Origin of the sequence: Caballeronia choica (assembly GCF_001544535.1) — a bacterium.
GTDB lineage: Bacteria > Pseudomonadota > Gammaproteobacteria > Burkholderiales > Burkholderiaceae > Caballeronia > Caballeronia choica.
The window spans coordinates 1-55970 of record NZ_FCON02000023.1 but is presented as its reverse complement, the minus strand read 5'-3'; the positions used below and the strand labels follow the sequence as shown (position 1 = coordinate 55970).

The 55970-nt window shown below is 64.3% G+C and carries 54 protein-coding genes and 1 riboswitch (1 of these 55 running past the window's edge); of the genes, 21 read left to right on the top strand and 33 right to left on the bottom strand.

Annotated features, from left to right (window positions below; all coding sequences use genetic code 11):
* The 4 genes in view from glnQ to AWB68_RS13185 are tightly spaced (at most 11 nt apart) and all read left to right on the top strand, a layout consistent with a single transcriptional unit that may run on beyond the window.
* Positions 1 to 544 carry the 3' portion of a glutamine ABC transporter ATP-binding protein GlnQ gene (gene glnQ / locus AWB68_RS13200; RefSeq protein ID WP_200828686.1) on the top strand. The gene continues 185 nt to the left of window position 1, outside the view, so only the last 544 of its 729 coding nucleotides appear in the window; its start codon lies off the left edge, out of view; it ends in the stop codon at positions 542 to 544.
* An 11-nt stretch (positions 545 to 555) separates the two neighbouring features.
* On the top strand, positions 556 to 1599 hold the full coding sequence (locus AWB68_RS13195; RefSeq protein ID WP_087644797.1) for a C45 family autoproteolytic acyltransferase/hydrolase: 1044 nt from the start codon (positions 556 to 558) through the stop codon (positions 1597 to 1599).
* A complete protein-coding gene (locus AWB68_RS13190; RefSeq protein WP_087644796.1) occupies positions 1596 to 2933 on the top strand; it encodes an aspartate aminotransferase family protein in 1338 nt (445 codons plus the stop codon). Before AWB68_RS13195 ends, AWB68_RS13190 begins: the two co-directional genes overlap by 4 nt.
* 2 nt (positions 2934 to 2935) lie before the next feature.
* Entirely contained in the window at positions 2936 to 3490 is a 555-nt protein-coding gene (locus AWB68_RS13185; protein ID WP_087644795.1) for a carboxymuconolactone decarboxylase family protein, read from the top strand.
* A gap of 24 nt (positions 3491 to 3514) precedes the next feature.
* Here AWB68_RS13185 and AWB68_RS13180 read toward each other — a convergent pair whose 3' ends face one another.
* Together AWB68_RS13180 and AWB68_RS13175 are read right to left on the bottom strand one after the other, a co-directional pair.
* Positions 3515 to 4474 carry a quinone oxidoreductase family protein gene (locus AWB68_RS13180; RefSeq protein ID WP_087644794.1) on the bottom strand — a complete coding sequence of 320 codons (960 nt, stop codon included), beginning with the start codon at positions 4472 to 4474 and terminating at the stop codon, positions 3515 to 3517.
* Between the two features lie 42 nt (positions 4475 to 4516).
* The gene (locus tag AWB68_RS13175) at positions 4517 to 4963 is read right to left on the bottom strand and encodes a DUF2501 domain-containing protein (RefSeq protein ID WP_087644793.1); all 447 of its coding nucleotides are present in this window, start codon (positions 4961 to 4963) and stop codon (positions 4517 to 4519) included.
* Between the two features lie 274 nt (positions 4964 to 5237).
* On the opposite strand from AWB68_RS13175, the gene zwf reads away from it, so the two are divergent.
* Entirely contained in the window at positions 5238 to 6701 is a 1464-nt protein-coding gene (gene zwf, locus AWB68_RS13170) for a glucose-6-phosphate dehydrogenase (protein ID WP_087644792.1), read from the top strand.
* A gap of 93 nt (positions 6702 to 6794) precedes the next feature.
* Here the strand turns inward: zwf and glmS are convergent, their stop codons facing one another.
* The 5 genes from glmS to AWB68_RS13145 all read right to left on the bottom strand — a co-directional run bounded on the left by glmS (position 6795) and on the right by AWB68_RS13145 (position 12337).
* Positions 6795 to 8612, bottom strand: coding sequence for a glutamine--fructose-6-phosphate transaminase (isomerizing) (gene glmS, locus AWB68_RS13165; RefSeq protein WP_087644791.1), 1818 nt, complete (start codon positions 8610 to 8612; stop codon positions 6795 to 6797).
* Positions 8613 to 8659: 47 nt separating this feature from the next.
* Positions 8660 to 10021 carry a bifunctional UDP-N-acetylglucosamine diphosphorylase/glucosamine-1-phosphate N-acetyltransferase GlmU gene (gene glmU / locus AWB68_RS13160; RefSeq protein WP_087644790.1) on the bottom strand — a complete coding sequence of 454 codons (1362 nt, stop codon included), beginning with the start codon at positions 10019 to 10021 and terminating at the stop codon, positions 8660 to 8662.
* A 72-nt stretch (positions 10022 to 10093) separates the two neighbouring features.
* Positions 10094 to 11062, bottom strand: a complete 969-nt coding sequence (ttcA, locus tag AWB68_RS13155) for a tRNA 2-thiocytidine(32) synthetase TtcA (protein WP_087644789.1) — start codon at positions 11060 to 11062, stop codon at positions 10094 to 10096.
* Entirely contained in the window at positions 11059 to 11460 is a 402-nt protein-coding gene (locus tag AWB68_RS13150; RefSeq protein ID WP_087644788.1) for a dihydroneopterin aldolase, read from the bottom strand. The genes ttcA and AWB68_RS13150 overlap by 4 nt, the downstream gene beginning before the upstream one ends.
* A 61-nt stretch (positions 11461 to 11521) precedes the next feature.
* Complete coding sequence (locus AWB68_RS13145) at positions 11522 to 12337, bottom strand: SDR family oxidoreductase (protein ID WP_087644787.1); 816 nt, start codon at positions 12335 to 12337, stop codon at positions 11522 to 11524.
* 13 nt (positions 12338 to 12350) lie between these two features.
* Between AWB68_RS13145 and AWB68_RS13140 the strand changes: the two genes are divergently transcribed.
* Positions 12351 to 13556 carry a class I SAM-dependent methyltransferase gene (locus AWB68_RS13140; RefSeq protein ID WP_087644786.1) on the top strand — a complete coding sequence of 402 codons (1206 nt, stop codon included), beginning with the start codon at positions 12351 to 12353 and terminating at the stop codon, positions 13554 to 13556.
* Positions 13557 to 13566: 10 nt separating this feature from the next.
* Positions 13567 to 13761 (top strand): DUF2905 domain-containing protein, encoded by a 195-nt coding sequence (locus tag AWB68_RS13135; protein WP_087644785.1) that lies wholly within the window; start codon positions 13567 to 13569, stop codon positions 13759 to 13761.
* Between the two features lie 25 nt (positions 13762 to 13786).
* On the opposite strand, the gene AWB68_RS13130 is transcribed toward AWB68_RS13135, so the two are convergent.
* The 4 genes from AWB68_RS13130 to AWB68_RS13115 all read right to left on the bottom strand — a co-directional run bounded on the left by AWB68_RS13130 (position 13787) and on the right by AWB68_RS13115 (position 18793).
* Positions 13787 to 15031, bottom strand: coding sequence for a multifunctional CCA addition/repair protein (locus AWB68_RS13130; protein WP_087644784.1), 1245 nt, complete (start codon positions 15029 to 15031; stop codon positions 13787 to 13789).
* A complete protein-coding gene (locus AWB68_RS13125; protein ID WP_087644783.1) occupies positions 15028 to 15645 on the bottom strand; it encodes a glutathione S-transferase family protein in 618 nt (205 codons plus the stop codon). The genes AWB68_RS13130 and AWB68_RS13125 overlap by 4 nt, the downstream gene beginning before the upstream one ends.
* Before the next feature lie 21 nt (positions 15646 to 15666).
* Positions 15667 to 16623: a complex I NDUFA9 subunit family protein gene (locus AWB68_RS13120; protein ID WP_087644782.1), complete on the bottom strand. Its 957-nt coding sequence runs from the start codon at positions 16621 to 16623 to the stop codon at positions 15667 to 15669.
* Positions 16624 to 16825: 202 nt separating this feature from the next.
* The gene (locus AWB68_RS13115; protein ID WP_087644781.1) at positions 16826 to 18793 is read right to left on the bottom strand and encodes a lytic transglycosylase domain-containing protein; all 1968 of its coding nucleotides are present in this window, start codon (positions 18791 to 18793) and stop codon (positions 16826 to 16828) included.
* A gap of 20 nt (positions 18794 to 18813) precedes the next feature.
* Between AWB68_RS13115 and AWB68_RS13110 the strand changes: the two genes are divergently transcribed.
* Positions 18814 to 19407 (top strand): 5-formyltetrahydrofolate cyclo-ligase, encoded by a 594-nt coding sequence (locus tag AWB68_RS13110; protein WP_087644780.1) that lies wholly within the window; start codon positions 18814 to 18816, stop codon positions 19405 to 19407.
* Between the two features lie 16 nt (positions 19408 to 19423).
* Here AWB68_RS13110 and AWB68_RS13105 read toward each other — a convergent pair whose 3' ends face one another.
* Positions 19424 to 19936: a winged helix DNA-binding protein gene (locus tag AWB68_RS13105; protein ID WP_087644779.1), complete on the bottom strand. Its 513-nt coding sequence runs from the start codon at positions 19934 to 19936 to the stop codon at positions 19424 to 19426.
* A 175-nt stretch (positions 19937 to 20111) separates the two neighbouring features.
* On the opposite strand from AWB68_RS13105, the gene pxpB reads away from it, so the two are divergent.
* From pxpB to AWB68_RS13080, 5 genes are all read left to right on the top strand, one after another.
* A complete protein-coding gene (gene pxpB, locus AWB68_RS13100) occupies positions 20112 to 20765 on the top strand; it encodes a 5-oxoprolinase subunit PxpB (protein ID WP_087644778.1) in 654 nt (217 codons plus the stop codon).
* Positions 20762 to 21793 (top strand): 5-oxoprolinase subunit C family protein, encoded by a 1032-nt coding sequence (locus tag AWB68_RS13095; protein ID WP_087644777.1) that lies wholly within the window; start codon positions 20762 to 20764, stop codon positions 21791 to 21793. The genes pxpB and AWB68_RS13095 overlap by 4 nt, the downstream gene beginning before the upstream one ends.
* Before the next feature lie 23 nt (positions 21794 to 21816).
* Positions 21817 to 22563: a 5-oxoprolinase subunit PxpA gene (gene pxpA / locus AWB68_RS13090; RefSeq protein ID WP_087644834.1), complete on the top strand. Its 747-nt coding sequence runs from the start codon at positions 21817 to 21819 to the stop codon at positions 22561 to 22563.
* A 169-nt stretch (positions 22564 to 22732) separates the two neighbouring features.
* The gene (locus AWB68_RS13085; protein WP_087644776.1) at positions 22733 to 23452 is read left to right on the top strand and encodes a DUF969 domain-containing protein; all 720 of its coding nucleotides are present in this window, start codon (positions 22733 to 22735) and stop codon (positions 23450 to 23452) included.
* On the top strand, positions 23449 to 24405 hold the full coding sequence (locus AWB68_RS13080; protein WP_087644775.1) for a DUF979 domain-containing protein: 957 nt from the start codon (positions 23449 to 23451) through the stop codon (positions 24403 to 24405). Before AWB68_RS13085 ends, AWB68_RS13080 begins: the two co-directional genes overlap by 4 nt.
* Positions 24406 to 24514: 109 nt before the next feature.
* On the opposite strand, the gene AWB68_RS13075 is transcribed toward AWB68_RS13080, so the two are convergent.
* The 15 genes from AWB68_RS13075 to AWB68_RS12995 all read right to left on the bottom strand — a co-directional run bounded on the left by AWB68_RS13075 (position 24515) and on the right by AWB68_RS12995 (position 39841).
* Positions 24515 to 25084 (bottom strand): hypothetical protein, encoded by a 570-nt coding sequence (locus AWB68_RS13075; RefSeq protein WP_125482928.1) that lies wholly within the window; start codon positions 25082 to 25084, stop codon positions 24515 to 24517.
* A gap of 1 nt (position 25085) precedes the next feature.
* On the bottom strand, positions 25086 to 26228 hold the full coding sequence (locus AWB68_RS13070; RefSeq protein WP_087644773.1) for a PAAR domain-containing protein: 1143 nt from the start codon (positions 26226 to 26228) through the stop codon (positions 25086 to 25088).
* Between the two features lie 101 nt (positions 26229 to 26329).
* Positions 26330 to 27394, bottom strand: a complete 1065-nt coding sequence (locus AWB68_RS13065; protein WP_087644772.1) for a TraB/GumN family protein — start codon at positions 27392 to 27394, stop codon at positions 26330 to 26332.
* On the bottom strand, positions 27387 to 28391 hold the full coding sequence (locus AWB68_RS13060; protein WP_087644771.1) for a peptide ABC transporter ATP-binding protein: 1005 nt from the start codon (positions 28389 to 28391) through the stop codon (positions 27387 to 27389). Before AWB68_RS13060 ends, AWB68_RS13065 begins: the two co-directional genes overlap by 8 nt.
* Positions 28388 to 29383 (bottom strand): ABC transporter ATP-binding protein, encoded by a 996-nt coding sequence (locus tag AWB68_RS13055; protein WP_087644770.1) that lies wholly within the window; start codon positions 29381 to 29383, stop codon positions 28388 to 28390. Before AWB68_RS13055 ends, AWB68_RS13060 begins: the two co-directional genes overlap by 4 nt.
* Before the next feature lies 1 nt (position 29384).
* Positions 29385 to 30305: an ABC transporter permease subunit gene (locus AWB68_RS13050; RefSeq protein WP_087644769.1), complete on the bottom strand. Its 921-nt coding sequence runs from the start codon at positions 30303 to 30305 to the stop codon at positions 29385 to 29387.
* A 4-nt stretch (positions 30306 to 30309) separates the two neighbouring features.
* Positions 30310 to 31320 (bottom strand): ABC transporter permease subunit, encoded by a 1011-nt coding sequence (locus tag AWB68_RS13045; protein ID WP_087644768.1) that lies wholly within the window; start codon positions 31318 to 31320, stop codon positions 30310 to 30312.
* A gap of 112 nt (positions 31321 to 31432) precedes the next feature.
* Positions 31433 to 33070: an ABC transporter substrate-binding protein gene (locus tag AWB68_RS13040; protein WP_087644767.1), complete on the bottom strand. Its 1638-nt coding sequence runs from the start codon at positions 33068 to 33070 to the stop codon at positions 31433 to 31435.
* 1032 nt (positions 33071 to 34102) lie between these two features.
* Complete coding sequence (locus AWB68_RS13025) at positions 34103 to 34882, bottom strand: hypothetical protein (RefSeq protein ID WP_200828687.1); 780 nt, start codon at positions 34880 to 34882, stop codon at positions 34103 to 34105.
* On the bottom strand, positions 34882 to 35412 hold the full coding sequence (locus tag AWB68_RS13020; RefSeq protein ID WP_087644832.1) for a PAAR domain-containing protein: 531 nt from the start codon (positions 35410 to 35412) through the stop codon (positions 34882 to 34884). The genes AWB68_RS13025 and AWB68_RS13020 overlap by 1 nt, the downstream gene beginning before the upstream one ends.
* Before the next feature lie 228 nt (positions 35413 to 35640).
* The gene (gene metF, locus AWB68_RS13015) at positions 35641 to 36480 is read right to left on the bottom strand and encodes a methylenetetrahydrofolate reductase [NAD(P)H] (RefSeq protein WP_087644764.1); all 840 of its coding nucleotides are present in this window, start codon (positions 36478 to 36480) and stop codon (positions 35641 to 35643) included.
* A gap of 31 nt (positions 36481 to 36511) precedes the next feature.
* Positions 36512 to 36865 (bottom strand): phage holin family protein, encoded by a 354-nt coding sequence (locus AWB68_RS13010; protein ID WP_087644763.1) that lies wholly within the window; start codon positions 36863 to 36865, stop codon positions 36512 to 36514.
* Positions 36866 to 36982: 117 nt separating this feature from the next.
* A complete protein-coding gene (gene ahcY, locus AWB68_RS13005; RefSeq protein ID WP_087644762.1) occupies positions 36983 to 38404 on the bottom strand; it encodes an adenosylhomocysteinase in 1422 nt (473 codons plus the stop codon).
* Positions 38405 to 38435: 31 nt separating this feature from the next.
* Positions 38436 to 38560: riboswitch (S-adenosyl-L-homocysteine riboswitch) on the bottom strand.
* Between the two features lie 76 nt (positions 38561 to 38636).
* Positions 38637 to 39359 carry an LrgB family protein gene (locus AWB68_RS13000; RefSeq protein ID WP_087644761.1) on the bottom strand — a complete coding sequence of 241 codons (723 nt, stop codon included), beginning with the start codon at positions 39357 to 39359 and terminating at the stop codon, positions 38637 to 38639.
* A gap of 23 nt (positions 39360 to 39382) precedes the next feature.
* On the bottom strand, positions 39383 to 39841 hold the full coding sequence (locus tag AWB68_RS12995) for a CidA/LrgA family protein (RefSeq protein WP_125482927.1): 459 nt from the start codon (positions 39839 to 39841) through the stop codon (positions 39383 to 39385).
* A gap of 117 nt (positions 39842 to 39958) precedes the next feature.
* On the opposite strand from AWB68_RS12995, the gene AWB68_RS12990 reads away from it, so the two are divergent.
* Positions 39959 to 40906: a LysR family transcriptional regulator gene (locus tag AWB68_RS12990; protein WP_087644760.1), complete on the top strand. Its 948-nt coding sequence runs from the start codon at positions 39959 to 39961 to the stop codon at positions 40904 to 40906.
* A gap of 91 nt (positions 40907 to 40997) precedes the next feature.
* Here AWB68_RS12990 and AWB68_RS12985 read toward each other — a convergent pair whose 3' ends face one another.
* Entirely contained in the window at positions 40998 to 42647 is a 1650-nt protein-coding gene (locus tag AWB68_RS12985) for an OmpA family protein (RefSeq protein ID WP_087644830.1), read from the bottom strand.
* A gap of 347 nt (positions 42648 to 42994) precedes the next feature.
* On the opposite strand from AWB68_RS12985, the gene AWB68_RS12980 reads away from it, so the two are divergent.
* On the top strand, positions 42995 to 44692 hold the full coding sequence (locus AWB68_RS12980) for an isovaleryl-CoA dehydrogenase (RefSeq protein ID WP_087644759.1): 1698 nt from the start codon (positions 42995 to 42997) through the stop codon (positions 44690 to 44692).
* Positions 44693 to 44735: 43 nt separating this feature from the next.
* Here AWB68_RS12980 and AWB68_RS12975 read toward each other — a convergent pair whose 3' ends face one another.
* From AWB68_RS12975 to fliE, 5 genes are all read right to left on the bottom strand, one after another.
* Positions 44736 to 45065 carry an EscU/YscU/HrcU family type III secretion system export apparatus switch protein gene (locus AWB68_RS12975; protein WP_125482926.1) on the bottom strand — a complete coding sequence of 110 codons (330 nt, stop codon included), beginning with the start codon at positions 45063 to 45065 and terminating at the stop codon, positions 44736 to 44738.
* Positions 45062 to 46423, bottom strand: a complete 1362-nt coding sequence (fliK, locus tag AWB68_RS12970) for a flagellar hook-length control protein FliK (protein WP_087644757.1) — start codon at positions 46421 to 46423, stop codon at positions 45062 to 45064. The genes AWB68_RS12975 and fliK overlap by 4 nt, the downstream gene beginning before the upstream one ends.
* Positions 46424 to 46790: 367 nt before the next feature.
* Positions 46791 to 47120, bottom strand: a complete 330-nt coding sequence (locus AWB68_RS12965; RefSeq protein WP_087644756.1) for a flagellar protein FliT — start codon at positions 47118 to 47120, stop codon at positions 46791 to 46793.
* 5 nt (positions 47121 to 47125) lie between these two features.
* Positions 47126 to 47581, bottom strand: a complete 456-nt coding sequence (fliS, locus tag AWB68_RS12960) for a flagellar export chaperone FliS (protein ID WP_087644755.1) — start codon at positions 47579 to 47581, stop codon at positions 47126 to 47128.
* Between the two features lie 260 nt (positions 47582 to 47841).
* Entirely contained in the window at positions 47842 to 48210 is a 369-nt protein-coding gene (gene fliE / locus AWB68_RS12955; RefSeq protein WP_087644754.1) for a flagellar hook-basal body complex protein FliE, read from the bottom strand.
* A 320-nt stretch (positions 48211 to 48530) separates the two neighbouring features.
* On the opposite strand from fliE, the gene fliF reads away from it, so the two are divergent.
* From fliF to AWB68_RS12925, 6 genes are read left to right on the top strand one after another with little or no spacing between them, the layout of a single operon-like run.
* On the top strand, positions 48531 to 50297 hold the full coding sequence (gene fliF / locus AWB68_RS12950) for a flagellar basal-body MS-ring/collar protein FliF (RefSeq protein ID WP_087644753.1): 1767 nt from the start codon (positions 48531 to 48533) through the stop codon (positions 50295 to 50297).
* A complete protein-coding gene (gene fliG, locus AWB68_RS12945; RefSeq protein WP_087644752.1) occupies positions 50287 to 51282 on the top strand; it encodes a flagellar motor switch protein FliG in 996 nt (331 codons plus the stop codon). The genes fliF and fliG overlap by 11 nt, the downstream gene beginning before the upstream one ends.
* Complete coding sequence (gene fliH / locus AWB68_RS12940; protein WP_087644751.1) at positions 51275 to 51946, top strand: flagellar assembly protein FliH; 672 nt, start codon at positions 51275 to 51277, stop codon at positions 51944 to 51946. Before fliG ends, fliH begins: the two co-directional genes overlap by 8 nt.
* A gap of 2 nt (positions 51947 to 51948) precedes the next feature.
* A complete protein-coding gene (fliI, locus tag AWB68_RS12935; RefSeq protein ID WP_087644829.1) occupies positions 51949 to 53523 on the top strand; it encodes a flagellar protein export ATPase FliI in 1575 nt (524 codons plus the stop codon).
* A 14-nt stretch (positions 53524 to 53537) separates the two neighbouring features.
* Positions 53538 to 53987: a flagellar export protein FliJ gene (gene fliJ, locus AWB68_RS12930; protein ID WP_087644750.1), complete on the top strand. Its 450-nt coding sequence runs from the start codon at positions 53538 to 53540 to the stop codon at positions 53985 to 53987.
* Between the two features lie 44 nt (positions 53988 to 54031).
* On the top strand, positions 54032 to 55531 hold the full coding sequence (locus AWB68_RS12925) for a flagellar hook-length control protein FliK (protein ID WP_087644749.1): 1500 nt from the start codon (positions 54032 to 54034) through the stop codon (positions 55529 to 55531).
* Positions 55532 to 55970: the final 439 nt, after the last annotated feature.

Genomic DNA, 55970 nt, shown 5'->3' with positions numbered 1-55970 from the left:
CGACGGGCAGAGCGTGAAGGGCAGCGCGTCGACCATCCGCGCGATCCGGCTCGAAGCCGGCATGGTCTTCCAGCAGTTCAACCTCTTCCCGCAGATGACCGCGCTGGAAAACGTGATGTTCGGCCCGATCCAGGTGCGCGGCGCGACCCGCACGCAGGCGCGCGACGAAGCGCTGGCGCTGCTTGCGAAGGTCGGGCTGGCGGCCCGGGCGAATCACACTCCGTCGGAGTTGTCGGGTGGACAGCAGCAGCGCGTCGCAATCGCACGCGCGCTCGCGATCAGGCCCAAACTGATGCTGTTCGACGAGCCGACCTCCGCCCTCGATCCCGAACTGCGCCACGAAGTGCTCAAGGTGATGCAGGACCTCGCGACCGAAGGCATGACGATGATCGTCGTCACGCACGAGATCGGTTTTGCGAAACGCGTCGGCACCCGGATGCTGTTCATGGATCAGGGCGGCATCGCCGAGGATGGCGCGCCGCACGAACTCATCGATCGGCCGCCGTCGCAGCGCCTGAAAGAATTCTTGCAACACGTATCCTGAGTGAATATCGAATGCGGATTCTGACTCCTTCCGTGATTTCCGGATCGCCTTACGACATCGGCTACGGCCTCGGTATGCTGGCTCGTCCGGTGATGAACGCGTACATGGCACAAAGCGCTGCGTGGCATGCCGTGAAGCGCTGGCGCGAGCATCCGTTCGTGCGCGAACTGCGGCGCGCCGCCGAAGACGCCTTTCCCGCGCATGTCGCGGAACTCGATGGCATGGCGGCAGGCCTCGGCTGGTCGCCGGACGACATCTTCCTCTGGAACTGCCGTGGCGAACTGATCCACAACGCGCCGGACGGATGCACGACACTCGCGGCCGTATCGAAAGCCGGCGATGCGCGCTTCATCGCGCACAACGAAGACGGCGATCCGTATCTGCGCGACAAGTGCCTGCTCGTCGATATCCGGCCCGACGGCAAGCCCGGCTTCGTCAGCTTCTACTATCCGGGCTCGCTGCCGGGCCATACTTTCGCGGCGAATCGCGCGGGACTCGCGCAGGCGATCAACAACGTGCGCATCAAGCATCCCGCGATCGGCGTGCCGCGCATGGTGCTGACCCGCGCGGTGCTCGATGCGCGTTCGCTCGATGAAGCCGTGCGCCTTCTCTCAGATGCGAAGCGCGCCAGCGGCTTTCACCATACGCTCGGATGCGCGGGCGATGCGCGCGTGTTGAGCATCGAAGCGACGGTTGCGCGTTGCTCGGTTCGCGATGCCGCGCCGCTTTCGGGCCATGCAAATCATTTGATCCACGGTCCTTCAAACCACGAGCAGCAGATCGTGACGCAATCCTCGGCCGATCGTCAGGCGCGGCTCGACGTACTGTTGCCGCAACTTGGCGATGTCGACGCGCGCGCACTCCTGCAAGTGCTCGCCGACAAGGCGCCCGAAGGCCTGCCAATCCATCGCGACGATCCCGCCGACCCCGACGAAGAAAACACGCTCGCGACAGCGCTGTTCGTCGTCGGTAAAGCGGGCGTCGAACTCGAAGTTCACCAGCAGAGCGAGCTTCGCTTCCGGCAATTCATTCCCCAGGAGACGAACACGCCATGACCACCGTCTTTCATCGCGCCCCGCGTGCGACGCTTCCCGTTGCCGTGGCGGGCGACGGAATCGAAATCATCGACTCGGAGGGCAAGCGTTATATCGACGCCTGCGGCGGCGCGGCCGTCTCGTGCCTGGGACACAGCAATCAACGCGTAATCGACGCGATCGAGCGGCAAGCGCGACAGCTTCCGTATGCGCACACGTCGTTCTTCACAACGAACGTTGCGGAAGAACTCGCAGACCGTCTCGTCGATGCCGCGCCCAAAGGGCTCGGGCACGTGTACTTCGTGTCGGGCGGATCGGAAGCGATCGAAGCGGCGCTCAAGCTCGCGCGGCAATATTTCGTCGAAAAGGGCGAGATGCAGCGACGGCATTTCATCGCGCGCCGGCAGAGCTATCACGGCAACACGCTCGGCGCGCTCGCGATCGGCGGCAATGCCTGGCGTCGCGAGCCGTTCCTGCCGATCCTGATCGAAGCGCATCACGTGAGCCCTTGCTACGCGTATCGCGAGCAACGCGCCGGCGAAAGCGAAGAGGCGTTTGCGCAGCGGCTCGCCGATGAACTCGAAAGCAAGATCCTCGAACTCGGCGCGGAGTCGGTGGCGGCGTTCGTCGCGGAGACCGTCGTCGGCGCGACGGCCGGCGCGGTGCCCCCGGTGCGCGAGTACTTCAGGAAGATTCGCGCCGTCTGCGACAAGTACGGCGTATTGCTGATCCTCGATGAAATCATGTCGGGCATGGGCCGCACCGGCCATCTCTACGCTTGCGAGGAAGACGGCATCGCGCCCGACCTCCTCACGATCGCGAAGGGACTCGGCGCGGGCTATCAGGCCATCGGCGCGACGCTTGTGAGCGACGAAATCTACCGCACGATCATCGGCGGCACGGGCTTCTTTCAGCACGGCCACACGTACATCGCACACGCGACCGCGTGCGCGGCGGCGCTCGAAGTGCAGCGGGTGATCGAAGAAGAACGGCTGCTCGACAACGTGAAGGCACGCGGCGAACAATTGCGCTCGCGGCTGCGCGAACGCTATGCGGAGCATCCGTTCATCGGCGACATTCGCGGACGTGGGCTCTTCGTGGGCGTCGAACTCGTGCGGGATCGCGTGACCCAGGCGCCGTTCGATCCGATGATCAAGCTGCACGCGCGCATCAAGAGCGAAGCGATGCAGCGCGGGCTGATGGTGTATCCGATGGGCGGCACGGTGGACGGCAGTATCGGCGATCATGTGCTGCTCGCGCCGCCGTTCATCTGCACGGCGCCGCAAATCGAGACAATCGTCGAACGGCTGGCGGATGCCATCGACGGCGCGCTGACCTCGTCCAATCTGGAGTGACCATGAGCAATCGCCTTCCCGACTTCGATCCCGCCCACGCGACCGATGAACAGAAAGCCGTGCTGCAGGAAATTTTGAGCGGGCCGCGCGGCAATCTGAACGGGCCGTTTCTCGGCTGGATTCACAGCCCCGAGTTCGCGCAGCATGCGCAGCGGCTGGGCGCGTTCTGCCGCTACAAGACGGGCTTGCCGCTCCGGCTGTCGGAGCTGGCGATTCTCGTGACGGCGGCGCGCTGGCGGTCGCAGGCGGAGTGGTACATCCACTATCCGATTGCGCTCGATGCGGGCGTTCCGGCGGCGGTGGCCGATGCGTTGCGTGAAGGCCAGACGCCCACGTTCGACAACCCCGACGATGGGTTGATCCATGACTTCGCGGTAGAACTTTTCGAGTCGCGGCGGCTGAGCGACGCGACGTACGACCGCGCAGTCGATCGGTTCGGCCATGTTACGGTCGTCAATCTTGTCGGGCTGCTCGGGTACTACTCGCTCGTCGCGATGACGCTCAACGCGTTTGGCATGCGTGCCCAAGGGCAGACGGAGTTGCCGTTCGCGGAGTGAACGGAGTGAACGGCGACCGCCGCGTCAAAGGGTAAAGACGATTCGCCCGGAGTCCGCGCTGTTCCATCCCGCGTGCACATCCGCTAGCGGGACGGCGAGCGCGTCGATCGTCAGCCGCCCCGCGACCACCGCATTCAACACGCCACCGATCGACCTCAGCAGCCCTTCGTTCGACACGCTGCCGAGTCCGCTGCCGAGCAATTCGAGCCCCGAACTGCGCAACGCGGACGCGGGGAGCGTGACCGTGTTGCCGGTAATCGACCCGATCTGCACATAGCGGATGCGCGGCTCCGCTTCACCGCTCCCGTGACCCGACAACGCCGCGAAAATGCTCTGCGCCGACGCGCCCCACAGATAGTCGAGGATCACGTTGACGCGGTTCGTCCGGATCGTTTCGCGGAACGTGTTGGCGAGGCTTTCGGGGGTGTCGTCGAGCGGGACCAGCACGTCGGCGCCGATCTCTGCGAGCCCTTCGACGCTGGCTGCATTGCGGCCGGTCGCGATCACGCGGGATGCGCCCAGATGCTTCGCGATCTGCACGGCGAGGCGTCCGGAGGTGCCCGTCGCACCGTTGATCAACACGGTTTCTCCAGCAACGAACTTCGCCCTTTCGGTCAGCGCGGCCCACGACGACATGCCGGGGTTGCCGATCGCGGCGGCAGTGACGTCGCTCACGCCATCCGGCAGGGGGATGCAGTACGCTTCCTTCACGACGGTCGTCTCCGCCATCGCGCCGTAGGGCGCGGTCGGGAACGCGAAGTAGACGCGCCGGCCATCGGCTTCGCCCACGCCATCGACGCCCGGGATGAACGGAAAGCCGCCTTCGGTGCTGCTGTAGTGCTTGCCCGACGCCTGGCTCTTCACGAGCTGGCTGAGCGCGGCCGCTTTCACGCGGACGAGTGTCTCACCCGACGCGGGCACGGGCGTGGCGAAGTCCTCGTAGCGAGGCGGTTCGGTAAAACTGCTTACGACGGCTGCCTTCATTCACGGCTCCTCTGGTGCGACGCTGCATCCGGCCTCGGACGATTACAACATCGATTTGCCCTGCTCGAGAATCTTGTCGCAGACTTCCTTCGTCACCTGCTCCTTCATGCCGCCGCCGCTCAAGTCGACCTTTTGCCCGCTGCTGCTGCTCAGGATGCCTTTGGCGCCGTCGGTGTAACCGCTGTCGGACGAAGGCGAGCCGCCGAGCTTGCTCATCAGCGAGTCCTTCACGGACGACGCACCGCTGCCGCTCAGGTAGTTGTTCTTGATGCAGTATTCGATGAGGCCGGTGACATTGCCGAGACTGCCGGAACTGAGCGACTGGCCCGACATCGCGCTGCTCAGGCCGCCAAGCCCGCCTGCCGTGCCGCTGGTGCCGCCGCTGTTTTTCAGGAGATCGCCGAGTTGGGCGTGGGCGGCCGGAAGCGACAGGCATGCGGCTATCGCGAGCGTTGTTGTCGCAATGACAAGCTTTCTACCGTATTTCATTCCGGAACCTCGTCGGCTGGCTGGGTTGCCTCTTACTATAGTGCTTTTCGGGATTTGCGCAGGGACGCGGCTCACCCACTCCCCGCGCTTCCCGCACTCACTTTGCGGCACCGCGCCGACCGCTCGCTGATCTTGGGCGCCCGATCGCAAAGATGTTTTGACAGTGTCATTTCCACATGGCATATGTGTCGCTCAGGCGCTCGCCGTGGCGTCGATTGCGCTCAGTACGTGTCCTTTTCGTTTGGCATCGCTAACCCAGAAAAAGGATTGCACGATGGCGAAGATCTCTCCCGGAGTAGGCCCGCGATTTCCGCAAGTGGTCGTTCTATTCGGCGCCACCGGCGACCTGGCCCGACGCAAGCTCTTGCCCGGCTTGTTCCATCTCTCGAGCGCGGGCTTCATCCCCGGCTGCCGGATCATCGCCGTCGCGCTCGACGACATCACGCTCGACGACTTTCGCCGGAACGCGCGCGAAGCACTCGATCAGTTTTCGTCCCGCAAGGTCGCGCAGACGGAATGGGACGTTTTTGCGGCCAATCTCGACTATCTGCCGCTCGCCGCGGGAGCGGCTGCGCTCAGAACGCTGGTTGAAAAGGCCGAGCAGGCTTTGGAACACGAGTGCCGGCGACTGCACTATCTGAGCGTGCCGCCGAACGCCGCGTTGTCGGCGGTGCGCATGCTCAGGGAAGCGGGGCTCGTCGAGCGCTCCCGGATCATCATGGAAAAGCCCTTTGGCACCGATCTGGCAAGTTCGGTGTCGTTGAATACCAAGCTGCACGAAGTATTCGAAGAGGAGCAGATTTTCCGGATCGATCACTTCCTCGGCAAAGAGCCCGCACAGAATATCCTCGCGTTCCGCTTTGCGAACGGCCTCTTCGAACCTATCTGGAATCGCAATTTCATCGATCACGTCCAGATCGACGTTCCGGAAACGCTGGGCCTGGACAAGCGTTCGGGCTTCTATGAGCAGACCGGCGCGTTCCGCGACATGGTAGTCACGCACCTGTTCCAGATTCTCGCTTTCATGGCAATGGAACCACCGACATCGCTGGAACCGTCACCGATCAGCGAGGAAAAGAACAAGGTGTTTCGCAGCATGCTGCCGATCCAGCCGAGCGACGTCGTGCGCGGGCAATACACCGGTTACCGACAGGAGGATGGCGTCGGTCCCGAATCGGAAACAGAGACGTTCATCGCGTTGAAATGCTCGATCGATAACTGGCGATGGGCCGGTGTGCCGTTCTATTTGCGCACGGGAAAGCGGCTTGCCGAGGGCCAGCGGATCATTTCCATCGCGTTTCGCGAGCCGCCGAAGAGCATGTTCCCGGCGGGGTCGGGTGTCGGGGCGCAAGGTCCGGATCATTTGACGTTCGACCTCGCCGATGCCTCGAAGATGTCGCTTTCGTTTTATGGCAAACGTCCGGGTCCGGGGATGCGGCTGGACAAGCTGAGCTTGCAGTTCGCCATGCGTGATACGGGGTTGATTGGTGATGTCTTGGAAGCTTACGAGCGGTTGATCCTCGACGCGATGCGGGGAGATCGGACGTTGTTTACTACGGCAGAGGGGATCGAGAGGTTGTGGCAGGTGTCGACGGCGTTGCTTGAATCGCCGCCGCTTGTTCGCTTTTATACGCCGGGCTCGTGGGGGCCTAATGCGATCCATCAACTCATCGCGCCACGGGCGTGGCGGCTTCCGTTCGAACGGGCTTGGCGGGATCCGAATAAGTTGGGGAGTTGAGGGCGGGTGGCTTGGAGCTTGGCGGGGCGCGTCATGCTGCCCGCACTCGGGCGGACAGCATGAGCGACTCTTCTTTTTACCTACTCAGTCCCCTCACTCCACCGTCACCGACTTCGCCAAATTTCTCGGCTTGTCGACATCAGTCCCTCTCGCACAAGCCGTGTGATAAGCCAGCAATTGCAGCGGCACCGTATGCAGGATCGGCGAGAGCAACCCATAATGCTCCGGCATCCGAATCACATGAATTCCGTCCTCGCTGACGATGCGCGTATCCGCATCGGCGAACACGTACAGCTCGCCGCCCCGCGCCCGTACTTCCTGCATGTTCGACTTGAGCTTCTCCAGCAGCGCATCATTCGGCGCGACCGTGACAACCGGCATCGCCTCTGTCACCAGCGCAAGCGGCCCATGCTTCAGTTCGCCCGCCGGATAAGCTTCCGCGTGAATATACGAAATCTCCTTGAGCTTCAGCGCGCCCTCAAGCGAGATCGGATAATGCAGCCCGCGTCCCAGGAACAACGCATTCTCCTTGCGCGCAAACTCCTCGGCCCAGGCGATGATCTGCGGCTCCAGCGCCAGCACGCTGTTCAGCGCCGCCGGCAAATGCCGCAACTGCGCGAGATAGGCCGCTTCCTGCGTGGCATCCACGTGCCCGCGCAACTTGCCCAGCGTCACCGCGAGCACGAACAACCCAACGAGCTGCGTCGTGAACGCCTTGGTCGACGCAACCCCGATCTCCGTACCCGCGTGCGTCAGGAACGCCAGCTCCGTCAACCGCACCATCGCGCTCGTTGCCACATTGCAGACCGCGAGCGTGTGCTTGTGCCCAAGCGATTGCGCATGCTTCAGCGCCGCGAGCGTATCGGCGGTTTCGCCCGACTGCGAAATCACCACAACGAGCGCCTTCGGATTCGGCACCGACTCCCGATACCGATACTCGCTCGCAATCTCGACCTGCGTCGGAATTTTGGCGACCGATTCGAGCCAATACTTCGCCGTCAGCCCCGAGTAATAACTCGTGCCGCACGCAAGAATCAGAAGACTGTCGATGCCGCTAAAGACATCAGCCGCACCTTCGCCGAACAACGACGCATCGAAGTGATCGCCTTGCGGAATGGTGTCGGTGATCGCGCGCGGCTGCTCGAAGATTTCCTTCTGCATGAAGTGCCGGTACGGCCCGAGTTCCACCGCGCCGCCATAAGCCGCGACCACGCGCACTTCACGCTGTGCCGGCACGCCTTCGCCATCGACGATCTTCACGCCGTCGAGCGTGATCTCCACGACGTCGCCTTCTTCGAGGAACGCAAAGCGGTCGGTGCTGCCCGCTAGCGCGAGCGCATCGGAGGCAAGGAAGTTCTCGCCCTGCCCCACGCCGACGACGAGCGGCGAACCCTGCCGCGCGCCCACCACCGTATGCGGCTGGTCCTTGTGGATCACGGCGATCGCATACGCGCCGTGCAATTGCTTGACGGCTTCGCGAACGGTCTGGAACAGGTCGCCGCGATACATGCTGTGGATCAGGTGCGCGATGACCTCGGTGTCGGTCTGCGAGACGAACTCGTAGCCTTTGCCGCGCAGCATTTCACGCAGCGACTCGTAGTTCTCGATGATGCCGTTGTGCACCAGCGCGACGGCATCGCGGGAAAAAATCGGGTGCGCGTTGTGGGTGACCGGCGCGCCGTGCGTCGCCCAGCGCGTGTGGGCGATGCCCGTGAAGCCTTCGAGATGCGTATCGCGTACTTGCGCGTCGAGGTCCGACACGCGCGACACGCTGCGTGCGCGCCTCGGCTCGCCGTGGCTCAGCACGGCGACGCCGCACGAATCGTAGCCGCGATATTCAAGCCGGCGCAGTCCTTCGACCAGCACCGATACGATGTTGCGTTGCGCGACCGCGCCGACAATTCCACACATGGTTTCTCGTCCTTCTCAAAGTTTTTTATCCAGACCAGCCGGGAGCTTCACGCCTTCTTCTTGGTCGGCCGGACGTAGCCGCCGCGGCTCACCTGGGTCTTTTCGTTCAGCACCAGTTCGCCCTCGCCGACGTCCTTCCATACCGTCGTGCCCGCCGCGATCGTCACGCCGCGCCCGATGCGCACGGGCGCCACGAGCTGCGTATCGGAGCCGACGAACACGTCGTCCTCGATCACGGTGCGATGCTTGTTCGCGCCGTCGTAGTTGCAGGTAATCGTGCCCGCGCCGATATTCACCCGCGCGCCGATATCCGAATCGCCGATGTACGACAGGTGGTTCGCCTTCGACCCAACGCCAAGCACCGCGTTCTTCACTTCGACAAAGTTGCCCACGTGCGACTCGTCGCCGAGCTTCGCGCCCGGACGCAGCCGCGCGTACGGTCCGAGCACGACGTTCGCGCCGGTCGTGCCGCCTTCGATGTGCGTGAACGCATCGACGCGCGTGCCGGCGCCGATCACCGCATCGCGGATCACGCAGTTCGGGCCGATCGTCACGTTGTCCGCGAGCGTCACGCGCCCTTCGAACACGCAGTTCACATCGATCGATACATCGCGCCCGCATTCCAGCGTGCCGCGCACGTCGAGCCGCGCCGGGTCCAGCAGCGTCACGCCCGCGACGAGCAAATCGTCCGCCACGTTGCGCTGATAAATCCGTTCAAGCTCGGCGAGTTGCTGCTTGCTGTTCACACCCAGCGTTTCCCACTCTTCGTCGGGCTGCGCGGTGACGATTTCGACGCCCGATTCGAGTGCGCGCTCGACCACATCCGTCAGGTAGAACTCGCCCTGCGCATTGTCGTTTTTAAGCGACGCAAGCCAGGTTTCGAGTTGCTGCGTCGGCGTGGTGATGATGCCGGTGTTGATTTCGGCGATCTTCCGTTCGTCGGCGCTAGCGTCCTTCTGCTCGACGATCTTCTGCACCGCGCCGCTCGAATCCCGCACGATGCGCCCGTAGCCCGTCGGGTCGTCGAGGGTCACGGTCAGAACGCCATAGCGCCCATTCTGCGCGGCATCGACGAGTCGCTTCAGTGTGCTGGCGCGCGTCAGCGGCACATCGCCGTACAGGACGAGCGTCGGCACCGACGGATCGACGAACGGCAGCGCCTGCTGCACGGCGTGGCCGGTGCCGAGCTGCTGCGCCTGCACGGCGAAATGCACGTCGGGCGCGCCCACGGCGGCCTGCACCTTCTCGGCGCCATGTCCGACGACGACGACGAGCCGCGTCGGTTGAAGCGTCCGCGCAGTATCGATGACATGGGCCAGAAGCGGCCTGCCAGCGAGCGGATGGAGCACTTTGGGCAGGGCGGAATTCATGCGTTTGCCCATGCCTGCCGCCAGAATCACAATATTCATCGCGTTACGTTTCGTGTGTGGATCGGAGCGGCCAGGGCGACGGGAAACCCGGCGCGCCTGGTGGAAAATGGTTCAGATTTCATCCAACTGAACAATTGAAACGGTCTTCGGCGCCCCTGACGGTTCGCTCGCACACGGTTCTTCGTCGAACGCGATGTCGCCCTGCGGGTCGGCCTCGCCCGTCGCCCGCAGTCCGGCGAACGGAAACAACTGGTGATCCATCAGGTGCGACGGCACCACGTTGCCGAGCGCGTTGAACATATTCTCGACGCGTCCCGGAAAGCGCTTGTCCCATTCGCGGATCAGTGCCTTCATCTCCGCACGCTTCAGGTTCGGCTGGCTGCCGCACAGATTGCACGGGATGATCGGGAATTCGCGCAGTTCAGCGTACTTCTCCAGATCGGCTTCCTTCACATACGCGAGCGGCCGGATCACGACGTTCTTGCCGTCGTCGGATTGCAGCTTGGGCGGCATGCCCTTCAGCTTGCCGCCGTAGAACATGTTGAGCAGGAGCGTCTGCAGGATGTCGTCGCGATGATGGCCGAGCGCGATCTTCGTCGCGCCCAGTTCACCCGCGACGCGATACAGAATCCCGCGACGCAGCCGCGAGCACAGCGAACAAGTGGTCTTGCCCTCGGGCACGAGCCGCTTGACGATGCTGTACGTGTCCTGGTTCTCGACGTGAAACGGGATGTCGAGCTTCGCCAGATAATCCGGCAGCACGTGCTCCGGAAAGCCCGGCTGCTTCTGGTCGAGATTGACGGCGACGATCTCGAAGTCGATCGGCGCGCGCTCGCGCAGCCGCATCAGGATATCGAGCATCGCGTAACTGTCCTTGCCGCCCGACAGGCACACCATCACCTTGTCGCCGTGCTCGATCATGTTGTAGTCGCCGATCGCCTGGCCGACCTGGCGCGCGAGCCGCTTGAACAGCTTGTTGTTCTCGTAGGCTTCCTTCTGTTCGCGGCGCGTGAGGGCGGCGCGAGCGGGCGCCTGAACGTCGGTATCGGTATCGGTATCAGCTTGAGCGGGCGTGTTCATGCTCGTTCCTCTTTGATGCGAAAGACTTCGACGCCCACGGCATCGCAATCGGGATAGACGTCCGGCTTTTCCGTCGACACCACCACGGCACGGACCTGCGGATGCGCGAGCAGCGCGGCGGCGACATCGTCGCAGAGCGTTTCCTGCAAGTGGATGTGACCGCGCTCGACGCGCGCTGCGATCGTCGAGCGCATGAAGTCGTAGTCGACCACTTCGCGCAGCTTGTCCTCGACCGGCGTGGACAGCGCGAGGGGCACGAACAGCTCGACGTTGATCACCACGCGCTGCTCGCCCTGCTTCTCGAAGTCATGCACGCCGATGTTGATGCGCACTTCGTAATTGCGCAGAAAGAGCCGCCGGCAGTCGGCGAGCCGGGGATGCGAAAGTGCGGCAAGCATGTTCTTTTCCAGTAGGTGTTGCGTGTTTCGTGCGGCTAATGGCGAGCGAAGGCGCGCGCGTTCAGTTTGGGTTGCCGACCATGAACATCACGTCGCGCGGGCTTGGCACCAGATGCTGGCCGCCATCGACGACGAGCGTCGTGCCCGTCACGCCGTGCGCGGTCGCGAGGTAGCACGCGGCATCGGCGACATCTTCCACGCGCGACGACCGCCCGAGCGGCGTCACGCGATGCGCCGCCTCGAACGTCGCGGGCGTCTGGCCCGCCGAGATCACCGTGAGCCCGGGCGCGAGGCCGACGACGCGCAACTTCGGCGCCAGCGCCTGCGCGAGCGCAATGGTCGCGTTTTCGAGCGCCGCCTTGGTCAGCGTGTACGACAGGTAATCGGGATTCATGTTGTACAGCTTCTGGTCGAGCACGTTGATCACGACGCCGCGCTGCGTTTCATCGTCGGCGGCGGCATCCGGTACCGTTTCGTACAACGCGCGGGCCAGCGTCAGCGGCGCGGCCAGGTTGATCGCCGTCATTTCCAGCAGTTTCGCGTAGCCGAAATCCTTCGCGGTGTCTTCGTCGAAGCGCGATGCACTATTTACAACGCAATTCAACGCGCCGAGCGCCTCGATACACGCCGGCACGAGCCGCGCAACCTGCGTTTCGACGCCCAGGTCCGCCCTCAGCGCGACGGCGCGACAACCGAGCGCGACGATGTCAGCGACGGTTTCATGGGCTTCCCGCTCCGATTCGCCGTAGTGCACGGCGACGTCCCAGCCGCGCGACGCAAAGCCGAGCGCGATGCCCCGGCCGATGCGTTTCGCCGCGCCGGTCACGAGCACGACGCGCGGCCTCGCGGGTGGAGAAACTGAAGAAGAAGGGCTCATTTACAATACTGGGATGAATCCGAAAGCTCGACAATCCGACAGTTTACCTGTTCCCGGCGCCGACGCGGCGGCGCAGTCCGAGGCGCTCAGGGCGCTGATCCGCGACGAAATCGCCAGCGCGGGCGGCTGGCTGCCGTTCGATCGCTATATGGAACTGGCCCTTTATGCGCCGGGCCTCGGTTATTACAGCGGCGGCGCGATGAAATTCGGCCGCCGGTCGGAAGACGGCAGCGACTTCGTGACGGCACCGGAACTGTCGCCGCTGTTCGCCGCGACGCTCGCGCGCCCCGTCGCGCAGGCGCTTCGCCGCAGCGGCACGCGCGATCTGATGGAATTCGGCGCGGGCACGGGCAAGCTGGCGGGCGGCCTGCTGAACGCGCTGCGTGATCTGGAAGCCCCGCTCGACAGTTATTCGATCGTCGATCTGTCGGGCGAACTGCGCGAGCGCCAGCGCGCGACGATCGAAGCCGACGCGCCCGAACTGGCTTCGAAGGTGAAATGGCTCGATGCGCTGCCCACGGATTTCGCAGGCGTGGTGATCGGCAACGAGGTGCTCGACGCGATGCCGGTGCGCCTGGTCGTGCGCAAGCTCGGCGCGTGGCACGAGCGCGGCGTGGTGGAACTCGACGAGCGCTTCGCCTTCGACGACCACCCGCTCACAGACGACCCGCTGGTCGCGACGATCGACGCCGCCATCGATGCCACGAACGACGAGCCGTTCGTCGAATACGTGACGGAGACGCATGAAGCGGCGCTCGCGTTCACGAAGACGATCTGCACGATGCTCACGCGCGGCGCGGCGTTTTTCATCGACTACGGTTTTCCGCGCCATGAGTTCTATCACGCGCAGCGCGCGGGCGGCACGCTGATGTGCCACTACCGGCATCGCGCGCACGCCGATCCGTTTCTCCATCCCGGCTTGCAGGACATCACCGCGCATGTCGAATTCACGGGCATCGCGGAAGCCGGCGTGGAAGCCGGCGCGGACCTGCTCGGCTTCACGTCGCAGGCGCGCTTCCTGATGAACGCGGGCATCACCGACGTGCTGTCGGGGATCGATCCCGCCGACGCCAGGCGCTTCCTGCCCGCGGCGAACGCGGTGCAAAAGCTGTTGTCGGAAGCGGAGATGGGCGAGTTGTTCAAGGTGATCGCGTTTTCGCGCGGCATCGACGACACGCTCGACGCGTTCGCCACCGGCGACCGCTCGCACACGCTATAGGCACGCCGCCATGATCCGCTGGCTGCTGACCACGTTCGTCGCGCTGTCGATTTTGTCGGCCTGCTGGCCGTGGCTGAGGAAACTCGGCGTGGGCCGGCTGCCCGGCGACTTCACGGTGCGCTTGTTCGGGCGCGAGTATCCGTTCCCGTTCATGTCGACGCTGGTGCTTTCGATGCTGCTTTCGCTGATCGCGCGGATGCTTTGAATGACTGTGCGTGCGGGGCGCCGCATCAAGCGCTCGCCTTCTCCAGCGCCGCCTTCACCGCCACAACTCTCGCATCGTGCACGGCGTCCTTGATCTTCGCGGGCGCGCTCGCGTATTGCTGGGCCACCGCGCCCGCATCCACCGAACGCGCCGCCACCAGCGCCTCGCGCAGCCGCTCCGCCTGCGGATAAGGCTGCTGCGACAAACCCAGCCGCCCGCGCGCATCCGCGACGCACGCCTGCAAGGCCTCCGCGAAACGCGCCGGTTTACGCAGCGCATCGCATCGTTCGAAGAGGCGCACGAGCGCCGCCGGCCCCATCTCCATCACGCGATGAATGTTCCCATGCTCACGCGCGACGAGCAGCGCCAGATCGCGGCACTCGTTCGGCACGCGCAGCCGCTCGCACAGCGGCCGCAGCAAATCGACGCTGCGTCCTTCGTGACCGACGTGACGCGGCAGGATGTCGTCGGGCGTGGTCGCCTTGCCGAGATCATGCGTCAGCGCCGCGAAGCGCACCGGCAGCGCGAAGGCCTGCGACGCCGCGTAATCCAGCACCATCATCACGTGCACGCCGGTATCGACTTCCGGGTGATAGTCGGCGCGTTGCGGCACGCCCCAAAGCGCATCGACTTCCGGCAGGATGCGCGCGAGCGCGCCGCAGTCGCGCAACGCGTCGAACATGCGCGACGGCGTGCGCTCCATCAATCCGCGCGACACTTCCTGCCACACGCGCTCGGGCACGAGCGCATCGACTTCGCCGTCCGCGACCATCTTCTTCATCAACGCACGCGTTTCTTTCGCGACGGTGAAATCCGCGAAGCGCGCGGCAAAGCGCGCGAGGCGCAGGATCCGCACCGGATCTTCGATAAACGCATCGCCGACATGGCGGAACAGTTTCTTTTCGAGGTCGGCGCGGCCGTCGAACGGATCGATCACCGGACCGATGAGTTCGCCGTCCGGGCTCAGTTCCCGCGCCATCGCGTTGATCGTCAGGTCGCGGCGCGCGAGGTCCTCTTCGAGCGTGACATCGGGCGAATAGTAGAACTGGAAGCCGTGATAGCCGGCGGCCGTCTTGCGTTCGGTGCGCGCGAGCGCGTACTCCTCGTGCGTCACCGGATGCAGGAATACGGGAAAATCCTTCCCGACCGGCCGATAGCCCTGCGCGACCATCTGCTCGGGCGTCGCGCCGACCACGACGTAATCGCGATCGACGACCGGCACGCCGAGCAGTTCATCGCGGATCGCGCCGCCTACCGCGTAGATATTCATCGCTCGTTGCCCGCTTCTTCGATCCAGGCAGCGACCGCCGGCAGCGCCGTCAGGCGTGCGGCGTAGGCGCGCGCCGTGTCGCCGAGATCAGGGGCGTAGGAATTGAAGCGCATCGCGACCGGCGCGAACATCGCGTCGGCGATGCCGAAGTCGCCGAACAGGAACGGCCCGCCGTGCCGGGACAAGCAGTCCTGCCAGACCGCCTCGATGCGCGCAATGTCCGCCAGCACCGCCGGCGTGCGGCCGGTGCCGGGCGCGTGCGTGTGGATTTGCATCGGCATCTGCTGGCGCAGGTCCGCGAAACCAGCGTGCATCTCCGCGCTGATGCTGCGCGCCCGCGCGCGCGCGGCGGGCTCGCGCGGCCACAGCGCGTGCTGCGGGAACAGTTCGGCCAGCGTCTCCATGATCGCGAGCGATTCCCAGACCGCGTTGCCGGAATCGGTGATCAGGCACGGCACCTTCCCCGATGGCGAATGCCTGAGGATGTGCTCCTTCGAGTCGGGCTGGCCGAGGCGGACCAGCGTTTCGTCGAAAGGAATATTGAAATGCCGGAGCACCAGCCACGGCCGCATCGACCAGGACGACGAGTTCTTGTCACCGATAACGAGTTTCATGGACACGCGTGAAAAAGAAGACTAACGATGCGCCGTCGCGCGAAACGCATTGAAGCGCGAGCGCGGTGAATTGCCGGTGAGATACATCGGCGCGATGTCCTCGATGCTCGCCGGCTCGTCGATGCCGAGTTCAGGCGCAAGCGGGCCGCTCGCGACGCTCGGCGTTTTCATCGAATCGAGATTATCGCGCGACATCACCGGCTCGCCGGGCACCATTTCGAGCGTCATCGCCTGCAGGCGGCCGAGGCTGTCCGGCAGCTTGATGAGCTTCGCGTGCTTGCCGATCGTCGCGCCGCTGAAGCGCATGAGTTCGGCGAGCGTGTAGACCTGCGGGCCGGCGAGTTCGAAGACACGCCCGTTCGCGGCATCCAGGTCGAGCACGTTGACGATCGCCTTCGCGACATCGCCGACGAACACCGGCTGGAACAGCGCATCGGCACAAGCGAGCGGAATCACCGGGAACATGCGTTCGAGGAACGCAAACTGGTTCAGCAGGTTGTCCTCGGGACCGAACACGACGGAACTGCGGAAAATGGTCGTGTCAAGCGCCGAGTCGCGGATCACCTTCTCGCCGTCGCCGCGTGAGCGCAGGTACATGCTCGGGCCGCTGGAATCGGCGCCGATCGCGCTCATGTGCAGCAGGCGCCGCACGCCTTTGGCCTCGCAAGCCGCGACGATCTTCCTCGGCAACTCGACGTGCGCCTTCGCGAACTCAGGGCCATAAGGATCGCCGCGATGCCCCTGCAGGATGCCGACGAGATTGATCACCGCGTCGGCTTCCGCGACGAACGCGGCAAGCTGCGACGGATCGTGCACGTCGGCTTCGATCACGTCAACCGGGAGCAGGGTGAGATGCGCGGCGTTGGCGCGCCGTCGCGTGGCGATGCGCACGGTCTTGCCGAGATCGACAAGCGCGTTGACGAGATGACTGCCGATGAAGCCCGAACCGCCGATCAGCGCTACGTTCTGATGTCGCATATTGGCCTCTGTCTCTACCCGCTCTACCCGCGCGCCCGGGACGAGCGCGGCGGTAGCCCCGGAATCTCACCACTTGCGCGCGAGCCGCAAGTTCGCGCCGGCCGATGAGCCGGCGCCCTGCGCGTGCGCGGTGCTTGCCAAGCGGCTCGAATGTGAATCGGGTATCGAAACGCGCTGCCTTTGCACTAAAAAGGTAAGACAGTTACGGCGCGATATAACCGAGCCGCGCCTTCAGCGATTGCGGGCGGCCTTCGAACAGCGCCGCATAGTAGACGGTGTTCGACAGCACGTTCTTCACGTAGTCGCGCGTCTCGGCGAACGGAATCGTTTCAGCAAAAACCGCGCCTTCCACCGGCGCCGTCAGGTCGCCCCGCCACTTGTTCGGGCGTCCCGGCCCGGCGTTGTAGCCAGCCGTGGCAAGCACCGGCGAATTGTCGAATTGATTGTAGATCATCGACAAATAGTTGGTTCCGAGCAGGATGTTCGTATTGATGTCGTTCATCTGCGCGCGCGAGACGGTGCCCATGCCGATCTTCTTGGCGACGAGTTGCGCCGTGCCCGGCATCAGTTGCATCAGTCCGCCCGCGCCGACTTCCGAACGCGCGTTGATGATGAAGCGCGACTCCTGGCGAATCAGGCCATATGCCCATTCGACGTCGAGCCCGGTGTTCTGCGCATCGCGCTCGACGATCTCGCGGAACGGCGACAGATAGCGCAGCGAGAAATCGTGCTCGGTCTTGGTCTTGTCGGCGGTATTCACCGTGCGGTCGAACAACTCGATGCGTTTCGCATACTGCGCGGCGGCGATCAACTGGCGGTCGCTCATCGTGCGCAGCGGCCAGTTCCATTCGCGGTTGCCTTCGAGCCGCAGATTCATCGCGTAGAAACGTTGCGACAGCGCGAAGCCCGGCACCGACTGCATCTGCGCGATCTCGCTGTCGCTGACGGACGTGCGCGGCGGAATGGTGATCTTCTGGCCGAGTTCTTCCAACGCAAGTTGACCGTAGAAATCGTAACGCTCGGCGATCGACTGGAATTCCGGCGCGGCGCTCGCGGCGGAACCCGCTTGCTTCAGCGCGCGCGCGTGCCAGTAGGTCCACGCCGGCTGGCTGCGCAGCGACGCCGGCATCTGCTCGACCGACCAGCGCACCATGTTCCAGTCGCCGGCGAGCAACGCACTGCGCGTGCGCCACTCGTAAGCCGGATTCGACAGCGGCGCATTCACCGACAGCCGATACCAGTCCGCCGCAGCCGGCATCCGCTTCAAGGCCGCCTGATAACCGATCGTGCCCCAGCCGATCGCGCGCTCGGGCGGCGTCAGGCCCGGCGCGACCGAGCTGAACGTGGCGGCGGCCATCGCGGGATCGTTGCGCGCCATGCGCGTGATCGCGAGCAGCGTCAACTGATGCGCCGGCGTGTTCGGCATGACGCCGCGCGCGAGATAGAGCGGCGGCGTGCTGGTGGCGTTGTCGAAGAGCGTCGGGTCCGGGCGTTCCTGTCCGAGTGCATCGACGATCTTCGCGCCCGTGTTCGGATAGTTCTGTTCGTAGGCGAGACGAATCTGCTGCCAGACATCGTCGCTTGAGAATTGCTGAGCGCGACCCAGCGCGACGATCAGATCGACGCAGCCGTCGCCATACCATTTCGGATCGACGAGCAATGCACGCGCGGCGTCCGCGACATCTTCGCCGCGTGCCGCGCGCGCTTCGAGCGCGTAGCATTTCACCTGCGTGTCGTCATTGAGCACGAAGCGGGAATACTGCTGCTCGAAGTTGCGCCAATCGTGACGGCCGCCGAGCACCACGAGATAGTCGTTGCGCAAGCGGTCGGCGATGGCCTGGCCGTCGTAGCGCTGCAGGAACGAGAGCACGGGTTCATCCGGCGCATCGACGCGCGCGTGACCTTGCGAGTCGAAGAGCTGCGGCTTGATGGTGAAGTACTCGACATAGCCGGGCGCCGGATAATCCGGAATTTGCGCGGCGAGCATCGCGGCCTTGCCCGCATCGTTCGCGCGCGCGGCTTCACGCAACTGCGTGAAAATGCGGTCGTCGGATGAGGGGATGTAATCGGCGTCGGGGCCGGCTGCGGAGGCGGTGCTGCAAGCGACGAACATGATCGTGGCGAGCGCCGAACCGACCGCGAGATATACTCGATTGAGGCTTTTTGACATCGTTATTTCAGGAGCGCGAATTGGTGGAAAGCATAGCACGCAACCCTTCTCCAGAACCGAAAAGCGCGCTGCGCGCAACGCTTCTCGCAACCCGCGAAGCGCAACGAGAAGAGGCCGATCACGCGGCGCGAAACGAAGCGCTCGCGCGTCGCGTGACGGCGGCGATTTCAGCGCATCCGGCGTCGTGCATCGGCTTCTATTGGCCGGTCGCGGGAGAGTTCGATGCGCGCAGTACACTCGCCGCGTGGCTCGCCCTCGACGCTGCGCGCGACGCGGCGTTGCCGGTGGTGGTCGAGCGGCATGCGCCGATGCGCTTCCACGCGTGGCGCGAACATGCGCCGATGAAAGCGGGCCGCTACAGGATTCCCGTGCCGCTGGAGGAACGCCTCGTCGTGCCGGACCTGTTGCTGATACCGTGCGTGGGGTTCGATGCGAAGCGCTATCGGCTGGGATACGGCGGCGGTTATTACGACCGCACGCTCGGCGCATGGCCCGTGGGCCGGAAGCCGGTGACGATCGGCGTTGCGTACGAATCGGGCAAATGCGACGCCCTGCCGCACGAGTCGCACGACATGCCGCTCGATGCGGTCGTCACGGAATCGGATATTTATTGAAGCACTCGCTCCGGCATCAAAGCGAAGCTGCCGCGCGCGCCGCCGTGTCGTAGAGACCCGACGCGTTGCGCATCAGTTGCGCGGCCTCGCCGATCTGTTCGTTCGTGAGGCCACTTTCACGCAACGTCGTAATCAGACAACTCTCCCGTACTTCGCGATACTTGCCGCATAGTTCACGTCCAGCGGGCGTCGCGGAGAAGAACACTTCCTTGCCCGTCTTTTCGCTTTTGACGTAGCCGCGCGCCACCAGTTTTTTCAGTGCATACGTAGCAACGTGCGTGTCCTCGATGTTCAGTACGAAGCAGATGTCGGCGAGTTTCTTCTTGCGGTCGCGATGGCTCACGTGATGCAGCAGCGACACCTCGACCGCCGTCATGTCCTTCGCGCCCGCCGCCGACATGCAGCGCACCATCCAACGGTTGAACGCGTTGCTTGCCATGATGAGTCCGTACTCCAGTTCGGAGAGTTCGGCACTCGATTCGGAGACGAGATGCTCGGAAGAAACGATCTTGGTGGGATGGCGCGACATGGTTCTTGAGCAGATTTTGGTGTGTTCGAGTGTAGCGTATGGGCCTAATCGCGGGCCGCGACGAGGCCACTGGAAGAAACGCCAATGGATAATTTGTTGATAAATTATTGATAATGTACATTCTGCGGCGACGTGCCGCATCATTCGTACGCTGCGCTCACCCGACAAAGACCGCATGACCAGACCACGAATTCATCCGCTTGGCGACACCGCCCTTGTATGCGAAGCGCCGCCGCCCGCCACGCTCGAGTGCCAGCGCCGCATGTGGGCGCTCGCCGACAGCGCGCGGCTGTGGCCTCATGTCGTCGAGGTCGTGCCGGGCATGAACAACCTGACGATCGTCTTCGACCCGCTCCAAGCCGACTACCAAAGCCTCGCCGAACAGCTGGACAGCGGCTGGGACACCGTCGCTGAGGCTGACGCCGTCACGATGGAAATCGAGATCCCGGTGCACTACGGCGGCGCGGACGGCCCGGATCTCGCCGCGCTCGCCAGGCACGTCGGATTGTCGGTCGATGAAGTCGTGAAACGTCATACGCAAGCCGAGTACGTCGTGTTCTTCCTCGGCTTCCAGCCGGGCTTCGCATACATGGGCGGCCTCGACCGCACCTTGCACATGCCGCGTCGCGCCGAGCCCCGGCTCGAAGTGCCGGCCGGCTCGGTCGGGATCGGCGGCGAGCAGACGGGAATCTATCCGGCCGCGTCGCCCGGCGGCTGGCAGTTGCTCGGGCGCACGGACCTCAAGCTCTTCGACCCGACCCGCAACCCGCCGACGCTGATGCAGCCCGGCGACCGCGTGCGCTTCAAAGCGCTGGAGGTGCTCGCATGATCGATGTGATTCGCGCGGGCGTGCTCACCTCCGTGCAGGACCTCGGGCGCCACGGCTACCGTCATCTCGGCGTGAGTTCGGGCGGCGCGCTCGATGCGTTGTCGCTGGAAATCGGCAACCGCATCGTCGGCAACAAGGCGGACGCGGCAGGCATCGAAGTGACTTTCGGGCCGACCGTGCTGCGCTTCAAGCACGCGACGCGCGCCGCGATCACCGGCACCGATTTCGGCGCGACGCTCGACGGCGAGCCGGTCTATTCGTGGTGGAGCGTCCCCGTCCAGGCGGGACAGGAACTGACCTTGCGTGCGGCGAAGCGCGGCATGCGCGGTTATGTGTGCGTGGCGGGCGGCATCGACGTGTTGCCGATGCTCGGCTCGCGCAGCACCGACCTCGGCGCGTGCTTCGGCGGGCTCGGCGGCCGCGCGCTGCGCGACGGCGACCGGCTGCCGGTCGGCGTGCCGCTGCCGCACAAGGGCGTCGCGTTTTCGCCGGCCGAGCCCGCGTTCGGCGTCAAGGCGCCGGCGTGGTGCAAGTTCGTGCTCGTCGACGAACCGTTGCGGCGCGGGCGGCACGCGCCGGGCATCGCGTGGTCGATTCCGATCCGCGTGCTGCGCGGCCCGGAATACGACAGTTTCACCGACGAGGCGCAGCGCGACTTCTGGAACGAGGAATGGACCATCACGCCGAACAGCAACCGCATGGGCTTCCGGCTCGCCGGGACGGCGCTCGAGCGCAAGAGCAGAATCGACCTCTTGTCGCACGCGGTGCTGCCGGGCACGATCCAGGTGCCGCCCAACGGCCAGCCGATCGTCCTGATGGGCGACGCGCAGACGACCGGCGGCTATCCGAAGATCGGCGCCGTGATCCGGGCGGATCTGTGGAAGCTCGCGCAGGCGCGCCTGAATAGCGGCGTGCGCTTCATCGAGACATCGGTGGAAGAAGCGCGCCACGCGCTCGCCGACGAACGGATGTACGTGAAACAAGTGGAAGCCGCCATCGACATGCATGAGGAGCGATGCGCGCGGTGACCCGAAACAGCGGAAAGATAGTCATGGAAATCGATCTCAACGCCGATCTCGGCGAAGGCTGCGGCTCCGACGAAGCCCTGCTCGACCTGGTCAGCTCGGCCAATATTGCGTGCGGCTGGCACGCGGGCGGCGCCACCGCGATGCGCGATTGCGTGCGCTGGGCCGTCGAAAAGGGCGTGTCGATCGGCGCGCACCCGAGCTTCAACGACCGCCAGAACTTCGGCCGCAAGGAGATGGACCTGCCGGCGTCCGAGATCTACGCGGGCGTGCTATATCAGCTCGGCGCGCTGTCGGCGATCGCGCAGGCGGAGGGCGGGCGCATCGCGCACGTCAAGCCGCACGGCGCGCTCTACAACCAGGCGGCGCGCAATCCCGAAATCGCCGATGCGATCGTCTCGGCCGTGCACGACTTCGACCCGTCGCTGATGGTGTTCGGGCTCGCGAACAGCGGGCTCGTGGAAGCGGCGCGCAAGTCGGGGATCGTCGCGATCGAGGAAGTGTTCGCCGACCGCGGCTATCGCGCCGACGGCTCACTCGTGCCGCGCAAGGAGCCGGGCGCGCTGCTCGACGACGAGGACATCGTGCTCGACCGCACGCTTGCGATGGTGCGCGAGCAGCGCGTGCAGGCGGTGAGCGGCGAATGGGTGCCGCTCAACGCGCAGACCATCTGCCTGCACGGCGACGGCGCGCACGCGCTCGCGTTCGCGCGACGCATCCGTGCGGCGCTGGCGACGGCTGGCATCGAAGTGCGTGCGGCGCACGGCAACTGATTGCGTAGTACGGAGGCAAAAAAGCATTGAACGCCCCGCGAAGTTCGCGGGGCGTTTTAGCAAAAAGGCGGCCGTCAGAGCCGTCCTGGCAAACCGGTGCGGCTTTCGTTCGGCCGCATCGGGAACGCGTCCCGGAATCCGGGACTTGACGTCACCGTTTGGAGATCTCATGCAAACCGCAGTCAATCTATGGCCGCTGATCGGCGTGGCCGTCATCATCGTGGGCTTCATCCTGCGCTTCAATCCGATGCTGATCGTCGCGGCCGCTGCGATCATCACCGGCTTCGCGGCGCATTTTCCGCTCGATCGCATCCTTGCCGCGATCGGCACGGGGTTTCTCAAGACCCGCAACATCCCGCTGATCATTCTGCTGCCGCTCGCGGTGATCGGCCTGCTTGAGCGTCACGGCCTGCGCGAACGCGCGCAGATCTGGATTTCGGGCATCAAGGCGGCCACCGCCGGGCGCCTCCTGATCGTGTATCTGCTGGTTCGCGAACTGACGGCGGCAGTCGGGCTGACCGGTCTCGGCGGCCATCCGCAGATGGTCCGGCCGCTTCTCGCGCCAATGGCGGAAGGCGCGACCGAAGCGCGCTTCGGCAAGCTCTCCGACGCGATCCGCTTCAAGCTGCGCGCGTACTCGGCGGCGACCGACAACGTCGGCCTCTTCTTCGGCGAAGACATCTTCGTCGCGTTCGGGGCGATCGTGCTGATGGTCACGTTCCTGAAGGAAGCGGGGATTGTCGTCGAGCCGATGCACGTGGCCGTGTGGGGCATCCCGACCGCGATCTGCGCGTTTCTCATCCACGGCTTCCGGCTGTGGCTTCTGGACCGGCGACTCACGAAGGAACTCGGCGCGCTGACCCGGAACGTCGTGGGAGAAAAGGCATGACGCTCACGATCAACTATCTGTTTTATCTCGTCGGGCTCGTGCTGGTGGTCGTCGGCGGGATGATCATCACCGACCGGTCGCACCCGCGCCGCCTTAGCACCGGCGTGTTCTGGCTCGTCTATGCGTCGATCTTCCTGATCGGCGACCTGCTGCCGCCCGCTGTCGTGGGCGTGCTCGTGGTCGCGATGGCGCTCATCGCCGGCTTCGGCGGGGTGACCGGCGCCAAACCGAAGATGCTCTCCGACGAAACGCGCCGCCAGAGCGCGATGCGTCTCGGCAACAAGCTGTTCATCCCGGCGCTGACGATTCCGGTCGTCACCGTGATCGTGACGCTCGGCGCGAGCCATGTCGTGTTCGGCGGCACGCCGCTGATCGAACTGAAGAACGTGACGCTGATCGGCTTCGGCATCGGCTGCGTGATCGCGCTCGGGATCGCCTGCGTCATGACGCGCGATACCGTCGGGCAATCGATGAAGGAGACGCGGCGGCTGATCGATGCGCTGTCGTGGGCTGCGGTGCTGCCGCAGATGCTCGGCATGCTCGGGCTCGTGTTCTCCGATGCGGGTGTCGGCAAGGCCGTCGCGCATGTCACGACGGCTTATGTGAACCTCGATTACCGGCTCGTTGCGGTGGCGGTGTATTGCGTCGGCATGGCGCTCTTCACGATGGTGATGGGCAATGGCTTCGCGGCGTTTCCGGTGATGACGGGTGGCGTGGGGGTGCCGATTCTTGTCGGCGTGTTCCACGGTAATCCGGCCACGATGGTCGCGATTGGCATGTTCTCGGGCTACTGCGGGACGTTGATGACGCCGATGGCCGCGAACTTCAATATCGTGCCGGCGGCGTTGCTGGAGTTGCCGGACAAGAATGCGGTGATCAAGGTGCAGGTGCCGACGGCGCTTTCCCTGTTGATCGTGAATATTGTGTTGTTGAACTGGTTGATGTTTTTGTGATTTAGCGCGGCCGGCGTGGGGGATGTGCCCTCACGCCGGCACTGTTAGCGGCGATGCCATCTAGTGCAAAATAAAGCAGCATCGTTCCGAGATCGGTTCTTACCCTCCCTCAGATCCCACGCATCGCTTTTCTGATCCTCTCCCAGAATCCCATCGGCTTTCTGGCCGATACTGAACGTGGCGTTGCCAACCGCGCGCCCGGGGGTTCCGTGGCCGACGGCGTCTTCGGGGAAATTCTCGGCGGCTCGGGCAATGGCGACGGGGACTGTGGAACGGAATCGGTTACTTCGACAAACCGGTGATTCGGCCCGTAAGCCGTGATCGAGATGAAGTGCGCCCCTTTGAACGGATGCGGATTGCCCGCTTCATCGACAGCCTTGACATTGAACTCCATGATCGGAATGCACAACTGTGCGCGATCTCTCGGAACAATATCTTCATTCTCATCGATGCATCGAAACTTGAAAGAATCGGGATATTGATCGGCGGATTCAGTTTTGGGTTTGTCGTTCCATGATTCAATAAAGGTGATGGTTCCGGGATGCGGCAGATTGGCAGCTTGAAAACCTTCGAGCGAGAACTTCTTTGACATGACCTCGTTTCCTGTTTGAACAGCGCAACCGGCAGCAATCGCGGATGCGATAGTGATGGCGATAGCGAACGCAAGCGGTTTTTTCATTTCATTGCGAAATCGAATCGAAGTAGCGATATCGAGCCGGATAACGCCTACGGCCCTCTGCTTCGCACGGCGTGCCCTTGCTCGACCAATACATGTTCGCCGACTCCGCAAAGTCCTCATTGATGTTCTGCTCCGCGTATCGCGATGGCGCCTGCCCGTCGTGGGCGATGGCGTTTTCATACGCGAGTTTCATGGCAGGCTTCTCGTGCCATAACGCTTCACTCATCTGATGCCCGGTCTCGTGCAGCATCGTACTGTCGATGTACTGCTGCGGAATTGACGACTGGCCTTTCCACGCCTTCCAGGGGAAGAACGCAACGCCTTGTTTGATATCGGCGGTCGCCGCCGACGAAAAACTGGCATCGTCGTAACGTTGTTGCCAGTGTATGTCGTCTGGATTGGGCGAGGCGTTGGTCGTGATTCGGCCGATATTTTCCAGATGCCGAGGCGGCAACGCTTCAAGCGCTTCCGCCAGTTGCGTCTGGCCGATCATCGGCGCGCCGTCCGCAGGTGTTCGCGTCGGGACGTAGATCGGAACCGTCTTGCCGCCTACGGTTGCGTCGTATTCCGTCGCTGATGTGAGCCCGCCGCTCGGGAAATCCGCCTGCGTCGGTCTTCCGGCTGAAAGCGACACCGGTTTGTCGTGAGCGTAGAACTCGGCTGGTGCATCGATACGACCCTTCGACCCGTCCAGATAAGAACAGTCCGCCGCCCCACTGCCTTGCGGCGTGGGCGACGGATCTGCCTCGCCGCCCGTATCCGCAGCCGAACGCACAAGCGGAGCGGCATTCCCGACGCCCGATACCCCAGCGAGCCTTCCCCCGGTCGCAGAAAAACCCATCCGCGCAAGCTCATGCACCTCGAACGACATCGACATATTGTTCTGTGACGCGATCAAAACCGGCACTGGCCGGCACGCGCACATGCCGAAATCGTTATCGAGTGCGGATTGCTTGCCCATCCAGTTATCGGGCCGGCGCGGGCCTTGCGGCATGATGACTCCGTCCGACTTGCACGTCGGGCAGTAGATCTTCGCGCCGATGAACGACAACGGCACCCCGTGATGACTGGCGCCGCTCATCCCTTCGATGACTGTCGCGCCGCTCGTCGTCTTGTCGCCGACTTTGATGTAGTAACGTCTCACGTCCAGGCTCCTTTTTTATTCGTTATGGAGCTTCGACTTTTAGCCACCTCATGCCTTGGGGAACAACCAGATAACTCCGAAACGCAAAAACCATAACGCCCTCACCCCGCCTCCACCACAAACCCCCGCCGCCTGAGCAACTCGAGCACCCCGCGCTCCCCGCCCAGATGCAGCGCCCCGATCGCGACAAACACCGGTTTGTTCGGCGCCGCGATCGCCAGCATGCGCGTGACAAATCGCCGGTTGCGCTCATAGACCACGCGATTATCGACGGAAGCCGCCAGCGCCTTCGACCGCGCGAGCTTCTGCCCCTTGGCATCGTCCCAGGCCTTGAGCGCATCGGCATCGCCGATGCGCCACAGCCGATGCAGTTCCTTCACATCGGCGACGTTCTCCGCCGGCGTCTGCACGAGATCCTGCGCGAGCATTTCGCGCTGTTGCGCCGACGTCAGCTTCGTGAACGTCGATATCTGCTCGTTGAGCGTCTCCAGTCCGACGATCCTGCCCCGCGCCCTCAGGTACACATCCTGCAATTGCGCCTCGGTGCCGTACTCGCTCAGAAAGCCGGCCTTGAGCGTGTCGTAGGTTTCCACCAGCATCGACGCGAGCCACGGCCGCGTGTGCCGCAACTGCGCCAGCGCGGCGGGGTTGCTGCGCATGCGCGCCTCGACCTTCTGCCACATCGAGTCCGGCAGATAGTCGAGCAGGCACTCGCTGCGACACATGCCGTAGCGCGTCACGTCTTCCTGCGAGAAGAGCAGATCGTCGGGGGAGATTTCGAGCGCCAGCGTCGGCGATGCGTCGAGCGCGGCGAGAATCGGCTTGCGAAACGGCTGCTCGGCGGGATAGTCGTTCGCGTAGCCGACATGCAGCGTGCCGAGCAGATAGAGCGTCGTCTGACCTTTGGTCGCGACGTAGAACGGCATGTGCGGCGGCTGGGCCCGCACCGGACCGCTCGCCGTGGTGCCGTCGGAGCGATCGGTGCGCGCCGGCGGCGGCGCCGTGCCCGGGGACGAAGCGCCGAGCGGCTGCACGCCAGCGGGCGGCGAGCCGCCCACGGCGAGCGCGGCCGGCGCGAACTGCGCGCAGGCCATCGCCAGCACCGCTGCCACTGCGCCAAACGCGAAGCGGCGCGTGATCGTGCGCGCCGCCCGCGAATCAGGCATCGGCTTCCCCCACCTCCTCGGCGCGGTGACACGAAACCTGCCGTCCGTCGACGAAACGCAATAGCGGCTCTTCCTTGCGGCAGCGCTCGATCGCGTACGGGCAGCGCTGATGGAACGTGCAGCCCGACGGCGGATTGAGCGGCGACGGCATCTCGCCCTGCAGCTTGATCTTGATCGTCCGGTCTTCCTCGAAGAGCGCCGGGGTCGCCGACATCAGCGCGCGCGTGTACGGATGGCGCGGCCGTGCGTAGATCGTCTTCTTGTCACCGAGTTCGGCGACGCCGCCGAAGTACATCACCATGACGTCGTCGGCGATGTGCTCGACCACCGACAAGTTGTGCGAGATGAACACGTAGCTCGTGCCGAACTGCTGCTGCAGGTCCATGAAGAGGTTCAGGATCTGCGCCTGGATCGACACGTCGAGCGCGGACACCGGCTCGTCGGCGACGACGATCTGCGGATCGAGGATCATCGCCCGCGCGATCGCCACGCGCTGACGCTGCCCGCCCGAAAACATGTGCGGATAGCGCGATACGTGCTCGGGCCGCAAGCCGACGGTGCGCATCATGTGGGCGATGCGCTCGCCGCGTTCGCGCGCCGAGAGCTGCGTGTTGATCGCGAGCGGCTCGCCGAGCGTCTGCTCGACGGTCTTGCGCGGATTCAGCGACGCAAACGGGTTCTGGAACACCATCTGCACGCGCTGGCGCAACTCGGCGATCTTCGCCTTGCCGGCGCCGGCCACGTCCTGACCGTCGATCAGCAGCCGCCCTGACGTGGGCGCTTCGATCATCGTGAGCTGGCGCGCGAGCGTCGACTTGCCGCAGCCCGATTCGCCGACCACCGCGAGCGTCCTGCCGCGTTCGAGCGAAAACGACACGCCGTTGAGCGCCTTCACCGTGCCCTCGGTGAACATGCTGCGCTTGACGGTGTAGTGCCTCGTTAGCTTGTCGGCGGCGAGAACGATGTCTTTGTCTTGTGCTTGAGGGACCGCGTTCATCGCGCGCCTCCATGTTCAACGACGGCCTGCAGGTTGAGCGGCTTGATGCAGCGCGCCCGCACGGCGGCGTCATTCGGATCGAGTTGCGCGAGCGCCGGTCGGCCTTTCCAGCACTCGTCGATAGCGTACTTGCAACGCGGCGCGAAGAGACAGCCGCTCGGGCGGTCGTCGCGGCCCGGCACCATGCCCGGCAACGCCGCGAGACGCTCGGCGCCGCGGCTGTGCTCGGGGATCGCGGCCAGCAGCGCTTCCGTGTACGGATGATGCGGCTCGCTGAAGATCGTCGGCACGCGATTCGTCTCGATGATCTCGCCCGCGTACATCACGGCCACGCGCTGCGCCACTTCCGACACGACCGCGAGATCGTGCGAAATCAGCACGAGCGCCATGCCGCGCTCCCGTTGCAACTGCACGAGCAGTTCCATGATCTGCGCCTGGATCGTCACGTCGAGCGCGGTGGTCGGCTCGTCGGCGATCAGGAGCTTCGGGTTGCACGCGACCGCCATCGCGATCATCACGCGCTGGTTCATCCCGCCCGACATCTGGTGCGGAAACGCGTTGATGCGGCTCTTCGCATCGGGGATGCCGACCTGATCGAGCAGTTCCAGCGCGCGGCGGTTCAGCGCGTCGCCGCGCAGGCCTTCGTGCAGTTTCAGCACTTCCTTGATCTGGTAGCCGACGGTGTAGCTCGGGTTCAGGCTGGAGAGCGCGTCCTGGAACACCATCGCGATGTCCTTGCCGATGATCTTGCGACGCTCGCGCGCCGACGCCTTCAGCAAGTCCTTCCCATCGAACGTGACTTCATCGGCGGTTACCTTGCCGGGCGCGTCGATCAGGCCCATCAGCGCCATCATCGTGACGCTCTTGCCCGAACCCGATTCGCCGACCACGCCGACCACTTCACCCGGCTCGACCGACAAGTCGATGCGATCGACCGCCTGCGTGCCGGCGAAGCTGACTTCGAGATTGCGGATAGTCAATAGATCGCTCATGTCATGCCATCCGTTTCAGTTTGGGATCGAGCGCATCGCGCAGCCCGTCGCCGAGGAGGTTGATGACGAGCACCGAGACCAGGATCGAAAGACCCGGCATCGTGACGATCCACCACGCGCTTTCGATGTAGTCGCGCGCCGAAGCGAGCATCGCGCCCCATTCCGCCGCCGGCGGCTGGACGCCGAGGCCGAGGAAGCCGAGCGCGGCGGCATCGAGGATCGCGGAGGAGAAACCCAGCGTGGCCTGCACGATCAGCGGCGCCGCGCAGTTCGGCAGCACTTGCGAGAACATCAGGCGCACGGTGCCGGCACCGGCCACGCGCGACGCCGTCACGTACTCCTTCTGCAGTTCGCCGAGCGCCGATGCGCGCGTGAGACGCACATAACCGGGCAGCGCGACGATCGCGATCGCGAGCATCGTATTGACGAGTCCCGGCCCGATGATCGCGACCACCGCCACTGCCAGCAACAGCGAAGGCAGCGCGAGCAGCACGTCCATCACGCGCATGATCGGCGTGTCGAGCCAGTGGAAGAACGCGGCCATGAGCCCGAGCACGACGCCCGGAATCAGCGCGAGCACGACCGACACGAAGCCGATCCAGAACGACAGCCGCGCACCGTACATCAGGCGCGAGAGGATGTCGCGGCCGGCTTCGTCGGTGCCGAGCAGGAACTGATGGTTGCCGCCTTCGAGCCACGCGGGCGGAATTTTCACGTAGTCGCGATATTGCTCGATCGGACTGTGCGGCGCGATCAGCGGCGCGAAGAGCGCGATGAAGATCAGCACGAGCACGATCGCGCCCGCGACCACGGCACCGCGATTGCGCGAGAAGTTCGCCCAGAATTCGCGGCCCGCGACCAGGCGCCCGCTCGGCGGTGGCGTGACGGCTTGGGGGGGGAGGTTGTTTTGGATGTCGGCCACGTTTTTACCTCGTATGGCGAATGCGCGGGTTCAACACGCCGTAGAGCAGATCCACGACGAGGTTCACCACAATGACCAGCGTCGCGATCATCAGGATGCCGCCCTGCACGACCGGATAGTCGCGGCGGGAGATCGCGTCGATGAGCCATTTGCCGACGCCCGGCCATGAGAACAACGTTTCGGTCAGCACGGCGCCCGCGAGCAGCGTGCCGACCTGCAGGCCGATCACGGTGACGACGGGGATCAGCGCGTTGCGCAGCGCATGCACGACCACGACCCGTCCGGGCGCGAGGCCCTTTGCGCGCGCGGTGCGGATGTAGTCCTCGCGCAGCACTTCGAGCATCGACGATCGCGTCATCCGCGCGATGACGGCCAGCGGAATCGTGCCGAGCACGATAGTCGGCAGGATCAGGTGGCTGACGGCGGACTTGAACGCGCCTTCGTCGGTGGAGAAGAGCGCGTCCCACAGCATGAAGCCCGTGACGTGCGGGATGTCGTACTCGACCGCGATGCGGCCCGACACCGGCGTCCAGCCGAGCTTCGCCGAGAAGAACATGATGAGGATCAAGCCCCACCAGAAGATCGGCATCGAATAGCCGGTGAGCGCGGTGCCCATCACGCCGTGATCGATGACCGTGCCGCGCCTGAGCGCCGCGATGACGCCCGCCGGCAGGCCGACCACGAGCGCGAAGATCATCGCGCAGATCGACAGTTCGAGCGTGGCGGGAAAGCGCGCCGCAAACTCGCCCATCACGCTCGTATTCGTGATGATCGACATGCCGAGGTCGCCCTTCAGCGCATGGCCGACATAGTGGAGATACTGAAGCGGCAGCGGCTCGTCGAGCCCCAGGCGCTTCATGGCTTCGGCGTGCATCGCCGGGTCCACGCCGCGCTCGCCCATCATGACTTCGATGGGGTCGCCCGGGATCAGGTGGATGAGTGCGAACGCGAGAATCGTGATGCCGATGAAGGTCGGAATCACCATCCCTATGCGCCGCAAAACGAATCGGAACATGGTCGTCTCTTTGGGGAGGAAAAATGCAACCGGCGACGCGGGCTCGTGACCCTTGTCGCCGGACCTTTTCGACTAGTTATGAATTAGTGCAAAAAGCGTACCGCTTTCAAGCTTACTGCATACCGACGCCATCGAAGCGGACATAGCCGAGCGGCTCGATCTTCATGTCCGTCACCTTCTTGCTGACGGGCTGGTAGACGGTCGAGTGAGCGATCGGCGAGAACGGCAGTTGCTGCGCGAAGATCTGCTGCGCGTCGGTGTAGACCTTGGTGCGCTGCGCAACGTCGCTTGACACGCGGCCCTTGCTGACCAGGTCGTCGAACGGCTTGTAGCACCACTTCGAGAAGTTGCTGCCCTTCACCGCGTCGCAGCCGAGCAGCGTGCCGAGCCAGTTGTCGGGGTCGCCGTTGTCGCCCGTCCAGCCGATCAGCAGTGCGTCGTGCTCGCCCGCATGCGCGCGTTTCAGGTATTCGCCCCATTCATACGAGACGATATTCGCCTTCACGCCGATCTTCGCCCAGTCGGCCTGGATCATCTCGGCCATCAGACGCGCGTTCGGGTTGTAGGCGCGCTGGACCGGCATCGCCCACAGCGTGATTTCGAAGCCGTTCGGGAAGCCCGCCTTTGTCAGCAGTTCCTTGGCCTTCGCGGTGTCGTAGGACTGGCCCTTCAGGTTCTTGTCATAGGACCACTGCGTCGGCGGCATCGGAGCGACGGCCGCCTGCCCCGCGCCCTGATACACCGATTCGATGATCGCCTTCTTGTTGATCGCCATGTCGAGCGCACGGCGCACGTCGGTGTTGCCGAGGTTCTTCTTCGTCACGTTGTACGCGACGTAACCTTCGTTGAAGCCCGCCTGCGACGGCGTATCCAGGTTCGATGCCGCCTTCAGCGACGCGATGTCGCCCGGACGCGGATAGCTCATCACCTGGCATTCGTTGTTCTTCATCTTCTGGACGCGCACGGCGGCATCCGGCGTGATCGAGAAGATCAGCTTCGAGATCTTCACTTCGTTCGGCTTCCAGTAGTCGGGATTGCCGTCGAAGCGGATGGTCGCGTCCTTCGTGTAGCTGCGGAAAATGAACGGACCGGTGCCGACCGGGAACTGGTTGAGGTCGGCCGGCTTGCCGTCCTTCAGCAGCTTGTCGGTGTATTCAGCCGAGAGAATCGACGCGTATTCCATCGCCAGGTTCTGGATGAACGGCGCGTTGACTTCCTTCAGCGTGAACTTGACCGTGTACGGATCGACCTTTTCGACCTTCGTGATCAGCTTGTCGAGGCCCATGTCGGTGAAGTACGGGAACTGGGTCGGATAAGCCTTCCGGAACGGCTGGTTCGGATCGAGCATGCGGTTGAACGTGAACAGCACGTCGTCCGCGTTGAATTCGCGCGTCGGCTTGAAGAACGATGTCGTCTGGAACTTCACGCCGTGGCGCAGATGGAACGTGTAGGTCAGGCCGTCCGACGAGACGTCCCACTTTTCCGCGAGACCTGGCTCGACCTTCGTGCCGCCGCGCTCGAATTCGACGAGGCGGTTATACACGGTGAACGTGTTCGCGGTGAAATCGACACCCGTGGTGTACTGAGCGGGATCGAAACCGGCCGGGCTGCCTTCCGAGCAATACACCAGCGTCTTGTTGGGAATCGACGCGGCGGCGTTGGCGGCGGTCGCTGCAAAGAGCGATGCCGTGACGGCGGCGCCTACGAGCATCGAGATACGAGCGGCTCGCAACAGGCCATTGTTTTTCATGTTTCCTCCAGGTTCGGTGCTGGCTTGAGCCAGCGTAGCGCGATATTACTGAGCTTTACCGGCCCGAACAAGGCAACGGAGTTCGCGGCGAAATCCGTGTGTGCCAGTCCTGGCGCGGCAAGGCGTGACGACATGGGCGGTGTGCGAAACACACGCGATGAATGGCTGTTCGGCTCCGGTTTCCGCGCATCGGGCATTTCCGCGCGAATCTGTAAGGAACGCTTTCTGATCGGGGAAACGATGCATCCTGCGACGCGCACCAAGGCGAGCGAATCGGCGGACGGAAAACCGGCTCGACGGCGAATTCGGGCGCTACCGTAGCATGAACAAATTCAACGCGCGCGGTTGATTTTGTGGGGGTTTTCCGCGATTCGCGGATTTCGATACGGTTTGGTTATTGATGATGTTCAGGCGTGATAGGTCGGAGCGCGAAATATTGGTTTTGGTGGGTTTGAGGCGAGGGAGCGGAAGGTGAAACAACGGGATTCGAGGCCGAGCGAAAGCGTTACACGCTCACGCTGGCGGTCGAATTGCATAGTGAAATCCAATGGCCGCAACGACTGGAACCACGAGCAGTTGCGCGATGATCAGCGCCCTGAACGCCTTTGTTTGCCAAAGCGTATTGAACAAAATGGCAACCACGACATTAGATTAACCAGAACGATTACCCAAATGGCCCCAGACGGATCGTCCGTTATCACTGACAGCAACGCGCGCATGTGCTCGTTCAATGGTTGGACTCCGCAAGACAATCGTGGACGTGCGACGAACGGGAAGCCGCGCGCCGAACTTCGCGAAAACCAGGGTAGTTTTGCATCTTAGAGATTCGGCTGAGATAGATAATATGAGCCGATGGCGTGAAGCACAGGCATGAAAAGAAGACAGACGAAAGCCACGGGAAAATAGAAACGCGACCGACGAATCGCCTTGAACAAGCCGCTCGCGGCAACGAAAAAAGATAGCATGGCTAACGTCCCGAATAGATCACTATCGGCAAGAAACGACAAATATGTTTGCATTAGTATCTGGCGCCTAACGGTTGAACTCGAAGAAATTCCATCTATACAATTCGAATTCTTTGAGAAAATTTGCAACGTTGCGTCCAGTAATGTCGTTTTTGTAATCCCAACCGACGCCGCTCGGCGAATAACTGCCCGTTTCGGGTTTCACGCCGGCGTATGAACCGTTTTGCGGATCGGCCCGATTCATGCCAAGCACTCGCAAGAAGGTAGTGAGCGGTCGAACTATCACCCCGCTGGAATTGCCTTGCATCACCGAAATATTCGAAGCGCTTTTGCTGATTACCAATTGAACGTGGTGCGCAATGCCAGCCCAATCATTTGCTTGGGCCAGAATGTCGCCCGGAAGCAGTGCGTCCGGCCCGCTGACTCTCACGGTGTTCGAGCCTGATCGCTGCATGTCCGGAGCGCCGTAGGTCAATTCCACCATATCAGCAAATCCATACATGCTGGAATCGTATTGGCCGTGCTCAGGTTTCCCGTACAGTTCCATATTCCGATACGTTCGCACGCCATCAGTCAACTTGATCGGCAGCCCATTCGACGCGGCGTACTGAATCAATACGCGCAATGCGAAATCTTCGCAGGTGAATCGGTTGGCATGAATATCGCCGTTTTTTGACCAGTACTGCTCGCCTCGGATTTGTTCGGCGAGAATCGGTACCGAAGCGCGGTAATCGGCAACTTCTGCATCGGTCCATTGCCGAGTTGTCTTCCAAAATATCTTGAGCTTGACGACATGAGGCCGAGTGTCGCTCTTCGGCGTGAGAGGCGCGGTAGCGACTGTGGACATTACTCGCTCCGATAGTTGATATGCAGTTTGATGGACTCGCCACTGTTACCAGCGACAATCGGTGTTCTGCCTTCAGGCGTGGTCGTGATTTCTCGAACGTCACCGGCGGGTGTTTGAAGGTGGACAAGCACGCCTTGGAGAGGGACTCCGTCCTGGTCGATCAACTGAAAGTGCTGGTCGTAGCCAGGCGACGTTGGCGAGTCAGGTGGCACGACGGCTTCAGCGGCGCTCTTTGCGCCCGCCGAATCTCGAGTTGTCGCGAGAAAGATGCCTGGATTGCCGCCAACGATGACGCGGTTCTTGCCGCATGGACACAAAACAAGGTCACCGTCGACAACGACGTCTCGCCCCCTCTCCGACATTCCCTTGCCGGTCCCAACTATCTTGAATGAGCCCTTGCAGGTACCACAAGTGGCCTCATCGCCGCTTAGAGCGACTTTCTTCTTGTCATCGTGGATGGTGGACGTGAAGGCAATAACAAATCCGCCTGTCGTGGTCGGGTCGCCGTGTCGTATCGCCGCCTTACGCATAAGTACGCCCCACATGCGAGCGGACGGTGGCAGCCGGTTCTTCAGCCCGCGCCCCAATGATCGTGGCCTTGATAATGGTTTTGTCTGCGGGCATTCGGGCCTCTAGTCACTCGGAGTTTGAATAAACCGAGGCTAGAGAAAACGGGGCACAGCCGGATATACGAAATATCCGATTCACACCGCGCGAGCGTTACTCGCCTCGCGCACTGTTTTTATCGACGTCGTCCTTCACACGCCCTTCAACTCCAGCCGCTCGCAAATCACCTTCGTCGCGGCCGCCCCGTTCAGCGTATAAAAATGCAGCCCCGGCGCGCCCTGCTCGACAAGCCGGCCGCACAAATTCGTCACCACATCGAGCCCGAACGCGCGGATCGCCTCGCGGTCGTCGCCGTAGCTTTCCAGCCGGCGCGCGATCCACTTCGGCACTTCCGCGCCGCACATCTCCGAAAAACGCATCAGTTGCGTGAAGTTCGTGATCGGCATGATGCCGGGCACGATCGGCACATCGACGCCGAGCTTGCGCGCTTCATCGACGAAACGGAAATACGCGTCGCCGTTGTAGAAGTACTGCGTGATCGCGGAATTCGCGCCCGCCTGCACCTTGCGCACGAAATTCTCGAGGTCCGCGCGCGGCGAGCGCGCTTGCGGGTGATATTCCGGATACGCGGCCACTTCGATGTTGAACCAGTCGCCATGCTCCGCGCGGATGAAGCTCACCAGTTCCGACGCATAACGCAGTTCGCCGACTTCGCCCATGCCCGAAGGCAAATCGCCGCGCAACGCGACGATATGGCGGATGCCGTTCTCGCGGTACTGTCCGAGAATCGCGCGCAGGCTTTCCTTCGACGACCCGATGCACGACAAATGCGGCGCAGCTTCCAGGCCTTGCTTCGCCATGTCGATGACGGTATCGAGCGTGCCTTGCTGCGTCGAGCCGCCCGCGCCGAAGGTCACGGAAACGAACTTCGGCTTGAGTTGCGCGAGTTGCGCACCCGTGGCGCGCAGTTTGTCGACGCCTTCCTGCGTTTTCGGCGGAAAGAATTCGAATGAAAGTTCGATCGGTTTCATGATGATCCGAGTACGAGTGGCGCTCGACGCGTCACCCGATGTTGCGCTGGCCGAAGATCAGCGCCGACAGCAGCCACGACACGATGCTGTAGAGAATCGAGCCGAAGAACGCCGACCAGAAACCCGAAACTTCGAAGCCCTTCAGCAGCGACGCGCACAGCCAGAAACACAACGCGTTCACGACCAGGATGAAGAGTCCGAGCGTGACGATCGTCACGGGCAGCGTGAGCAGGATCAGGACCGGACGCAGCACCGCATTGATGAGGCCGAGCACGATCGCGACAATCAGCGCGGTGCCGAAACTGCGGATGTGAATCGACGGCACGAGATAGGTGATGATCAAGAGCGCAAGCGCATTGATCAGCCATGTCAGCAGCACGGTCATCGAGGTTTCTCCGGTTGATGGGTACGGCATCTGTCAACACGGGCAAGGGCTTGCCGCCCTCGCCCGTGGCTTGTTGCTGCTTCGGCGCCCCGATGAAGCGCTGATTAATAGCGATGGTTAATAGCGATAGTGGTTCGGCTTGAACGGACCGTTCTTGTCGACACCGATGTAGCCCGCCTGCTCGTCGGACAGCACGGTCAGCTCGGCACCGATGCGGCCCAGATGCAGGCGCGCGACCTTTTCATCAAGATGCTTCGGCAGCACGTAGACCTTGTTCTGGTACTCGCTGCCGCGCGTGAACAGTTCGATCTGCGCGAGCGTCTGGTTCGTGAACGAGTTCGACATCACGAACGACGGGTGGCCCGTCGCGCAGCCCAGATTCACCAGGCGCCCTTCAGCCAGCAGGATGATGCGCTTGCCGTCCGGGAAAATGATGTGATCGACTTGCGGCTTGATGTTGTCCCACGTGTACTGGCGCGTCGACGCGATATCGATTTCGGAATCGAAGTGGCCGATGTTGCAGACGATCGCGTTATTGCGCATCGCCTTCATGTGATCGTGGTTGATCACGTGATAGTTGCCGGTGGCCGTCACGAAGATGTCGCCCTTGTCGGCGGCGTATTCCATCGTCACGACGCGATAGCCTTCCATCGCCGCCTGCAGCGCGCAGATCGGATCGATTTCCGTCACCCACACGGTCGCGCCGAGACCGCGCAGCGATTGCGCGCAGCCCTTGCCCACGTCGCCGTAGCCCGCGACGATCGCGATCTTGCCGGCGATCATCACGTCGGTGGCGCGCTTGATGCCGTCGACGAGCGATTCGCGGCAGCCGTACAGGTTGTCGAACTTCGATTTCGTGACCGAATCGTTGACGTTGATCGCCGGGAACGGCAGACGGCCTTCCTTCTCCATCTGATACAGGCGATGCACGCCGGTCGTGGTTTCTTCCGTCACGCCCTGGATGTGCGCGAGGCGCGTGGAATACCACGTCGGGTCGGCGTCGAGGTGCGATGCGATCGACTTGTACAGCGCGACTTCTTCCTCGTTGGTCGGCTTGGCGATCACCGAGCGGTCCTTTTCGGCCTTCGAGCCCAGGATCAGCAGCAACGTGGCGTCGCCGCCGTCGTCGAGGATCATGTTCGCGAATTCGCCGTTCGGCCATTCGAAGATGCGGTGCGAAAACTCCCAGTATTCGTCGAGCGATTCGCCCTTGAACGCGAACACCGGCGTGCCGCCCGCGGCGATGGCGGCGGCGGCGTGATCCTGCGTCGAGAAGATGTTGCACGATGCCCAGCGCACGTCGGCGCCGAGCGCCGTCAGCGTTTCGATGAGCACGCCGGTCTGGATGGTCATGTGCAGCGAACCGGCGACGCGCGCGCCTTTCAGCGGCTGTTGCGCCTTGTACTCTTCGCGCGTCTGCATGAGGCCGGGCATTTCGGTTTCGGCGATGTCGAGTTCCTTGCGGCCCCAGGCAGCAAGCGACATGTCGGCGACAACGTAATCGGTGGAATTCTTGGAATCGATGACTGCGGCGTTCATCACGCCCTCCTTTCTAAATAAGCTAGAAATGTTGACGTGAGCGCCGTTCGATGCGGCGGATCAATGAGCGCTTATCGCGCTTTCGAACCGTCCGGATTGAATGCTCCGAGCCTGGCGGTTTCCTCTTGCGGAACCGTCGCAACGCTCCTCGGAAGCGAACGCAGATTGTAGCAAAAATGTGCGAAGGATTTCGCGGGCGCGCGGCCCGGACTTTTATGCGCCCGCTGACTGGCTAGAAGGGCAAAATCGACAGCAACGGCGCAATCAGCACCATCACGACACCGGCGATCATCATCGTCAGGCTGGCGACGACGCCTTCCTCGCTGCCCAGTTCCCGCGCCTTCGCCGTCCCGACGCCGTGCGCCGCCGCGCCGAACAGCGCGCCGCGCGCAAGCCGCGAGCGCAACGGCACGAGCGCGAGCACGATCTCGCCGAACAGCATGCCGCAGACGCCCGTCGCGATGACGAACAGCGCGGTCAGGTCCTTCGGCGCGTGGATCTTGTCGGAGACGGCGAGCGCGAACGGCGTGGACACCGAGCGCGTCGCGAGGCTGCGCTGCAGTTCCGGCGACAGATGCAGCAGCTTCGCCAGCACGAGCGAGCCGCCGACGGCCACCAGAATCCCGACCGTCACGCCCACCGACAGCGAAATCCAGTGGCGCCTGAGCAACTGCCGGTATTCGTAGATCGGCACGGCGAACGCGACCGTTGCCGGGCCGAGCAGCCACATGAGCCAGCGCGTGTCGGCGAAGTAGACCGGATAGGGAATCCGCGCGACCAGGACGAACACCGCCAGGACGGCCGGCACAGCCAGGAGCGGCGTGAGCCACGGGCTCCGGAAACGCGCGTAAAGGCGCTTCGACGCGAAATACAGCGCGACCGTCAGCACGAAACAGCCCGCCGCGATGAGGCGCGCGGCGTCGTCGGCGAACAGGGAGTCGTAGAAGTGGGTCATGACGGCGCCTCCGCGATGAGTCGTCAGGCGCGCGCGGCGTGGCGCGCGACCATCGCGCGGCGCAATTCGAGGTGCCGTTCGAGGCGCACAGCCCGATCGACGGCGAACGCCACCGCGACCATCACCATCAGCGTCCCGCCGACCACGACGAGCGCGAGCCGCCAGCCGTCTTCCCTGAAAAGGCCGCCGTATTGCACGGCCGCGACCGCGGCGGGAATGAAGAACAGCAGCATGTCGGCGAGCAGCCAGTCGGCGCCCGCTTTCACCCAGCGCGGCGCAACGCCGCCGCAGAACAGCAGCGCGAGCAGCGCCAGCAAGCCGACGACACCGCCCGGCACCGGCAACGCCAGCTTCCGCGCGATGCAATCAGCGACAAACCAGATCGCGGCCAGCGCCGCGCTTTGCAGCGCGATTCGCACAAACCGGCCGAACGCACCACCCGAGCCGATGGCATTCGATAAGACGGCGATGAGATAGGACATGGCGGGCCTCGCAGTGACTTAGGGTTAACCTGTAGACCGAGTATAGGGCGCACTTAAACATAATAAAAATGACTTAAACTTATCTGAAACATTCCATTTCGGAATCTGGAGCAGGCGATGGAACTTCGGGCGCTGAGGTATTTCGTCGAGGTCGTGAAGCAGAAGAGCTTCACGGGCGCGGCCGAGCAAATGTTCGTGACGCAGCCGACCATCAGCAAGATGGTGAAGGCGCTCGAAGACGAAATCGGGTCGCCGCTGCTGTTGCGCGAAGGCCGCCAGATGGTGCTCACCGACGCCGGCCAGATCGTCTACGACCGCGGATTAGACGTGCTCGCCGCGCACGCGCGGCTGGAGGCGGAACTGAACGACCTCGGCACCTTCGGGCGCGGCACGCTGACAATCGGCATCCCGCCGATGGGCGGCACGCTTTTCACGCCGGCGATCGCCGCGTTCCGCCAGCGTTATCCGAAGGTCGAACTGAAGCTCTTCGAGCGCGGCTCGAAAGCGATCGAGGCGGCGCTCCTCGACGGCGAAATGGAACTCGGCGGCGTGCTCCAGCCCGTCGATCTGGCGCTGTTCGACGTGATGCCCGTCAGCCGGCAGTTGCTGTGGCTCGTCGCGCAAAAGGGTTCACGGTGGGACCCGGAAACCGAAATCCCGCTCGCCGATCTCGCCGCCGAACTGTTCGTTTTCTATGGCGAAAGCCTCGCGTTGAGCGACATCGTGCTGAACGCGTGCCGCGAAGCGGGCTTTACGCCGACGATCGTCGGGCGCAGCGGACACTGGGATTTCATGGCGGCGCTGGTGCAGGCAGGCGTCGGCATTGCGCTGTTGCCCGCGCCGTACTGCCGCCGTCTCGATGCCGACGCGTTCACCTGCCGGCCGGTCGTCGCGCCGGAGATTCACTGGGACATGGCGGTCGGCTGGCGGCGCAACGGATACTTGTCGCATGCGGCGCGCGCGTGGCTCGACGTCGCGCGGCAGACCTTGCCCGCCAATCTGGGCCACGATTTCCTGACGGCGGAACGGTTCCCAGCGAGAAGTCGCGACGACAAGGCACCCTAAAACCGCGTCCCCAATTAGAAAAACGCCGCCCGCTTGCGCGGAACGGCGTTTTTCACGCAGGGCGATGCGACCGCATCGCCCCGAAACCTACTTATTCCTGCCCTTTGAACTCGATGCGGCGGTTGGCGAAACGTCCGCTTGCCGTCGAGTTGTCCGCGACCGGATTGGCATCGCCGAAACCTTGCGCCGTCAATGCATCGGCGGGAACGCCGTGCTTGACGAGATACGCGCGCACCGCTTCCGCACGCTTCTTCGACAGCGCCAGGTTCGACTGAGCCTTGCCAACGTTGTCCGAATAGCCGCCGATTTCCATCTTCACCGTCTTGCCGGCAGTCGCGCAGTTCTTCAGCAGTTCAGCCGACTTCGCGAGCGCCAATTGTGCGTCTTGCGGCGGCACATCCGAACCCGTTGCGAAGTTGATCACCTGCAGGTTCAGCACCTTCGCGACATCGCCCGCGACGCAGTCGTCCGACTTGAACGCGCTGAACGCGCTCATGAACGTATCCTTCGCGCTAGCGACTGCTTGCTTGACGTCGAACGTGCCGATCGTGAAGCCCGCGCCGAACAGGTTCTTCAGCTTGTCGAGCCAGCCGAGCTTCGCGTCAGCGGCCGTGCCGCTCAGTTCGATCTTCTCGCCCGCCAGCTTCACTTCCGCGCCGGGCAATGCCATCAGCGGCAGCAGGCCCTGAAGCTTGTCGAGCCACGAAGCCGGCTTCGTTTCCGGATCGACCGTGATGTTCGCGTTGAACTTGCCTTCGCCGAACTTCGCCGTCAGTGCGTCGACCAGCGTCTTCTTCTCGGCTTCGCTGCCGACCGTCGCGATGAGCGTCGGCACGCCAGCCTTGTCGACGGAGAACGTCAGCAACGCGTCTTTCGTCGGCACCGGGGCGGGCGCGGGTTCGGAAGCGGGCGCGGGCGCCGAAGCGGCGACGGCCATCGATGCCTCCGAAGCGGCGGCGGCCGGCTCGGCGACCGGTTGCTTCTCCACTACGCAGCCGCGGCCCAGCAGGATCGCGAGCAGCGCGAGCGCGGCCGCGACCGCGAGCCACCACCATTTCTTCTTGCTCGCCTTTTCCTGGACGACGACCTTGTCCATCGAGTGGTTCACCGCCGACACGCGTGCGGTCTGCGTCGACGGGTGCTCCAGATGCGACGACACCGCCTTCATCTGCGCGGCCACGCCGGCGAGGAAGCTGCCCGCGCCGCCCAGGCCGAGCGCGCTGGCGATCGAGTCGGTCATGCTCGACTTGACGAACGGCAGTTGATGACCGAGCAGCGTCGGCAGGGAGCCGACGTTGCCGTTGTGCTGCATGAAGTAGTGCTTGAGGACACCGAACAGCGTGGCGCCGACGACGCCCGTCAGCGCATGCGTCGCGCTCGCGGCCACGCCGGTCTGTTCGGCGACCTTGCCGCTCAGCGCTTCAAGGCGTTCGGCCGGCGCCACGACGCCCGCGAGACGCGCGCCCATGCCGAGCAGCGACTGCAGGCCGTCGCCGTGCACGAGGCCCGGCAGTTGCTCGACGATGTTCGCGTTCGTGTCCGGCGACATGATCGATGCGAACAGGCCGCGAGCGCCTTCCGGCGAAGCCGCCTTGTTCATTAGCGAACCGACCAGCGCCGGCGCCACCAGGCCAACCACGCGCTTCGCGGCCTCCGGTGCCACGCCGAAGCGCGTCGCGAGCTGCTGCAACACGCTTTCGGTCAAAGCGCCCTGTACCAATTGAATAACATTAATGCTCATGAATTGCTTTCCTCGAAATGCGTGATTGCACAGCAGCCCCATTTGGGCGGCGCTGATTATAGGATCGGGTTTCCATAGTTCAGGTTGTCTAATTAAAAAATCGGATTTACCTCAACTTGGCCTTCACGCGCGGCCCGCAACGATCCAGCGCCGATGGGCAACACACATGAGAGCGCGTTTTTGCACGAGGATTTCCTCTAGGCGTCGAACCATCGCGCGACCTATGATTTGTAAATTCGAGATAATCGGATGCGGCTTTTCGATGCTTCGCCGGCGACGCCAAATTGGTTTCCAGCGCCGTCACGATTCGCGCGAAACCATCCGTCCGCGATGAGGGGAGACAGTCGATGAATGCACTTTCAGAGGCGCCGCGTTTTGGCGCGACACACGAAGTCGTCAACCAGGTGCCGCCGCTCGCGGACTACGACATGCTTGCGAGCGATCCAGCCTTGCGCGCCGCCGTCGAGCGCGAAGGGGCAGGCTGGCACGCGGAAGCGCTCGCGCGCGACGGCCTCGCGCTCACACGGCCCGAAGTGCTCGCGCTCGCCGATCTCGCCAATCGCCACGAGCCGGAACTGAGCACGCACGACGCGCGCGGCGAGCGCATCGACGCGATCGAATTTCATCCGGCGTGGCACTCGCTTCTTGCGCTCCTGCGACGCGAAGGGCTGCAGGCGCTGCCGTTCGAAGCGCCGAAACCGGGTGCGATGGCCGCGCGCTGTGCCGGCTACTTCCTGCACGGGCAGCTCGAATCGGGTTCGCTCTGCCCGATCACGATGACGTTCGCCAGCATTCCGGTGCTGCAAAAAGAACCGGCGCTCTACGCGACCGTGCGCGATGCGCTGCTGTCACGCGAACACGATCCGCGCGATATCCCGCTGAGTGCCGGCAAGCGCTCGATGATGATCGGCATGGGCATGACTGAGAAACAGGGCGGCTCGGACGTGCGCAGCAACCGGACCCGCGCTCATGCAACGGGCACGCCCGGGCGCGGCGGCGAGTACCGGCTGATCGGCCACAAGTGGTTCTTTTCGGCGCCCCAGTGCGATGCGCATCTGGTGCTCGCGCGCGCCGGCGAAAGCGACGCGCTCTCGTGCTTTTACGTGCCGCGCTTCACCCCTGAAGGCAGCAAGAACGCGGTGCAGGTGCAGCGTCTGAAGGACAAGCTCGGCAACCGGTCGAATGCGAGCAGCGAAGTCGAATTCCTCGATGCGTACGGCGTCATGATCGGCGACGAGGGGCGCGGCGTGCCGACCATCATCGAGATGGCGAACCACACCCGGCTCGACTGCGTGATCGGCAGCGCCGCGCTGATGCGCGCCGCGCTCGTGCAGGCGATCCATCACGCGCGGCATCGCAGCGCATTCGGCGCGAAGCTCGTCGACCAGCCGCTGATGCGCAACGTGCTCGCGGACCTCGCGCTCGAATCGGAAGCGGCGACGGTGCTCTTCATGCGTCTCGCGGGCGCGTTCGAAACCAGCGCCGCCGCTGATGCTGCCCCGGAAGAGCGCGCGTGGCGGCGGCTCGTGACGCCGGCCGCAAAATTCTGGGTCTGCAAGCGGGCGCTCGAATTCACCGGCGAGGCGATGGAAGTCTGGGGCGGCAACGGTTACGTCGAGTCCGGGCCGATGGCGCGTTTCTATCGCGAGGCGCCGGTGAATTCGATCTGGGAAGGTTCGGGCAACGTGATGTGCCTCGACGTGCTCCGCGCGTTCGAGCGCGAGACCGACGCCGCGCATGCGCTCCTGGCGTCGTGGCACGAGACGGCGCGCGAGCATCCTTCGCTGGGTCCGGCGCTCGCGGCGCTCGACGAGGCGCTCAAAAGCGATCCCGCCACGCGCGAGGCATCCGCGCGGCGCATCGTGCAGCAATTGGTGCTGACCGCGCAGGGGGTGTTGCTCGCGAAGCACGCACCGGCCGAAGTCGCCGATGCGTTCATCGAAACGCGTCTCGGGGATGCGCGTGGCGAGACTGGCCGCGTATATGGGACGCTGCCGGCGCGCTTCGATCACGCGGGGTTGATTGCGCGGGCTTTTGCGTTGTAGTTGTCGTGACGAGCGGCAAGCCGAGGGGCACCGCGCCGGTCGCTCATCGCAGCAAACGGCGCCGCTCCGCACCCTCTCCCGCCGCCTCGCCATTTTCCAGCCGATACAGCCAGGCCAGCATTTCCGCCACAGCCTGATAAAGCGCGGGCGGAATGCGCGCATCGAGATCGACCTGCATCAGCAGCGACACCATCTCCGGCGACTCATGCACATACAGCCCCGCTTCCTTCGCGCGCTGCACGATCATTTCCGCGACGATTCCGTAGCCCTTCGCCACCACGCGCGGCGCGGTGTCGCGGTTCGGGTTGTCGTAGGCGAGCGCGGTCGCCTGCTTGCGCACGTCAGATGGATGGTTCCAATCCCGTTCGCTCACGATCCCGCCCCTTTCGCCGCGGGCGGCGCGCGAAACAGATGTTCGAGCGGCGACGGCACCGGCTTGCGCGCCGCACGCCCGTTACCGCCCGCCGCGAGCGAATCGGCGTCTCCATCGAGCGAGCCGTCGACCGCGCGAATCGACAGCCCCGCCAGCCCGATACCCGCCGCCGCGAGTTGCTGGCGAAAGCCGTCGCCATCGGCGGCGAGGCGCGCCGCGCCGTGCGCGCTCGCATTGATCCGCGCGACGAGCTTCTGCCCAGTCAGGACGAGATCGGCATCGACAGTGCCGAGCGTCGGCAGCGACAGCGTCACGCGCGTGCGCCACGGCCGCTCGGCCTCGGGATCGCCGTCCGGCACGCGGGCATCGCGCTCCTGCTGCGCGATTTCCCACTCCAGGCGCGCGCCCGGCCAGGCTTCGCCGGACCAGCGGAACTGGTCGGTGGCAAGCACGTCGAGTTGCTGGCGCACGAGCGGAATCGTCGACGGATGGACGCCCGCGAGCAGCGCCGCCCGCATCGCGGACGCCTGCGGCACGTCGGGTGGCGCTGCTGCTGCGGCGGGCGGCGTCACGGAAAACACCGACACGGGCGCGTCGCGCACCGACTCCGCGAGCGCCGCTGCCTGCTGCGGATTGCGCGGCAACGCGACGGTGTGAACGGGCGCCTGCAAGTCGGGCGAATCGGCCATGTTGCGTAGCGGACGCGGCGCGGCCGGGTCGTCGAGCCACGCATCGGTGGCGGCGGGCTGATCGGGGACATCCAGGGCGAGCGCCAGCGCGTCTGGATCGACGCGCGCCTGCGGCTCGTCCGCGAGCGACGCGGCCGGGCGCTGGCCTGCCAGCCACTCGACCAGATGGGATTCGTAGAACAGACCGCTGTCGCCGACGGTTTTCGCGAGCGCGACCGCCAGCGCGCTGGCCGGCAATGGCGGCGCAGGCTGGCTGAGGGCGCGCGCGGCCGATGCCTGCGCGGCTGCCGCCAGGGGATTCGACGCAAACGCGGTATCGAAGAGGCCGCCCGACAGCGTGGCGAACGCGCTTGCCGGTCGCGGCGCGGTCGGCCAGAGCGGCGCATCGCCCGTGAGCGGCGGCGTGCCGCCTCCGCCGAAGCGCGAGATGGCGTCGAGCGTGCGCGCGACGCTGCTGAGCGCCGTCTGTGCCGACGGCCCAGCGCCAGCGGACGCGTTGTTCGGCGCACTGGCGGCAGTGCCCGACTGGATGTCGACGAAGAGGCGGGACGTGCCGGCCTGCATCGCCGTCTGGCCGGCGGTCGCGCCGGCCGCCGGACGGATCGCGGACAGCAGGAGCTCGAACCGGCTGGCGAGCAGCGTGGCGATCGCGGGGTCGAGTCCAGTCATGCCTGTCTCCTTTGTCGATCAGAGTTGGCGCTTTAGCGCCTTACTCTGATCCCATGCAGAGCGGTCGATCAGAGTTGGCGCTGTCGGCCAGAGTTGGCGCTTTAGCGCTTACTCTGGTCCCATGCGCCTTACTCCGATCCCATGCAACGCGGTCGATCAGAGTTGGCGTTTTGGCGCCTTACTCTGATCCCATGCAGAGCGGTCGATCAGAGTTAGCGCTTTAGCGCCTTACTCCGGTCCCATGCAGAGCGGTCGGCCAGAGCTAGCGCTCCAGCGCTTACTCTGGTCCCATGCGCCAGCCCTGATCCCATGCAACATAGTTGCCATGAGACTGCGGGACGCGCGCCGAACAAAACCTCCACTACGCCTACCGCAGTCCCATCATCTTCTTCAGCACGCGCGCCGGACGATTCGTCGTGAACAACGCCGACAGCCGCGCCAGCGACGGCGATGTGAGATCGCGAATAGCGGCGTCGTCGGCGAGGATCTTCCTGACGAGGTCGAGCTTGCGCGCCTTCGCGCTCTCGTCGAGATCAGAGCCGCCGTCCACTTCCTTCAGCCGGTCGACGAGTTCGCGGTACGCGGCCTGCATCGCTTTCAGCTCGCTCCACTCGCCGCCGCGCGCCGCCACGAGCATCTGGCTGGACAGGGCGGCAATGGCCTCGTAGTGCTCGAAATATTCTTGAGTTGTCTTCATTCTTGTCAGGCATGTGCTGCCGCATGCGCCGCCGCGTTCACTTGCGCATTCGCGGCCGCCGTTTGCGCCGCTTCCGGTCCGATTCCCACCCAGGCTTCCTCGAGCGTCGCGAGCAGGCCGTCGACCTCCATCAGCATCTGCTCGTCCTCCTGCAGGTTCGCCGCCAGGAGCCGCCGGGTCATGTAGGTGTAGAGCGTGTCCAGCCGCTCGGCGATCTCGCCGCCCGCTTCCTTGTTCAGCGCGACCTGCAAGCCGCTCTCGATGATGCCGATCGCCTTGCTGACCGCCGTCCCGCGCGCGCCCACATCGCCTTGCTGCAGATGCATCCGCGCCTGCGCGATCGCCTGACGCGCGCCCTGATAGAGCATCACGATCAGCCGGTGCGGGCTTGCGCCCGTTACGCCCGTCTGAACGCCCACGCGCGCATAGGCGCTGGCTCCTGCGTGTCCTGGGGAATACATCCGTGGTTCTCCTTGTGCGTGCCGATACACGGTCGTGTCCGGCGGTCTCCGGCACGAACGAACGTGCCTTCTCGGGCGCCAGCCGGGCGGTCACCGGTATGAATCGATGCCGCCGACGAAACCGCGCCGCGCGTCCCGCCATGCGCCGCCCTTCGTCGTGCCATTACCGGGGTTATCGGAAAAACGCGGAAAAGCTTTAGGGCACAAGGCAAAACCCGCCGCCGGCGCGACGCCGCAAGCCGCGGCGTTCGTGCGGTTCGTCAGACGGCGATCTGCATGATGTCGTTGTAGGCCGAGACGAGCTTGTTGCGCACCTGCAGCCCGAACTGCAGGCCGACGTTCGCCTTCTGCATGTCGACCATCACGTCGTTGAGCGACACGTTCGGCGCGCCGACTTCGAACGCGTGCGCTTCGCCGAGTGCCTTGGTCTGGTTGTCGCTGATCTTGTCGATCGACGACTTGAGCGCGTCGGCGAAGCTGGTCGCGCTGACCGCGCCCGATGAGGTGCCCGACGAGCCGCCCGTGACGCTGCCTGTCGCGACCGTTGCGCCGGCGCCGCCGGCGGCCTGCGTCGCCATCGATTGCAATGCGGCGAGCGCGGAACCCAGCGGGTTGATGGAAAGATTCATGTCTGCTCCGAGTGACCAGGGAAAACCGGCTGCTGCACGTATCGAGGGGTGCTGCGGGACGTTCGAACCGGGGCTGTCCCAGAGCCACAGACAAAAGGTGCACATCCTGTCTGGGCGGTTCGTCGATGTGGTGTGGCCGATTACGAAAAAGGATAGCAGCGGGCCTTTTCTCAAAGCCTTTAAAGAGCGGGTAAAACCCGGCTCTGTTCACCGAATCAACTTGCTTTCATCTGCGGATAATCCAGTCGTGAAAAGTCTTCATTGGGCGCCTCAAACAGAGCGCGACCGGAAGATAACCAGTTTCGGAGAGCTTCGACGCAATGGAAACGCCCAACAATTCCCTGATCACGCCCGACGCCAGAATGGGCCTGGCCGGCGCGCAGCCCGGTGGCGCCGGGGCTGGCTCCGGCCTCGGCGGCGGCTCGGACTTCGGCGGCTTCGCGCAGCGCATGCCGATGCTGTCGCAATTCCGCTCGAACCCGCGCATGCCGCTGATCGTCGCCGTCGCGTTCCTGGCGATGGTCGTGGCCGGCCTCGTCATGTGGTCGCGCCAGCCGGATTACCGCGTGCTGTTCTCCAACCTGTCCGACCGCGACGGCGGCGCAATCGTTGCCGCGCTCCAGCAGGGCAACATTCCGTACAAGATCGCCGATGCGGGCGGCGCGATCCTGGTGCCGTCGGAACAGGTCCACGAAACGCGTCTGCGGCTCGCGAGCCAGGGCTTGCCGAAAAACGGCTCGGTCGGCTTCGAATTGATGGACAACCAGAAGTTCGGCATCAGCCAGTTCGCCGAACAGGTCAACTACCAGCGCGCGCTGGAAGGCGAACTCGAAAAGACGATCGGCTCGATTTCGTCGGTGAAGACGGCGCGCGTGCATCTCGCCATTCCGAAGCCGACCGTGTTCGTGCGTGAAAAGGAACTCCCGACCGCCTCGGTCATGGTCAATCTCTACCCGGGACGCGTGCTCGACGAAGGCCAGGTGCTGGCGATCGCGCACATGGTGTCGGCGGGCGTGCCGGACATGCCGGTCAAGAACGTCAATATCGTCGACCAGGACGGCAACCTGCTCACGCAGCAAAGCGCCGTCAACGGGCTCGACGCGTCGCAGCTCAAGTATGTCCAGCAGATCGAGCACAACACGCAAAAGCGCATCGACGCGATCCTCGCGCCGCTGTTCGGCGCCGGCAACGCGCGCTCGCAGGTGAGCGCCGACATCGATTTCTCGAAGATGGAGCAGACCGCCGAGAGCTACGGCCCGAACGCGAATCCCCAGCAGACGGCGATCCGCAGCCAGCAGTCGAGCGAATCGAACGAAAGCTCGGGCGCGGGCGCGTCGGGCGTGCCGGGCGCGCTGTCGAACCAGCCGCCGCAGGCGGCGTCGGCGCCGATCGTCGCGGCGGCCTCCGATGCAACGGGCGCGCCTGTCAAAACGACGCCCGTCAACCAGCGCAAGGACACGACCACGAACTTCGAAGTCGACCGCACGGTGCGCCATTTCGAGCAGGCGACGGGCGGCATCAAGCGGCTGTCGGTGGCGGTGGTGGTGAACTACGAGAAGCAGGTCGACGCGAAGGGCCACGTCACGATGACCCCGCTTTCCGCCGACAAGCTCGCGCAGGTCCAGCAATTGGTCAAGGACGCAATGGGCTACGACGAAAAGCGCGGCGACTCGGTGAACGTCGTCAACAGCACGTTCTCGGGCGAGCTCGTCACGACGCCCGATGTGCCGTGGTGGCGCACGCCGGAGATGATCGCGTGGGGCATCCAGCTCGCGAAATATGTGGGCATCGGCGTGGTGGCGCTCTTCCTCTACTTCAGCATGGTCAAGCCGGCGATGCGCCGCGCGTTCCCGCCGCCCCCGCCGCCCTCGGCGCTTGGGGCCCCGGATGAGCTGTCGCTCCTCGACGGTCCGTCGATGCAGGAAACGAAGAACGAAGAAGCAAAGGATGCCGAGGTGAGTCTCCTTGGCAATGAGAGCAGCAAGGCGAAATTCGACCGCAACCTCGACTACGCGCGCATGGTCGCGCGGCAGGACCCGAGAATCGTTGCCACGGTCGTCAAGAACTGGGTGTCCGATGAACGCTGAAGGCCTGAATAAAGCCGCCCTCCTGCTGATGTCGATCGGCGAGGAAGAAGCCGCCGAAGTCTTCAAGTACCTCGCCCCGCGCGAGGTGCAGAAGATCGGCGCGACGATGGCGTCGCTCAAGAACGTGACGCGCGAGCAACTCGACCACGTGATGACCGAATTCGTGCACGAGGCCGAGCAGCACACGGCGCTCTCGCTCGATTCGAGCGACTACATCCGCTCGGTGCTGACGAAGGCGCTCGGCGAGACCAAGGCCGGCGCGCTGATCGACCGCATCCTGCAGGGCAGCGATACGAGCGGTATCGAGGGCCTGAAGTGGATGGACTCGGGCGCTGTCGCGGAGTTGATCAAGAACGAGCATCCGCAGATCATCGCGACGATTCTGGTTCACCTCGACCGGGACCAGGCATCGGAAATCGTCGCGCTGCTCTCCGACCGGCTGAGGAACGACGTGCTGCTGCGGATCGCGACGCTCGACGGCATCCAGCCGGCGGCCTTGCGCGAACTCGACGACGTGCTGACGACGCTCCTCTCCGGCAGCGACAACCTGAAGCGCGCGCCGATGGGCGGCATCCGCACAGCGGCGGAAATTCTCAACTTCATGTCGAGCAACCAGGAAGAATCGGTGCTGGAAACCGTCAAGGAATACGACGCGGAACTGGCGCAGAAGATCATCGACCAGATGTTCGTCTTCGAAAACCTGCTCGATCTGGAAGACCGCGCGATCCAGTTGCTGCTGAAGGAGGTGGAATCGGAGGCGCTGATCGTGTCGCTCAAGGGCGCGCAGCCGGCGCTGCGCCAGAAGTTCCTCGCGAACATGTCGCAGCGCGCCGCCGAACTGCTCGCGGAAGACCTCGATTCGCGCGGTCCGGTGCGGGTATCGGAAGTCGAGCAGCAGCAGCGCAAGATCCTGCAGATCGTGCGCAATCTCGCCGAGAACGGCCAGATCCAGCTAGGCGGCAAGGCGGAGGACGCGTATGTCTGACGCCGCCCGCACCCACAAGCCGCAACTCTCGGCGTATCAGCGCTGGGAGATGGCATCGTTCGATCCGGTCACGGTCGACACCCGCGCCGCCGACCAGGCCGCGCTCGAAGCACACCTGCGCCGCGTGAAGGACGATGCGCACGCGCAAGGGCTGGCGTCCGGGCACGTCGCGGGTCAGGCGATGGGCTATCAGGCCGGCTACGAACAAGGTCTCGCAAAAGGTTTCGAGGACGGTCGCAAGCAGGCGCTCGCCGAAGCCGCGCGCCTCGCCGATCTCGCCGACGCGTTCAAGACCGCGCTGCAAGCCGCCGACGCGGTGGTCGCGGAATCGCTGACGGCGCTCGCGCTCGACATCGCGCAACAGGTCGTGCAGCAGCACATCGCACTCGATCCGACGGCGCTGCTTGCCGTCGCCCGTGAAGTGATCGCCGCCGAGCCGGCGCTGTCCGGCGCGCCGCATCTGACGGTGAATCCGGCGGACCTGCCGGTCGTCGAAGCGTATTTGCAGGAAGAATTGCAGGCCGCCGGCTGGAGCGTGCGCACCGATCCCGCGATCGAGCGCGGCGGCTGCCGCGCGCAATCCGCGACCGGCGAAATCGACGCGACCAACGTGACGCGCTGGGAGCGCGTCGCGCTCGCGCTCGGAAGGACACAACCGTGGTGAACATGAACACGCCAATTCCGACTCACGCACACGCACACCCGCCCGCCGCCCGCCGCATCACGCAGGACGGCTTGAGCGAACTGGAACAGGAGATCGCGCGGGCGTCGTTCGGGCCGCTTCTCGGTGAGCTGGAAGATGTCGCGCCGAACTTCGAGGAACGCGCGGCGCAGACCATCGTCCAGCTTGCCAATCTCGCCGCGAATCCGCATCTCGACGGCTGGCGCGCCCAACTCGACGCGCTTCGGGCGCGCACCGCGATCGCCCGTCCGATGCGACCGTGCGGGCGCCTGACGCGCGCCGCCGGCCTCGTGCTGGAGGCGGTCGGCTTGCGGCTCGGCGTCGGTTCCGAATGCATGATCGAGCTGCCCGCCGGCAGTTCGATTCCGATGGCCGAAGCCGAAGTGGTCGGCTTCTCGGCCGACAAGCTGTTCCTGATGCCGACCACCGAAGTGTCCGGGCTCTTGCCGGGCGCACGCGTCTATCCGCTGGAAAGCGCGCCGATCGACGATCCGATGGCGGGCGCCAAGCGCTTGCCGGTGGGCTGGGAAATGCTCGGACGCGTCGTCGACGCGTCGGGGCGGCCGCTCGACGGACTCGGCCCGCTCGGAGCCAGGGTCGATGCGCCGCTCACTGCGCCGACCATCAACCCGCTGAACCGCGAGCCGATTCACAAGGTGCTCGACGTCGGCGTGCGCGCGATCAACTCGCTGCTGACGGTCGGACGCGGCCAGCGCATGGGCCTGTTCGCCGGCTCGGGCGTCGGCAAATCGGTGCTGCTCGGCACGATGGCGCGCTACACGAGCGCCGAAGTGATCGTGATCGGCCTGATCGGCGAACGCGGCCGCGAAGTGAAGGAATTCATCGAACAGATTCTCGGCGAGGATGGCCTCGCGCGCTCGGTGGTCGTGGCCGCGCCGGCCGACGTCTCGCCGATCCTGAGGATGCAGGGCGCGACCTACGCGACCTCGCTCGCCGAATATTTCCGCGACCAGGGCAAGCACGTTCTCCTGCTGATGGATTCGCTCACCCGCTATGCGATGGCGCAGCGCGAGATCGCGCTCGCGATCGGCGAGCCGCCCGCGACCAAGGGTTATCCGCCGTCCGTGTTCGCCAAGTTGCCGGCGCTCGTCGAGCGCACGGGCAACGGGCCGGAGGGCGGCGGATCGATCACTGCGTTCTATACCGTATTGACGGAAGGCGACGATCAGCAGGACCCTATCGCCGATTCAGCGCGCGCGATTCTCGACGGCCACATCGTGCTGTCGCGAACGCTGGCGGAAGCCGGCCACTACCCCGCGATCGACATCGAAGCGTCGATCAGCCGGGCGATGACCGCGCTGATCGACGACAGGCATCTCGACCGGGTGCGTATGTTCAAGCAGATGCTGTCCCGCTATCAACGCAACAGGGATCTGATCAACGTGGGCGCGTATTCCAGCGGCCGCGACGCGCTGCTCGACCGCGCGATCGCGCTTTATCCGCGCATGGAAGCATTCCTGCAGCAGGGATTTCGCGAGCAGGCGGAATTCGAGCCGAGCCTCGCCCAACTCGACCAGCTATTCGACCAAGGAAGTTGAGGAATTTGAAGCCCATGTCCAAACACCTGCCGATCAAGACCTTGATCAACCTCGCGGAAGAAGAACTCGAAGCCGCCACCAAGAAACTCGGCAAGCTCCAGCAGGAGCGGAACGCGATCGAGGCGCAACTGGATGCGATCGTCAACTATCGCGACGAGTACCACGTGCGCTTCACGGCGTCCGCGCAAGCGGGCACGAACGCCCAGACCCTGCGCAACTTCCAGGCGTTCGTCGATACGCTCGATTCGGCGATCGACCAGCAGCGCGCGCTTTTCGCGGCGGCCGAGCAGCGGCTCGACGCCGGCAAGAACGAATGGCGTCTGCGCAAGCAGAAGCTCGGTTCGTATGAAGTGCTCGCGGCGCGCGGCGAAGCGGTCTTCGCGAAGAAGACCGCGCGCGTCGAGCAGCGCGACGCCGACGAACATGCCGCGAAGATGCTGCGCATGCGGGCCGAGAAGGCCTGACGCGCGGGCGCGGAAACTCATCATCAGGATCAAAGAGGTCAAGCATGTCGTTGTCGTCTGTATCGTTTGGCAGCGCGCCCGTCGGCGCGACGTCCCCGGTGTCGAAGGGGAAAGCGGCGTCGTCGTCGCGCGACGAAGGCGCACTCACCTCGTTCGGCATGACGCTGCAAGGCATGACCGACAAGGCGAACGCCCAGGCGCTGGCGGCGGCATCGGCGGCTGCATCGGCGGCTGCATCGGCGGCTGCATCGGCGGCGAATTCGGCGGTGCCGCGCACGAGCGTTCACGACGCGCCCAAGCCGGAGGATAAAAGCGCCTCGGACTCCAGCAGCGACGCGGACGAAACGCAGGCAGCCGGCGAGAGCGATCAGGCGGGCAAGAGCACAAACGCGAACTCGAACGCAGGCAAGACCGACAAGCCGGACGCATCCACGGATGCAGCGAACGCGAAGGGCCCAAGGCGGCAAGCGACTCATGCAGATGCGAACGCCGACGCCAAGGCCGCCGCGGATGCCGCGGCTGCGCTCGCGAAGGCCCGCGCGGACGCCGCCAATGCCGGCGACGCTTCTGCTCCGACGCTCGCCGATCTGGCGACAGCGGCTCAATCGACGGCAACCGCCGCAGCCGATGCGAGCGGCACGAGCGACACCGCTACGACGCCCGGCTCGACGCATAAATCCGCCGATTCGAAGTCGGCGCAGGATGCGTTGCAGGCGGCGCTCGCGGCAATGAACAATCCGACAGCGGCTGTGGTGCCGGCGCCGCAGGCTAATGCGTCTGCATCGGCGGCCAACGCCAACGCGGCCGGTAACGCGGGCAGTGGCTCTGCGAAGGCAGGCCAGACGACCGGTCTCGGCGCCGTGCTCGGCGACGGCAAGAACGCCGGCGCGCCGGGTTCACCGGCTTCACCGAACGACGCCGCATCGCTCGCGAATGCGCAGGCTGCGTCCCTCACGGTGCAGCCTGACGACAGCACGGCCGCCTACAAGCAAGCCGCCGACGCGTCCGCGCACGCGAGCGCGCTGCAGGCGGCATCGGCGGCATCGGCGAATTCGGCGGCAACGAACGTGCAGGGCACGCTGGCATCGGCGACGAGCGCTGCGATTACGCCGCACGTCGGCAGTTCAGGCTGGGACGATGCGTTCAGCCAGAAGGTGGTGTTCTTGTCGAATGCGCATACGCAGAGCGCCGAACTGACGTTGAATCCGAAGGACCTCGGGCCGCTCCAGGTCGTGTTGCAGGTTGCCGACAACCACGCTCACGCGCTTTTTGTGTCGCAGCATGCGCAGGTGCGCGAGGCCGTCGAGGCGGCGTTGCCGAAGCTGCGCGAGGCGATGGAAGCGAATGGCATCGGGCTTGGCAGTACGAGCGTGAGCGATGGGTTCGCGCGCCAGTCGGGGCAATCGGCGGGGCGGGATTCGGGGCGCGGTGGACGGGATGCGGGCAGCGGCGGGATCGGGGACGCGGGCGGCATCGGGGGGATGGCGGTGACGGCAAACGCGCCGTTGCGACGCACTGTGGGACTGGTTGATACATTCGCCTGAGATTGGCCGCTGGCGCTTGGGGTGGGGGTGGGGGTGGGGGTGGGTTTGGGTTACACCGTCTGATGCACTCAGGCTTCTATGGAACTTGTTTTGTTTTTAGTTTATTAGCTCTGCCCCTGTCCGGGGCGGGACTCACTTTCTTTGCTGCTGCAAAGAAAGTAAGCAAAGAAAGCAGCTTTCCAACGCAAATCCTTGCCATGCGCCGCTAGCCCGTTCCCTCGGAGTGGTCCAACCGGGGGAGTGTCGTCAGCGAGGTTTCCCCGTTGTTGGCATGTAGAAAAGGCGCGCACGTCGCACCGCTATACGGAGTGGATCAGCAGTCATTCATCCGTCCTGGCACTTCGTGCCCGACGACAGGTCTCCTAGGAGTCTGCGCGGCAGAAGCCGCGCTGTCATCCGATTGCCTGTTGTGAACGTTGTAGGCAGATGACGACGAGCT

What these genes read in the sequence shown, in the direction of transcription:
- AWB68_RS12925 (WP_087644749.1), top strand. Translation starts at nt 54,032, where the DNA reads ATGTCGTTGTCGTCTGTATCGTTTGGCAGCGCGCCCGTCGGCGCGACG.
- fliE (WP_087644754.1), bottom strand. Translation starts at nt 48,210, where the DNA reads ATGAATCTTTCCATCAACCCGCTGGGTTCCGCGCTCGCCGCATTGCAA.
- fliJ (WP_087644750.1), top strand. Translation starts at nt 53,538, where the DNA reads ATGTCCAAACACCTGCCGATCAAGACCTTGATCAACCTCGCGGAAGAA.
- AWB68_RS12965 (WP_087644756.1), bottom strand. Translation starts at nt 47,120, where the DNA reads ATGAAGACAACTCAAGAATATTTCGAGCACTACGAGGCCATTGCCGCC.
- AWB68_RS13025 (WP_200828687.1), bottom strand. Translation starts at nt 34,882, where the DNA reads ATGTCCACAGTCGCTACCGCGCCTCTCACGCCGAAGAGCGACACTCGG.
- AWB68_RS13120 (WP_087644782.1), bottom strand. Translation starts at nt 16,623, where the DNA reads ATGCGACATCAGAACGTAGCGCTGATCGGCGGTTCGGGCTTCATCGGC.
- AWB68_RS13000 (WP_087644761.1), bottom strand. Translation starts at nt 39,359, where the DNA reads ATGACCCACTTCTACGACTCCCTGTTCGCCGACGACGCCGCGCGCCTC.
- AWB68_RS13185 (WP_087644795.1), top strand. Translation starts at nt 2,936, where the DNA reads ATGAGCAATCGCCTTCCCGACTTCGATCCCGCCCACGCGACCGATGAA.
- AWB68_RS13135 (WP_087644785.1), top strand. Translation starts at nt 13,567, where the DNA reads ATGATCCGCTGGCTGCTGACCACGTTCGTCGCGCTGTCGATTTTGTCG.
- ttcA (WP_087644789.1), bottom strand. Translation starts at nt 11,062, where the DNA reads ATGAACACGCCCGCTCAAGCTGATACCGATACCGATACCGACGTTCAG.
- AWB68_RS13060 (WP_087644771.1), bottom strand. Translation starts at nt 28,391, where the DNA reads ATGAACGCGGTCCCTCAAGCACAAGACAAAGACATCGTTCTCGCCGCC.
- glmU (WP_087644790.1), bottom strand. Translation starts at nt 10,021, where the DNA reads ATGAATATTGTGATTCTGGCGGCAGGCATGGGCAAACGCATGAATTCC.
- AWB68_RS12990 (WP_087644760.1), top strand. Translation starts at nt 39,959, where the DNA reads ATGGAACTTCGGGCGCTGAGGTATTTCGTCGAGGTCGTGAAGCAGAAG.
- AWB68_RS13145 (WP_087644787.1), bottom strand. Translation starts at nt 12,337, where the DNA reads ATGAGCCCTTCTTCTTCAGTTTCTCCACCCGCGAGGCCGCGCGTCGTG.
- AWB68_RS13020 (WP_087644832.1), bottom strand. Translation starts at nt 35,412, where the DNA reads ATGCGTAAGGCGGCGATACGACACGGCGACCCGACCACGACAGGCGGA.
- pxpA (WP_087644834.1), top strand. Translation starts at nt 21,817, where the DNA reads ATGGAAATCGATCTCAACGCCGATCTCGGCGAAGGCTGCGGCTCCGAC.
- metF (WP_087644764.1), bottom strand. Translation starts at nt 36,480, where the DNA reads ATGAAACCGATCGAACTTTCATTCGAATTCTTTCCGCCGAAAACGCAG.
- AWB68_RS13045 (WP_087644768.1), bottom strand. Translation starts at nt 31,320, where the DNA reads ATGTTCCGATTCGTTTTGCGGCGCATAGGGATGGTGATTCCGACCTTC.
- AWB68_RS13095 (WP_087644777.1), top strand. Translation starts at nt 20,762, where the DNA reads ATGATCGATGTGATTCGCGCGGGCGTGCTCACCTCCGTGCAGGACCTC.
- AWB68_RS13130 (WP_087644784.1), bottom strand. Translation starts at nt 15,031, where the DNA reads ATGAATATCTACGCGGTAGGCGGCGCGATCCGCGATGAACTGCTCGGC.
- AWB68_RS13055 (WP_087644770.1), bottom strand. Translation starts at nt 29,383, where the DNA reads ATGAGCGATCTATTGACTATCCGCAATCTCGAAGTCAGCTTCGCCGGC.
- AWB68_RS13105 (WP_087644779.1), bottom strand. Translation starts at nt 19,936, where the DNA reads ATGTCGCGCCATCCCACCAAGATCGTTTCTTCCGAGCATCTCGTCTCC.
- fliK (WP_087644757.1), bottom strand. Translation starts at nt 46,423, where the DNA reads ATGACTGGACTCGACCCCGCGATCGCCACGCTGCTCGCCAGCCGGTTC.
- AWB68_RS13190 (WP_087644796.1), top strand. Translation starts at nt 1,596, where the DNA reads ATGACCACCGTCTTTCATCGCGCCCCGCGTGCGACGCTTCCCGTTGCC.
- fliI (WP_087644829.1), top strand. Translation starts at nt 51,949, where the DNA reads ATGAACACGCCAATTCCGACTCACGCACACGCACACCCGCCCGCCGCC.
- fliF (WP_087644753.1), top strand. Translation starts at nt 48,531, where the DNA reads ATGGAAACGCCCAACAATTCCCTGATCACGCCCGACGCCAGAATGGGC.
- fliH (WP_087644751.1), top strand. Translation starts at nt 51,275, where the DNA reads ATGTCTGACGCCGCCCGCACCCACAAGCCGCAACTCTCGGCGTATCAG.
- pxpB (WP_087644778.1), top strand. Translation starts at nt 20,112, where the DNA reads ATGACCAGACCACGAATTCATCCGCTTGGCGACACCGCCCTTGTATGC.
- AWB68_RS13195 (WP_087644797.1), top strand. Translation starts at nt 556, where the DNA reads ATGCGGATTCTGACTCCTTCCGTGATTTCCGGATCGCCTTACGACATC.
- AWB68_RS13150 (WP_087644788.1), bottom strand. Translation starts at nt 11,460, where the DNA reads ATGCTTGCCGCACTTTCGCATCCCCGGCTCGCCGACTGCCGGCGGCTC.
- AWB68_RS13065 (WP_087644772.1), bottom strand. Translation starts at nt 27,394, where the DNA reads ATGCCTGATTCGCGGGCGGCGCGCACGATCACGCGCCGCTTCGCGTTT.
- glmS (WP_087644791.1), bottom strand. Translation starts at nt 8,612, where the DNA reads ATGTGTGGAATTGTCGGCGCGGTCGCGCAACGCAACATCGTATCGGTG.
- AWB68_RS12985 (WP_087644830.1), bottom strand. Translation starts at nt 42,647, where the DNA reads ATGAGCATTAATGTTATTCAATTGGTACAGGGCGCTTTGACCGAAAGC.
- AWB68_RS13085 (WP_087644776.1), top strand. Translation starts at nt 22,733, where the DNA reads ATGCAAACCGCAGTCAATCTATGGCCGCTGATCGGCGTGGCCGTCATC.
- AWB68_RS13040 (WP_087644767.1), bottom strand. Translation starts at nt 33,070, where the DNA reads ATGAAAAACAATGGCCTGTTGCGAGCCGCTCGTATCTCGATGCTCGTA.
- AWB68_RS13175 (WP_087644793.1), bottom strand. Translation starts at nt 4,963, where the DNA reads ATGAAATACGGTAGAAAGCTTGTCATTGCGACAACAACGCTCGCGATA.
- AWB68_RS13115 (WP_087644781.1), bottom strand. Translation starts at nt 18,793, where the DNA reads ATGTCAAAAAGCCTCAATCGAGTATATCTCGCGGTCGGTTCGGCGCTC.
- AWB68_RS13180 (WP_087644794.1), bottom strand. Translation starts at nt 4,474, where the DNA reads ATGAAGGCAGCCGTCGTAAGCAGTTTTACCGAACCGCCTCGCTACGAG.
- AWB68_RS13010 (WP_087644763.1), bottom strand. Translation starts at nt 36,865, where the DNA reads ATGACCGTGCTGCTGACATGGCTGATCAATGCGCTTGCGCTCTTGATC.
- AWB68_RS13080 (WP_087644775.1), top strand. Translation starts at nt 23,449, where the DNA reads ATGACGCTCACGATCAACTATCTGTTTTATCTCGTCGGGCTCGTGCTG.
- fliS (WP_087644755.1), bottom strand. Translation starts at nt 47,581, where the DNA reads ATGTATTCCCCAGGACACGCAGGAGCCAGCGCCTATGCGCGCGTGGGC.
- AWB68_RS13140 (WP_087644786.1), top strand. Translation starts at nt 12,351, where the DNA reads ATGAATCCGAAAGCTCGACAATCCGACAGTTTACCTGTTCCCGGCGCC.
- ahcY (WP_087644762.1), bottom strand. Translation starts at nt 38,404, where the DNA reads ATGAACGCCGCAGTCATCGATTCCAAGAATTCCACCGATTACGTTGTC.
- AWB68_RS13125 (WP_087644783.1), bottom strand. Translation starts at nt 15,645, where the DNA reads ATGAAACTCGTTATCGGTGACAAGAACTCGTCGTCCTGGTCGATGCGG.
- fliG (WP_087644752.1), top strand. Translation starts at nt 50,287, where the DNA reads ATGAACGCTGAAGGCCTGAATAAAGCCGCCCTCCTGCTGATGTCGATC.
- AWB68_RS12995 (WP_125482927.1), bottom strand. Translation starts at nt 39,841, where the DNA reads ATGTCCTATCTCATCGCCGTCTTATCGAATGCCATCGGCTCGGGTGGT.
- AWB68_RS13075 (WP_125482928.1), bottom strand. Translation starts at nt 25,084, where the DNA reads ATGAAAAAACCGCTTGCGTTCGCTATCGCCATCACTATCGCATCCGCG.
- zwf (WP_087644792.1), top strand. Translation starts at nt 5,238, where the DNA reads ATGGCGAAGATCTCTCCCGGAGTAGGCCCGCGATTTCCGCAAGTGGTC.
- AWB68_RS12980 (WP_087644759.1), top strand. Translation starts at nt 42,995, where the DNA reads ATGAATGCACTTTCAGAGGCGCCGCGTTTTGGCGCGACACACGAAGTC.